The following is a 56471-nucleotide window of genomic DNA, read 5'->3' as shown; positions in this document are numbered from 1 at the left end:
CCGCCGCCGTCGCCTGCGCCAGCTCCTTCGCGTCCACCTTGTCCAACGTGTCCGCCTCCGAGTGGTGCACGTCGAAGTACCGGCTGCTGTCCACCCTCACCCCCACGAACGGCACCCGCGCCGGAATCAGCGGTGAAATGTCCGCCCCTCCCGCGTCCCCCTGCAGGATGCTCCCCGCCCCCAATGCCTCCAGCGGCTTGAGCCACGGCGCCACCAGCTCCGCTCCTCCAGGGCCCGCGCGCAGCGCCACCCCCAGCGGCTTGAAGCCTCCCGCGTCCATCTCCAGCGCCGCCACGTGGTTGGCCAGCTCCCCCGCATGCGCCTCCGCGTACGCACGCCCTCCCTTCAACCCGTTCTCCTCGTTCGCGAACAGCACCACCCGCACCGTCCGCCTCGGCGCCGGCTTCAGCTTTCCGAGCAGCCTCGCCGCCTCCATCACCATCACCACCCCCGCCCCGTCATCGTGCGCCCCCGTCCCCACGTCCCACGAGTCCAGGTGCGCCCCCAACAACACCACCTCCCGCGGCTTCTCCCGGCCCGGCACCTCCGCCACCACGTTGAACGAATCCGCGTCCGGCAGCGTCTGGCACCCCAGCTTCAGCTCCACCTTCACCGGCCCTCCCGCCAGCAGCCGGTGCAGCAACTCCGCGTCCTCCACCGACACCGCCGCCGCCGGAATCCTCGGCCCGTCCTCGTCGTAACGCATCGCCCCCGTGTGCGGTGAGCGCAGCGACGCCGTCGCCAACGAGCGCACCAGCATCCCCACCGCCCCCGCCTTCGCCGCCACCGACGCGCCCCGCGTCCTCAACGCCGCCGCCTTGCCGTAATCCGCCGCCACCGTCATCGAGTGGTTGAACAGCACCACCTTCCCCTTCACCTTCTCCCCCAGCGCCGCCACCTCCTCCAGCGAGCGCACCTCGATGACCTCGGCCGTCAGCCCCTCCGCCGGCGTCCCCACGCTCCCTCCCAGCGCCATCAGCGCCAGCCGGTGCTCCCGGTAACGCTCCGTGCCCGGCACCCGCCCGCTCTCCGTTCCTCGCACCCAGCGCGGCACCTTCACCGGCTCCAGCCACACCTTCACCCCGTCCGCCTCGAAGCTCCGCTTCGCCCACGCCACCGCCGCCTTCTCCCCCTCCGAGCCCGACAGCCGCGGCCCAATCCCATCCGTCAGCTCCGCCAGCCGCGCGTACGCGTGGCCCTCGGTGAGCGCCGCGCCAATGAGCCGCTCCGCCACCTGGGGCGAGGGGCCCGCAGCCAGCGCCGGGGCCGGTGTCTTCGGCGCGGCGGTGAGCAGGGACAGGAGCGCGGCGGACAGAGGAAGGACCGAGGACACGTCGTGACTCCGGGGTGAGAGGGGGCCTGCACTCTCCGTCCACCAGCGCTTCCTCGCAAGCGCCTCCGTGCTCCACCTACCTCGGCTTCTCGCCAGCTCTCGAGGGGGCCACGGGCCTCAGCGGCTCGTCCTTCACCACCGGTGCGGGTTCCGGCTCCTCGAACATCGCCGCGCCCCCCGCCAGGCACAGCAGCACCCCGCCCACCACCATCAGCCAGGCGATGAGGTTGAAGTCCTTCTGCCCCAGCACCTCCTGCTCCGTGCCCTGGAAGACCTCCAGCCGCTCCCCTCCCACGAGCACCGGCCCCCGCTCTCCCAGCGCCACCTGCCCCAACACCACCACGCTCGCCCCCACCTCCAACCGCTCCTCGCGCAGGCGCGTGCGGCCGGTGTCTCCCCGGCCCGTCTCCGTGTACACGTAGCGCGACAACACGTGGGCCGGCACCTCGTAGCCGTTGAAGAGCCCCCCGGGCGTGTACTCGCGCACCAGCAGGCCCGCCAGCGACGCCCCGGCCGGCTCGAGCCCGATGCGGCCGGACTCGTCCTCCACCTCCCAGCCCTCCGCGTACTCCTTCTCCCGGAAGAGCGTGGTCGAGCTGTCGTTGTCCTGCTCGTCGACGCGCAGGTGGTAGTACGCGCAGTCCACTCCGGCGAGCGGCGACCGCACCGGCTGCCTGGCGCTCAGCCGGCCCACCACCTTCACCGAGGTGCCCGGACGCGCCTCCTTCACCCGGCTCCTCGGCGTGGCGCGCACCCTCGCGAGCCGGGTCCTGCTCCACCACAGGTTCCCCACTCCGAGCGCCACGAGGCCCACTCCGAGAAGGAGCACCACCGTCAGGACGACGATGTCTTCCGTATCCATGCCCGGACGTTGCTACCCCAGGCGGGCCCCGCACACCAAACCGGCCCTACTTCTTGACCTCCGGCACGCGGAACGTCAGCACCGGGCAGGGCGCCATCCGCACCACCTTCTCCGCCACGCTGCCCATCATCAGGTGCGACAGGCCCGTGCGCCCGTGCGTGCCCATGATGATGAGATCATACCCTCCCTCGCCCGCCACCCTCGCGATGACGTGCGCCGGCTCGCCCGACTCCAACATCTGCTTCGAGTGCGGCACGCCCTTCAGGAACTCCGTCAACTGCTGGTCCGCGTGGTTGCGCAGGAACGTGGACAGCGTCAGCTCCGGCTCGCTGCGCGTCAGCACCACCATCTCGTCCCCCGCGTACTCCGACTGCCTCCACACGTGCAGCACGTCCAGCTTCGCGTCGAAACGGCTGACGAACTGGTACGCGTACTCGAGCGCCCTCTTCGAGGTCTCCGAGAAGTCCACCGGCACGAGGATTCGCTGAATCTTGTTCATGGCTTCACTCCAGGTCGGGTCTCCCCCTGCCTGGTGCAATGGCCGTTCCCACCCGCCTTCCCTCGGAAAGACCCGCACACGCGGCGCAAATGCTGCGCTCGCTCCACTCCCACGCAATTCCTGCACCTGCCTGCTGGATGGACAGGCTCGCGCGGATGACGCCGCCCGCGCACCCGGCGATACTCACCGCCAGGAGGAGATACGCATGAGCCGCTCCCGCCTGTCCTGGCTGCTGCCCGTCCTCTTCATGGCCGGCTGCGAGCCCTTCGATCCCTGGTTTGATTACGCCCCCGATGACAAGCAGTTGCAGCACATCGGCCGCATGGACTGGTCCACCGAGGGGGGCCCCACGTATGCCCACTCGGGTGTCACCGTCCGCTTCCGCTGCAACTGCACCGGCGTGGACGTGGCCTTCGAGGACCATGGCACCGGCGGCGACGAGCACACCAACTGGGTCAACGTCATCGTCGACGGGAAGACCGAGGCCAAGGTGCAGCTCAAGCCCGGACGCAACCTGCTGCGCGGCGCCCGCAACCTCCCCCGCGGCGAGCACCTCGTCGAAATCGTCAAGCGCACCGAGCCCTATGCCGGCAAGGTGACCTTCCTCGGCGTCAGCCTGCAGGGAAAACTGGTGGAGCCGCCGCCCTGGCCCGAGAAGCGCTTCGAGTTCATCGGCGACTCCATCACCTGCGGCTACGGCAACGAGGTGGACATCTACGCCCCCACCTACACCGAGCCCAACACCGGCTACCACTCGAAGAACGAGGACATCTCCCAGGCCTACGGCTCCATCCTCGGCCGCAAGTTCAACGCCGAGGTGGTCACCACCTGCATCTCCGGCACCGGCGTCTACCGCAACCTCGATGGCTCCACCGAGGGCAAGGCCTTCCCCTACCTCTATACGCGCATCTACCCCGATGAGGAGAAGCCCCTCTGGAAGCCGGAGTACTACCAACCCGACCTCATCGTCATCAACCTGGGCAACAACGACTTCAACGTGACCGGGGAAGACAAACTCCCGACCGCCCCGCCCGAAGAGGACTTCAAGGACGCCTACGCCGCCTTCGTCCTGCAACTGCGCGAGTACTACCCGAACGCGAAGATCATCTGCTCCGTGGGCCCGATGATGAACGACAACTACCCGGCCGGCCGCCAACACTGGACCAAGATGCGGGAGTACGCGCGCGAGATGGTCGAATCCCTGGGGGACGAGAACGTCATCTACTTCGCCTATACCCCCATCGTCGGCGACCCCTACGGCGAGGACTGGCACCCCACCAACGAGTCCCACGCGAAGATGGCCGAGGAGCTGACTCCCAAGCTCAAGGAGCTCGGATTCTGAGTGTACTCGTGTTGCGCGTGCTCCCTCTCCCTCTGGGAGAGGGGACACTAGCGGACGAAACGGAGGAAGAGGGCGGAGTCCGCGGGCACGGTGACCGGCCCTTTTCCCACGTCCGCCGCTCCCTCGGCTCCCGGGAGCAGCACCGCCTCGCCTCCCCGTGTCACCGCCAGCGCTCCCGCGCGCAGCTCGCCCTCGGATACGAGCCCCCTCGACCACTCGTGCCCCCCCGAGCCCCGGTAGAGCTTCACCACGTAGAGGTGGTTGTCCGGCGTTCCTCCCTCCCGCCACGGCAGCTTCGGCCCTCCCACGCCGTCTCCCGGCCGGTACTGCCCCGTCACCACCACCCGGTTCTCCTCGTCCACCGCCACCCCCGTCGCGCTCTCCCCGAAGTGGCGCATCCACAACTCCCCGCCCTTCACTCCGTACGCCACCACGAAGCCGTCCTTCCCCTCCGCTTCCCGCGTCCGCCCCCGGAACGCGATGCCTCCCGTGTACTCGCCCACCACGAGCACCCGTTGCGCCTCCACCGCCACCCCCGTCGCCGTCCCCTCCGCCTCCCCCAGCCCTCGCGACCACACGTGCTTCATCTCCGGCGTGAAGCGCGCCACGAAGGGACTGCGCGCCTTCGTCGTGGACAGCGCGCCTCCTCCCAGGTCCACCTCGCCCACGAAGTGGCCCGCCACCACGAGGTGCCCGGAGGGCTCCAGCGCCAGCGACTTCACCGACAACCGCCCCCGGCGCACCACCGGACTCAAGGCGAGCACCATCCCATCCTCCGCTCGCACCCGGCCCACCAGCGCCGCGCCGAGCGGCTGGCCCTTGTCCAGGAAGTCCACCGCCACCACGAGCTGCCCCCGGACCTCGTCCACCGCCAGCGCCCCGGCCGGTAGCAGTTGCACCCCCGGCAACACCGCCGTGCGCGACCACACGTGCGTGCCGTCCGGCCCGTACTTCGCCAGGAAGGGCCCCGCGGGCAGCGGCTCGCCCCCGAGGCTCAGCGTGGGCTCCCGGTGCTCTCCCGCGATGTAGAGGTTGCCCGCTCCATCCGCCACCATCGCCGAGACCGAGGGCCTCTCACCGTGGTACGTGGGAAAGCCCAGGGACCACAGGTGCGTGCCGTCCGGCGCGTACTTCGCCAACGCCAGTCCCGCCTCCCCCGGCAGCGCGCCTCCCCCGAGATCCACCCCGCTCCGCTCGTACGCCAGCGAGGCGAAGGCGTTCCCCGCACGGTCCACGCTCACCGTCCACCCGAAGACCGGGCCCTCCACCGCTCGCACCTGACGCGTGGCCCCACGCTCCACCCGTGTCTCCCGGGCCTGGCTCGCCAGGGGGGCCATGGGCTCCGGTGACTCCGTCACCGCTCCGCACCCCAGCCCCCATCCCAGACACACCGCGACTCCCATTCGCCAGCCGCGTCTCACGCCGTCCCCCTCCCGCTCGCCCGCGTCCCCACGGTCCCCGCGAGCTTGTTCACCCGCGAGGGGGGCGCCATCGTCTGACGGGGTGTCCGCGCATGTCGTGCGCTGGCGCCCCCTCCAGGCAGCCGAGCAGGGGGTTGAACAGCCCATCAGAGGCTTTGGAGGAAGTTCCTCAACGGTTCGAACACCGGGTGCGACGGATCGATCCCTCCAACACCCGGGTCGAAAGCCTGATGGAAGCGAAGCCTCGGGTCCGGGCACATCGCGAGATACGCGTTGAGCCACCCCTTGGCCGCCAACGCCGCGGTGCCATGTGCTGGTTGTGCACAACCGACCAGCGCATCCACACACGCGGAAAGCGTCTGGTTGCGAACCGCCAGCCGGCAAAGGTGCTCGATACTCCCGGGCGTCTTTCCGTCCGGGGCGAGGAATGCACCCAGTCCGAGGGGATTCCCGGCCAGGAGGCCATGCACTGGAAGTGTCGTGGCGCCGAACGCCGCCAGCGCCGGCAGGTCGGAACGACCGCTTCCGTACCAGCACACCAGGCCCTGCCACACCTCGGGCCCCGCCACGGCCTCACACAACCAGCGCTCATCTCCTCCTTCGACCAGGAGGAGCCCGAACCCGGTCACGGGAAAGGGAGAAAGGTTTCGGCGACTCATCCGCGGATCTCGACTCCCATCCGCTCGGCCGCGGCGACGAGGTTGCGATCGTAGACAGTGGCCACGGTCTCGTGAGCCCGGCGATCCAACCGGATGACCCGGAGCCCGGGATCATCCAGCGCGGAGAAGGCACGGCATGCCGCCTGGACACACTCCTCGGAGTGGGTCGTAGCGAAGATCTGCATGCTGCGAGCCGCTGAAACCGTCGCCAACCATTTCCAGACGGGTTCGAGTGTCGAGTGATGCAGGCCGTTCTCGATTTCATCGATCCCCAGCAACAGGGCTTCCCCACTCGCGAGAGTCACGGCGATGTCGAAACAACGCTGGACCCCCTCACCCATCAATCGGATGGGAAGCAACACAGGCTGTCCCTTCAGGCGGACAAAAAGAGCGGCCTGGCCGCCTGTGGGAGAGAGGATTTCCACTCCCTCGACCTGCTCGTCAATCAACCGCATCAGCTCGCGGACGAGGGAGTCCTGCCCCTCTTGTTTGAGCCGCGAGAAGAGACGAATGGCATTTCTGTAGTCGACCGAACCCGAGGGAATCCATGTTCCAAGCGACTCCGGGTACACCTCGTCGGGGAACTCCACCCCACGAGGGCTCCCCGTCACGAGCTGCTCATGGGTTTCACCCTCACGTTCGATCGAGCATTCGAGCGCCCAGGTTCCCGCTCGCGGATTCCCACCCGCCGGCTCGGTGCCCGACAGGGGTGGAGAACGCCGGGCCTTGCTCATTTGGACCCTGGTTCCCGCCCCGCGAGCTTGCCCGGGCGGCATCAACCTCGCGTCCACCAGAAAGCCCCGCTCCGCATCGTTGCCACGAAAGATGGGACGCCAGAATCCATCGAAGTCTTCCACGGGTACGTCTGGAATCCGCATCTCCTGCAGGGTCCACAGCGCTCGCGCCGCATCCTCCGCATGCCCGGCCATCCAGACCGCTTCCATCAAAGCCGTCTTGCCAGCGTCATTCTTTCCGATGATGAGGTTGACGCGCCCCATCCCGGAGACCGTGAGCTGCTCGATGCCTCGGAAGTTCTCGATGGTGGCGTAGGTGAACATGCGCTCCTTCTAGCAGAACCCACCCGGACGAGCGTTGTCGAAGGTGGAGAGGGGATTGTGGGTCACCCCTCTCACTCCTCCTTGGTTCGCCACGTAACGCCCCGCTCAGTCCTCGTGCGTGCCCACCGTCGCCGTCGGGCCCCACGCTTCCTGGCCCTCCCGCTCGAAGAAGAGCGGCGCCCGCTTGCGCGCGCTCCCCCCCACCTCGTTCAACGTCAGCGAGTCGTACAGGCGGCCCCCCACCATCGTGTACTGGATGCTCGTGCTGTTCCGCAGATCCTCCAGCGGGTTCTTCTCCAGCACCAACAGGTCCGCCAGCTTGCCCTCCTCCAGCGAGCCGATCTCCCCATCCAGCCCCAGGTACCGCGCCCCCGACACCGTCGCCGCCTTCAACGCCTGCAACGGCTTCATCCCTCCCTGCCCGAACATCCACAGCTCCCAGTGCGCCCCCAGCCCCTCCCGCTGCCCGTGCGCCCCCAACTGCACGCTCACGCCCTTGTCGTTCAGCTGCTTCGTCACCTGGGCGATCCGGAAGTGGTTGAACTCGTCGTCCGGCGCCATCACCGGCCGGCGGCTGCGCGCGTCCACCACCCGCCTCGGCGCGAACGCCAACAGCCGCTTGTCATCCCAGACGTTCGTCTTCTGGTACCAGTAGTTCTCACCCCACACGCCTCCGTACGCGACGATCAGCGTCGGCGTGTAGCCCGTCCCGCTCCGGCTCCACAGTTGCTGCACGTCCGCGTATGCATGGTCCACCGGCAACGAGTGCTCCACCCCCGTGTGCCCGTCCACCACCATCGTCATGTTGTGCTGGAAGAGCGAGCCTCCCTCCGGCACCACCATCATCTGGAGCTCGCGTGCCGCCTGGAGCACCTTCTGCCGCTGGTCGCGCCTCGGCTGGTTGTAGCTCTTCACGCTGAACGCCCCCACCGCCTTCATCCTCCGCAGGTGCGAGCGCGCGTCCTCCAGCGTGTCGATCGGCGCCCGGGAGGCCCCCGCCGCCCCGTACAGGATGGTCCCCGTCGAGAACACCCGCGGCCCCACCATCGCCCCCGTCCTCACCAGCTCGCTCGTCGCGAAGATGGAGCCCGTGTCGTTCGACGGGTCGTGCACCGTCGTCACGCCGAAGGCCAGCGACGACAACAGCTTCCAGTTCTGCTCCGGCAGCAAGCCCCCGTCCCCCATCGCCCCGTGCCAGTGCACGTCCACGATGCCCGGCATCAGCGTCTTGCCGCTCACGTCCACCACCCTCGCCCCCGCCGGCACCGCCACCTTCCCCCTCGGGCCCACCGCCACGATGCGGCTCCCCTTCACCACCACCACCCCATCCTCGAGGACCTCGTCCCCCTTCATCGTGATGACGCGGCCTCCCACCAGCGCCACCGTCCCCTCCGGCACCTCCGTCTTCGCCTGGAAGCCGATGTCCATCCCCTTCTCCGGCACCTCCGGCAGCTTCTCCGGCGCACCCTCCTGGAAACGGAAGCTGTCCTTCAGCTCGCGCGTGTACAGCTCCGGCCCCAACGCCCAGTGCAGCCGCTTCCCATCCCCCGACCAGTGCAGCCACTCGCCCGCATCCCGAGACACCTTCGCCACCGGCAGCGCCTTGCCCTCGGGGCTCGCCACCGCGCCCTTCGCCCCGCGCGGCAACGGCATGATGAAGGCGTTGAAGTTCTCCCGGAACGCCACCCACTGCTCGTCCGGTGACACCCGGTACTCCGTCGCCTCGTCGCTCGTCACGTACGTGCGCGGCTCGGTCCCGTCCAGCCGGATGCTCTTCAGCGCCCGCTCGTCGTCCTTCTCCCGCTGCTCCACCGTCAGGAAGAACACCCGCTCCGAGCCCGCCCCGAAGTGTGGCAACGCTCCGTCCTTCACCAGCCGCTTCGGCGCGCCTCCCGCCGCCGGCATCACGAACAGCCCCTGCTCCCGGCTGTACAACGCCGTGCGCAGGTGGCCCCCGCCCGTCGCCCGGTACACGATGAAACGCCCGTCCGGAGACAGCGCCGGCTCCACGTAGTGCCCCGGCTTCGTGCTCACCACCTTGCCCTCGCCGCCCGTCACCGGCACCACCCGCACCGTGCCCAGCTTCTCGTCGTCCCACGTCGTGTAGACGATGCTCTTCCCGTCCCGCGAGAACGACGGGTACAGCTCCGTGTGGTCCGTCTGCTTCGTCAGCCGCTTCGGCGTGCCGTTCGGCAGGCCGCGCACGTACAGGTGACCCAGCGCCTGGTACACCACCTTGTCCCCCTTCGGAGACACCTGCACCCAGCGCAGCATCTTCACGTTGAACTTCTCGGGCGCCACCGCCTGCGGGAAACGCACCGCCTCGTGGATCGTCCGGGTGCCGCGCACGCGGAAGGGAATCGGCGTCACCTTCTTCGTCGCCACGTCGATGCGATGCAGCTTGCCGCCCGCCCAGAACACCAGCGACTTGTTGTCCGGCGTCCACGCCATCACCGGGTACACGCCGTGGATGGCCCACGTCTCCTGCATGTCCCGCTCGAGCCCGTCGAAGAGGGGGCGCTCGGCGCCACTCGCCAGGTCCGCCACGTAGAGCGTCGTCTTCCCGCGCACCCGGCGGACGAAGGCCAGGGACTTGCCGTCCGGCGACGGCGTGGGACGGATGGAGCCGCCCGGGCCCGTGATGAAGCGCTCCGTCTCCCGCGTGTCCAGGTCCAGCCGCTGGATGACGTAGATTTCGCCGTTCGGGTCCTTGTTGTACTCGAACACCTTCCCCGGCGTGATGTCCTGGCTGTAATAGACATACCGCCCGTCCGGAGAGAACGCGGGCTCGCCCACGTCCTTCTGGTCATTGGGCCGCTCGGTGAGCTGCACGCCGTCACCGCCCGAGCGGTGGTACATCCAGATTTCACCCGCGCCCAGCGAGCGCCGCGAGGTGAAGTGCTTGCGCGCGATGAGGTACTGCCCGTCCGGCGACCACGCGGGGCTGTTGAGCAGGCGGAACTTCTCCTGCGTCACCGCCGTGGGCTCCGAGCCATCGCGCTTCATCACCCAGATGTTGTCCCCGCCGCCCCGGTCGCTCGTGAAGGCAATGGACCTGCCGTCCGGGCTGTAGCGCGGCTGCATGTCCCAGGCGACGCCGCTGGTGAGCGCCTTCGCCTCGCCGCCGCCGATGGGCAACGTGTAGAGGTCGCCCAGCAGGTCGAAGACGAGCTCATCGCCCTTGGGGCTCACGTCCAGGCTCATCCACGTGCCCTCGGTGACGTCGAGGTCCACGTGGGTGGCGGGGAAGCCGGGCGCGTTCACGTCCCACTTCTCCTCGGGCTTCTTCTCCTCGGACTTGCCCGCGTCCTTCGCTGGCTGCGTGGCCGGGGCGGGCTTGGGGGCCGGCGCCTGCGCGCGGGCGGACAGGGGCAACGCGCTCGTCAGCACGAGCGCGAGGCAACGGAGGCTCAATCGGTTCACCGCGGTTCCTCGTCGGTCTGGCGTGATGGGGCGCGCAGCCTACCCCGGCGAGGACGCGTGTGGAGTTCGTGGAAGCAGCCGGGCGGGCATGTTTCCACGCCCGGTGCGGGTGGGACGCTCCCGGCCGGGTGCGTGCGGGGAATCCGCGTTCCCTCCTGGCCCCGGCGCACGCATCATCGTCTCCGCGATGATGTTCCCGTAGGCTGGGCTCCTCCGTGCTCTGAAGAGGCTCCTGTGACACCGCGTCTGGCCGTGGCTCTCGTGTTCCTGGCCTTGTGCACCGCGTGCGCCACGCCGCGCGTGGTATGCCTCTCAACCCCCTCTCTAGATTGAACAGAGGCCGCCATGAACAGGGAACGGTGGGTGGTGTCTCCTGAGGTCGCTGGAGAACTGGGGGAGAATACAGTCATGAACACGTCGGCTCATCCCCCAGAGGTGTCTCACTTCCATCATCGCTTCGAGGGGTGGCTGGGCGATGAGCTGCTGGAAGTCTTCCCCTGCTTTCTCGTCTCTTCCCTTCTCGCGAAGGCACTGCAGGAAGCGGGACTGGCGGGGTTCAGCCTGGACGATGTCGAAGTGAGCACGTCGCCAGAGTTCCAGGAGCTATACCCTGGGCGCCCCCTGCCAGAGTTCCGATGGCTCAAGATTACGGGCAAGGATCGCGATGCCGATTTCTGGCTCACTCCGGACTTTCGATTGGAGGTTTCCAGCCGGACGCTGGAGGTCCTGAGAAGGTTCAAGATGGCTCATGCGGTGATTGAAGCCGCCGGCGATTAGCACTCGAGCCCGGCACGCCGCGAGCACCGCACCCGGCGAGGCATGGAGTCCATCAACTGGAGCGGAGGCTAACGCGGCAGGCCGTCGAAGAAGTCGACCTCGCCGGTGTCCAGCGAGTAGTCGGCGCCGACGACCATCAGCCCCTCTTCCTGGATGAGCCGCTCGAGCAGCCGGCTGCCGTGACGCAGGTGGGCGCAGGACTGCCGGACATTGGCGCGCCCGGCCTCGTGCATCAGCCGCGCCCGGTCCACGCCCGGCCCGGCCGCATGCACCACGCTCTCCACCGCCGGCCGGCACCGGTCCACGATGTCGTGGATGTTCTCCGAGGGCGCGTCCACGCTGTGCTGGATGAAGTCCAGCGTCGCCTTGATGGCGCCACAGCGCGAGTGGCCCATCACCACCACCAGGCGCGTCCCGAAGGTGGCCGCCGCGAACTCCACGCTCCCAATCAGCGAGGGCGCCACCACGTTGCCCGCCACGCGGATGACGAACAGGTCTCCCAGGCCTTGATCGAACACGAGCTCCGACGGCACCCGCGAGTCCGAACACGAGAGGATGGCGGCGAACGGACTCTGCCCGGCCGCCAGCGCCGCCCGCTCGCCCGCCGCGTCGGGGATACGGACGTGCTGGACGAAACGGCGGTTGCCCTCCCGCAGGCGCTGGAGCGCCTGGTCGGCGGGCAGGGGAGCGGGAGGAATGCCTGCGATGGTCATGGCCGCGAGCCTCTCCTCCATGGGTGGTGCCGTCCATCGGAATCCGCACCCGTCGGCCGCTCGCCCGTCCCCGTCCTTGTCACCACTCCCCCGGGGACCTACCTCTCCGGGTATGCCTTTGAGCACGAGCAAGAACAGGGCCGAGGCCCAGCAGCCCTTGCTGTCGGCCGGCACCCGGGAGCACTGGGCCCGCCGCTTCTGGCGCGATGCGCTCGCCTGGAAGGGCACGGTGACGCCGCTCGTGATGCCGCGGGTGCTCTTCTTCGGAGTCTATGGGTTGCTCGTCGGGCTCGTGCACGAGGTGCTCGACTGGTCGCCCATGGGCAGCGGCCCCGTGCAGTTCACCGCCGCCTTCCTCGCGCTGCTGCTCGTGCTGCGCACCAACAGTGGCTATGACCGCTGGTGGGAGGCGCGCAAGCTGTGGGGCGGCATCGTCAACCAGTCGCGCAACCTGGCCATCGCGGGGATCTCCTATGGCCCGAACGACCCCGAGTGGCGCGAGCGCTTCGTGCGCTGGACGGCCGCCTTCTGCCACGTGTCCCGGCGCAGCCTGCGCGGCGAGCGCGACGTGCCCGAGCTGCGCCCGCTGCTCCAGGATGACCACGCGGTGGAGTGCATCTCCCGCGCGCAGCACATGCCCACCTTCGTCGCCCGGGTCATCGCCGGCCTGCTGCGCGAAGCCGTCGACCAGGGGGAGATGGACCGCGTCGCCTTCCTCGCCGTGGACCGCGAGCGTGCCCAGCTCATCGACCACCTGGGCGGCTGCGAGCGCATCCTCAAGACGCCCCTGCCCAAGGTGCATACGTCCAAGTTGCGGCGGTTCATCGTCCTCTATCTGCTCGCGCTTCCCATCGCTGCCGTGGGCACGTGGTGGTTCCCGGGGCTGGTGACGGCGCTCGTGGCGTATCCGCTCCTCGCCATCGATCAGATCGCCGTCGAGCTGGAGAATCCCTTCTCCCCCAAGAACCTCAGCCACCTGCCGTTGGATCCCATCTGCGAAACCATCCAGGGCAACCTGCTCGCCCTGCTCGACACCGAGGAGTGGAGTTCGGTGTCACGGCCGTGGAGCATGGAGACGGAGTTCTCCGAGCCCCGGCACACGGATGGGTGACGGCTCCGCATCTCGGAGGACACACGCGCCGAACTGCGTGGATGGGCTTCTGGGGGAGAAGCCCGCCGCGTGGCATAAACCCTCCCCATGGCTCGCGACGTCTCCTTCCTCGACTCCCCCGGCCTCATCCTCGCTCGCCATCCACTCGGCACAATCATCCTGGCGCTGGCAGTCGTCGTGCTTCTCCAAGGATGTGCCACGGGCAATCCTCGCGGGAGCCTGATGACCCGTGTTGGTCCGTCTCCCCGGACCGGCTCGTTCCGCTACAACTCCGAATCCCAGCCACCTGCTCCCCTGTCCACGCGGGATGAGGCGGGAGGGTCCGGCGGCTTCCCCGAGCGGAGGGTGGACGCATTCCAGGTGGTCCAGGCGTCCAGCGGCCTGGAGGAAGATGACCAGCATCCAGTGGGCGCGGCGCTCTACCTGGAGCAGGCGCGCCAACTCCTGGGCAAACTGGCGAAGACGCCCGTCACGCAGCGGAGCCTCGCCCCGCGCCGGCTGCTGTATTGGCTCCTGCGCGAGGTGCTCGAGGGGGGCGAGCGCGTGGAGTACGCCGACTTGAAGTGGCGGACCGAGCGCTTCGAGTTCCTGGTGCTCGTACGCCCGGATGGTTACCTGGTGGCAGCACTCGACGGCACGCCCCTTCAGCGCCTGGGTCCTCCGACGCTGGTGGAGGGCGAGTGGTGGGTGGAGAACCAATCGAAGCTGGCGCAACAATTGGGACTACCGCTCACGTGGCATGTCGCCGATGCCAGGATCGCGCAGTTTCTTCGCAAGGAATTCGAGAGTAGAGGATGGAAGAACATCTCTGTCCGCCATACGAAGCCAGGAGGGTAGGAGGAGGAACACGCATGCAGGAGAACTACTACTCGGGAGCGTACTGGGGCCCGCGACAGGAGACGGCCCTGGAGTGTGCCCGGCGCGCGGAGCTCTTCTTCCACATGCTGGCGCGGTGTGATCCGTCCTTCACTCACTGGTACCGGGCGGGCCGTGGCTTTCCTCGCGAGCTGCCTGGCTGGCCCGTCCACCCGGAGGTGAAGGAGTTGGAGGAGCTCTTCCTGCGAAGCAACCTCCGCACGGACGCCGGCAAGAAGAGAATCGAGGACATGGGCTTCCGCCAGATGGTGTGGAACGCGAAGAAGGAGGCCACTGAAATCAACCTCTATTGCGGCAAATACTCCCCGTGGGGAGGGCCCAATTCGTGCCTGCTCAAACCGACCCGGGAGGCCGCGATACGCGAGCGGCTCCTGCGTACGCCCGTGCTGGCCGAGGTGCTCACCTGCATGGCCACCGCATGGGACCCTGACTTCGCCATGGCCAGTTCCTCGGAGATGGTGGAGCGCATGGAGAAGGACAGGTTCGAGGTGCGGGTGGGCTGGCTGACGTACCTGTCGCGCCGCCTGGGCACCCCGCCGCCGCTTCCCGCCCCCGTGCGCATCGAGCCGGTGGGTTCACTGGGCTGGCTCCTCGTCCTCTCCCCCGAGCCCATGACAGCGAGCAACACCGAGCACGTGGCGTTCACCGCTCGCGTTCGCCAACTGCTGGACAGGGCGGGCCTCATCGAGCGGCCGCAACCCGAGCCCGCGGGCGAGTGAGGCGTATCCACCAAGCAGCACTTCCAATGGGCTCAGTCCTTCGCCGGTCCCACCCCGGGGATGATGCCCAACCGCTCGTAGATGGGCCTCACCCGCTCCCTCAGCGCCGGTAGCTTCACCCCGAACCACCCCGCCACCCCCAGGCACACCACCCCTCCCACTCCGATCGTCACCGGTGCGCCCATCCGCGCCGCCAGCGCCCCCGCCAACAGGCTCCCGAACGGCGCCGTCCCAATCAGCGCCATCGCGTAGAAGCTCATCACCCGCCCCCTCATCCGCTCCTCGACGATCGTCTGCAGCAGCGTGTTGCTCGCCGCCATCATCACCATCATCCCGAAGCCCACCACCACCAGCAGCGCCAGCGACACCCCCATCCACCTCGACACCGCGAACGCCGCCAGCCCCGCCCCGAACAGCGCCCCCGTCCGGACAATCGTCTTCTCCAATCCCATCACCGACCGCCTCGACGCCAGGTACCCCGCTCCTCCCAGCGCCCCCAGCCCCGTCGCCGCCATCAGGAACCCCAGCGTCGACGGGCCTCCCTCCAACACCTGCGTCGCCATCACCGGCATCAGCACCGTGTAGGACATCCCCATCACGCTCATCACCGCCAGCATCCCCAACAGCGCTCGGATCGGCGTGAAGTGGTACGCGTACCGGAAGCCCTCCTTCAGCTCCTTCCACACCTCGCCGTGCGGCTCCACCCGCGGCGTCCGCTTCAGCCGCATCGCCAGCAGCGAGGCAATCACCGCCAGGTAGCTGAAGCCATCGATCAGGAAGCACCCACCCTCCCCCACCCAGGCAATCAATCCTCCCGCCACCGACGGGCCCAACAGCCGCGCCACGTTGAACATGGAGGAGTTGAGGGCAATGGCATTCGCCAGGTCCGCCCGGTCCTCCACCATCTCCACCACGAAGGACTGCCGCGCCGGCACGTCGAAGGCGTTGATCAACCCCTGCACCAGGCACAGCCCCCCCACCTGCCACACCTCGATGGCCCCCGTCAGCGCCAGCACCGCCAGCGCGAAGGACTGCAGCATCGCCAGCACCTGCGTCACCACCAGCAGCCGGTGCCGGTTCCACCGGTCCACCAGCACCCCCGCCAACGGCGCCAGCACCAGCGACGGAATCTGCCCGCAGAACATCACCAGCCCCAGCAGCCACGCCGAGCCGCTCAGCCGGTACACCAACCAGCTCGTCGCCACCCGCGTCAGCCACGTCCCCACCAGCGACACGCTCTGCCCCATGAAGAAGAGCCGGTAGTTGCGGTGCGCCAACGCCCTCAGCAGGAACCTCCACCCACTGTCCCGCTGCCCTTCCGCTCCTCGCACCCCCATTCCCGATTCTCCTCACCTGGTGTATGCCTCCGCACCGCCGCCTCACGGCCCCAAGCGAACGGCACCACCTCTCGTTAAAAGTAGGGTCAGCCGGGGACTCCCCCCGCCTCCCAGACCCTCACCTGCTACCAGGGGCCCGGCCGTCTGGCTGCAAGACACAGTGGGCACTTTGGGCCATGATGCACCCCGGTGTAGGAGTGAAGTTCCTCGAAAAATGGGTTCAACAATATTTCCGTTTTTTCACGGTTGTAATATTCTGACCTCGAGTCGAAACGAGGGCCTGACGTCGTCAGGGGGATGAAGTGGAGAGCCTGAAGCGGACCCAGCCGGAGCAGCAAGCCGCCCTACCGGAAACGGCGGGTGAGCGGCGGCCGGACGACCGCCCGGGAGACGCCGACGACTTCGCGCAGGTGCTGGAAGAGGAGCTGCAGCGCCACGCCCGCCAGTGCGAGGGAGAGGGCGAGACCGAGCCCACGTGCGTCGTGGGCCCACCGCTTCCGCTGCCCACCGCCCCCGAGGGACAGCCCCTGCCCCGAGGCACCTCCGTGGGCCGCTACCTCGTGCTGGAGCGCCTGGGCGCGGGCGGCATGGGCGAGGTGTACGCGGCGTTCGATCCCCAGCTCAACCGCCGGGTGGCCATCAAGCTGCTGCTGCCCGGAGGCGAGGGGCTGGACGGGGGCGAGGCGCGCCTGCGGCTGATGCGCGAGGCCCAGGCCATGGCCCGCCTGTCGCACCCCAACGTGCTGCCCGTCTACGACATCGGCGAGCACGGGGACCAGGTCTTCATCGCCCTGGAGCTGGTGGAGGGCAGCACGCTGCGGCAGTGGCTCAAGGAGCAGCCGCGAGGCTGGCGCGAGGTGGTGGAGGCCCTCACGCTGGCGGGCCGGGGACTGGCGGCCGCGCACGCCGCCGGGCTCGTCCACCGCGACTTCAAGCCGGACAACGTGCTGGTGGGGCGCGACGGGCGCGTGCTCGTCTTCGACTTCGGCCTCGCCTGCGAGCAGGGCAGCGGCGCCCCCGGAGCGCCCACCCCGGTGGACCTGGCGGACATCCTCCGCGCCGAGCTGCCCGCCACCTCCGAGTCCGGCTCCCTCTCCGCCCCCAGCACGCGCGAGCCGCGCGAGACGCCGGTGACGCGCCACGGCCACATCATGGGCACCCCGGGCTACATGGCCCCGGAGCAGTACCGCCAGCAGGCCGTCACCGCCCGCGCGGACCAGTTCTCCTTCTGCGCCACGCTCTACTACGCCCTCTACCGCGAGCACGCCTTCGCCGGCAGCGGGGCCGCCGCGCTCGCCCGCGCCACCCTCGAGGGCCGCCTGCGTCCGCAGCCGCGCGACTCGGGGGTGCCTGGCTGGGTGCGGCGCGTCGTCCTCAAGGGGCTGCACGTCCACCCCCAGGAGCGCTACGTCTCCATGCAGGCGCTGCTGGACGCGCTCCATGACGACCCGAGCGCCCGCACCCGCCGCCAGGCCTTCGTCGCCGTGGCTGGCGCCTTCCTCGTGGCCATGGTGGCCGGCGCCGTGGGCGAGTGGCACCAGCGCCAGGGCCTGTGCCAGGGCGTGGCCACGCGCATGGACGGCGTGTGGGACGCGCCCCGCCAGGACGCCATGCGCCAGGCCTTCCTCGCCACCGGCGCCCCCTACGCGGCCGACACGTGGAACGGGGTGAAGGAGGGGCTGGACACCTACGCCTCCCAGTGGGTGAAGGGCCAGCGCGGCGCGTGCGAGGCGACGAAGCTGCGCGGCGAGGCCTCCGAGGAGGTGCTCGCCGCGCGCACCACCTGCATGGAGCGCCGGCGCTCGGAGCTCAAGGCCCTCACGGACGTGCTCGCCGAGGCGGATGGCCGCGTGGTGGAGCGCGCCGTGGAGGCCGTGCGCGGCCTGTCCGAGCTCGCCCCGTGCGACACGGCGGATCCCCTCGCCGCCAGCGAGCCGCCCAGGGACGCCCAGGTGGCCGCCCGGGTGGAGGAGCTGCGCACCTCGCTCGCGCGCGCCCGGGCCCTGCGCATCTCCGGCCAGTTCCCCGCGGGCCTGGACGTGGCCGCCCCCGTGGCCACCGAGGCGCGCACCCTGGGCTACCACCCGCTGGAGGCCGAGGCCCTGCTGGAGCTGGGCCAGTTGCAGGCGGGCTTCGGCCACTCCGAGGCCGAGCGCACCCTCAAGGAGGCCATGTGGCGGGCCGACGAGGTGCGGCTGGACGAGGTGCGCGCCGAGGCGCTGGTGGCCCTCACCCAACTGGTGGCCTACGACGTGGCGCGCGTCCAGGACGGGCATGACTGGTACCGCCAGGCACGCGCCCTGCTGGTGCGCACGAAGCGCGAGGGCCGCCTGCTGGCCGGACTCGAGAGCGCCCACGGCCTGGTGTACGCCGCCCAGGGCAACGCGGGCGCCGCGGAGACGTCGCACCGCAACGCGCTCGCCGCGCTGAGCACGGTGGCCTCGCCGGACAGCCCCGAGGTGGCCATGGTGCTGCGCCGGCTGGGCAACACGCTGGGCACCCAGGGACGCCACACCGAGGCCCTCGAGGTGTACCAGAGCGCCTACGCCGCCTTCCGCAAGGCCCTGGGCGCCGAGCACCCACGCGTGGGCAGCTCGCTGGTGAGCCTGGGCACCACGCTCAGCGCCCTGGGCCGCCACACCGAGGCGCTGGAGCCCCTGCGCCAGGGCGTCGCCATCGTCGATCGCTCGCTGTCGCCGCGCCACGCCTTCCGCGCCATGGCGCTGGACGCGCTGGGCGGCGCGCTGTGGCGGGACGGGAAGACGGACGAGGCGCTCCAGGTGCTGCACCGGGCGGTGGAGGCCGCGGAGCTGGCGCGCGGGCCGGAGCACCCGGACGTGGCCGGGCCGAGCAGCTCGCTGGGCCTGGTGCTGGTGGACGCCGGGCGCCCCGCCGAGGCGCTGGGCCACTTCGAGCGCGCGGTGCGCCTGCGTGAGCGGGCCCTGGGCGAGCAGCACCCGGAGCTGGCCGGGCCGCTCACCGGCCGCGGCGAGGCGCTGCTGAAGCTGGGCCGCCCCAAGGAGGCGCTCGGGCCGCTGGAGCAGGCACTGGCCCTGCGCGAGAAGAACACCGTGGCGCCGGTGGAGCTGGCCGAGACGCGCTTCGCCCTCGCCCGGGCGCTGGCGGACGCACACAAGGACACCGCTCGGGCCCGGGTGCTCGCCCAGGAGGCCGTGAGCACCCTGGACCAGCCCGGCACCGAGTCCCTGCGCGCCCGTGTCGAGGCGTGGCTCGGCACCCAGACGCCGCGCGGCTGAGACCATGACGGAGCGCAACGGGCGCGAGGCGTGGCCGCCGGAGCTCACGGAGTTGCTGCGCAAGGTGGACAAGCTGCGGCGCAGCGGGCGCTACACGGAGGCGCTCTCGCGCATGCGCCAGCTCACGGAAACGTACCCGCGCCAGGCCCGCGTGCTGCTGGAGATGGGGTTGACGCTCGGCATCTGGGGGAGTGCGGCCGCGGAGGCATTGCCCTGGTACGAGCGCGTGCTGGAGATGGCACCTGGCCACGCGTCAGCGCACCTGCACCGCGCGCTCGCGCTGGCGGCGCTGGGACGCCACGCCGAGGCCGTGGCCGACTTCGATGCATTGGAGGCCGTGGGCTTCCGCAAGGCGCTCGTGCTGCACATGAAGCGCGCCGAGTCGATGGAGGCGCTCGGCCGGCACGCGGAGGCGGAGAGGGATTGGACGCTCGCGCTCGCGGAGGACCCGGACAATCCCTGGCTGCTGCACCAGCGGGCCTCGGCGCGGGCGAGGCTGGGCCGGCTGGAGGAGGCGGTGCAAGACATCACGGATGCGCTCGCCGCACCGGAGGGCGAGCCGGTGGACGCGGAGCTGCTGCGCGACCGGGGCGTGCTGCGCGCGAAACTGGGTGACACGGCCGGGGCCCGCGCGGATTTCGAGGCGGGACTCGCGGCGCTGCGCGAGGGAGATCCATCCGGGCTCGCGGATGACCTGCGACACAGGCTCCAGGAGATGGGCTGACGTGGTGAGCATCCACGCAACCCTTGCAGGCGCATCACGCCTCGCCGCATCCCAGCGGCAAGCAGCGGAACTCGCTGGCAGGAAGGAAGAACAGCGGCTCTGGATCCAAGTGAAGGCGTATAAGGACTTCCTTGCATCCACGGGTCAGGCCTACCTGTTCGAGGACTACCTCGCTGGGTTTGCGCCCACGCTACGGCCCCAGGTGAGTACTGCCATTGAGGCGCGCCCGGATTCGACCTCGCGAAGGGTCATGACGCTTCTGCTGAAGACGTTCGACGAGACGCCCGAGAAGCAGTCTGCGAGCATCCTCTTCCACCAGGTCAACTTCATCGCCGACACCGGACAACTCGAGGCTTGCGAGGACTACATCCACCACCGCCTCGAATACGCTCCGCTCGCTATCGCTTATTTTCCGACGCATGCCGAGGCGGAGGCATGGCTGAATGGACTCGCGGAGCCCCCAAGTCCGGCGGACATCCTCATTGGGGATGAGTACCATCTGGCCTGGTCTTCTCGCGAAGACAACGCTCGCGGCATCTACCGCGACTACGTCATCGAGCCCTACATCGAAGAATTCGTAGCGCAGGGAATACCTCCCAAGGCGCCATCCTTCGAAACTCGCGCGGAAGCAGACGACTGGCTGAAGACCCACCCCGCCGCTCCCTTCGATTTCGTCTCCATCGCTGGGGAGTACTACCTCGCGGTGCATCACAAGAGGCTCGAGCGCCACACGCTCCATCACGTCGCCTCTGCCCTGGCGGAGTGGGAAGAGAAGAAGAAGGCCACTGCCCGGAACTCGGCGGAGGCAGAAGAGGAGAACGGGTAACGGACGTCCTCCGGAGTCACCCACGCCGGGATGACGGCGGAGGTGGTTTCTTGCTTGCTCCCGGGAACGGGCCGCTCCTAGCGTGCACGCCTGCTCGTCGAGGCTCGCGTGCGCTCCGGTTCCTGGCTCCTCATTCTGTCCCTCTTGGCGTCCGCCCCAGCCGCTGCCCGGCAATCGGCCGGTGGGCCCTTGCTCCGCGCGCGCACGCTCGTGGCCCCTGCTCAACCCGGCGAGGTGCCGCCCCTGGCGCTGCACGTGACGGCCGGCGTGCCCACTCTCCTCCAGCTCGAAGCACCACTGCCACCCTCCACCCCACGCCTCCCGGTGGGCGAAGCTCGCATCCGGCTCGTCCCGTTGAGCCCCGGCTCGTGGCTGCTTCTCCCCTCCATCGCCCTGGCCGAGAGCGAAGAAGTGCCGCTCACTCTGGAAGCCGGAACCGACATCGAGCCCCTCCGCTTCACGCTCGTCACCCGGCGCGAGGAGACGGACGTGCGGGTGCGTGTGGTCTCCGCCGAGCCCTCCACCGAGGACGACGCCACACAGGACATGGCGCGCCACCTGCTCGCCGCGCCGCCGTCCCGAGTCGCACTCGCCCGGCCACGCGAGATAGCGCGTGATCCGGGACACACCCGGGCGCGAGTGGACTCCGTGCTGTGGATGGGCCGGCGATTCTTCGCCACCGCCTCCGTAAGGAATGGCCGGGAAGGCGCTGCACCGTGGCAGCTGGTACAGGTGCGGCTACGGGCCACCCTCGCGGACGGCTCTCTCCTGGAGTGGCCCGCCGCCCTCGTCTCTGGAGCGCTGGACAGGAAGGCACAGCGCCACATCTTCACCAGCGTGCTTCCCGAGGGCGCCTCGCACCTGGAGGCGGCATTGGACGGAGAGGATGCGCCAGGCAGCTTCCGCCCGCTTCCAGAGGAAGAGCAACCATGGCTATGAGGAAACCACGCCGCCCGGACCAACTCCGCGCGGGCCACCGCGTGCGCGACTTCCGTGTCGTCCGCCGGTTGGGGGTGGGTGGCTTCGCCTTCGTCTTCCTGATGGAGCGCGGAGGCCAGCGCTACACACTGAAGATGGCGATCCTGCCCGCTTCGCAGAAGGATCCGGACCGGGTGGATGCCTGGATGCGCCGTGAGGTGAGCTCGCTGGAGTACGTGAACCACCCCCACCTGCTGCCCGTACTGGAGTGGGGCCGATGGCCCGAGCCGAAGACGGGCTACGGCTATTTCATCACCCCCTACATCTCTGGAAGCACCTTCCATGTATGGCGCTGGGGCGAGCGCGCCACGCTGGACCGGGCGGTGGGGGTGCTGTGCGAACAATTGAAGTCGATGGAGGCCCTGCACGAAGACGGAATCGTCCACCGGGACGTGAAGGCAGACAACCTGCTGGTGCGGCACGGGGACGACACGCCATTCCTCATCGACTTCGGTACGGCACACCTGCCCTGGGCTCGCGTGCTAACGGAGGGTCTCGCACCGGGAACGCTCTATTGCCAGCCGCCCGAGGCCATCCTCTTCCTGGCGTCCCTGCTGTCCGAAAACCCTCCGCCCGCGGGTTCACGGCTGGAGGCCCGGCCCGCCGCCGATCTGTATGCCTTTGGCGTGCTCCTCTACGAGACACTCACCAACTGCCGTCCCTTCAGCACCCGGCTGCCTCTGGACGAGCTGCTGCCCGCCATCGCCACCATGCCTCCCTTGGCGCCCGGGCAGCTCGCGCCCGAAGTGCCCGCCTCACTGAGCGCACTGGCCCTGCGGCTGCTGGCGAAGGACCCGGAGCAGCGTCTCCCGAGCGCCCGCGCCGTGCGCGAGGAATTGGAGCGGCTGCGCGAGCAGGAAGGACACACCACTGCCTGGCAGGCTCCGGCGAAGCGGCCCTCGGAGTGTGCGTGGGTGAAGGAACGGTTTCCGGACGTGGACATGCTGGAAGAGGCTCCCGAGCCGGAGCCCTCGCCCAGCCAGGAGAGCCTCTCCGCCAAACGCGTGGGAAAGCGGAGGGGTTGGCCGGTGCGGCTCGTCGTGCTGGCCGTCGGGCTGGGAGTGCTCGGGATAGGGTGGGCGCTCATCCGCGCGGCACCCGTTCCTCGTGAGGAGGACGTCTCTCGCGCGGAGGCCACCGCGCCGGCTCCTCCGGCCCATCTCGAGAAAGGAACGCAGCCCGTGCCCTCCTCCCCTTCCAAAACACCTCCCACCGCCTCCGACTCGAGGCCCTCGCGCCTGTGCTCGGTGCTCACCCGCCTGTTGGGAGGAGTGGCCCTCGCGCAACTCGCCGGATGCGCCACCACGACAGTGCGGCCCGACCCCGCGAGCTACCTCGCGCGTTGTCCTCCCGAGGCCGCCGACACCCCGGTCAAGCTGGGCTTCGACTCCGAGGAGAACCCCACGTTCCTGAAGACAGGCACTCCGGCCTCGAATGATCTCATCGAGGAGGGTGGCTCCCTCAACGTCAAGCCCGGCCCCGTCATGGCCACCATGTACGCAGAGGTGAAAGGGGTAGAAGTGAAGACGAAGATCACGGGCGTGGCGATGACGACGCCCTACCGCCTCTACATCCAGTTCGACCGGATGCAGTTGCCGGACGGCACGTGGTGGCCCATCTGCGGCGTGGCGGTGGACGACTTCACGTCCTACGGGGTGCCCACGTGGGCAAAGGAGCCTATTGACGGCTCGGTAGTGGACCCGGCGAAGGTGGACCGCAGCCCCGGCAGCGTGGTGCTCAACGACCCGCGCTTCGAGACGGTGCTGCAATACCCCAAGGGACACCCGATGCCACGCCTCACCCAGGCCCCGCCCGACTGGCGCTGACTTCACGGCCCGGGGCGCGCACGGCGGGGCACAGACCTTGAGACTCGACCAAATGAAATTCTACGAACTGGGGAGAGACCCGTCTCCCCGCTACACGGGCAATTTGAACGCCTCACACAAGTGGGCGCTGCCCGGTGTGGAACGCTGCCCTGTCTGTGATTTGCCGCCAGAGGGAGGGACATCGGCCCAATATCCATGCGTGGACCTGTCGGGGCGGCCACCCGAGGACCAGGAAAAGCTGTTGGATGCTTGGCCCGTCCCACGCGAGGAGTTCATCCGGCGACGCGAGTTGGTGCGGCCCCTGGCGCCTCCCTACGCCGTACTGGAATCAGGAGCGGCGTTCGGCCCGCTTCAGGGCTCAGGCCTGGGCTACTTCGGCCAGCTCGTCATGCAGAATCCATGGTCCCTCTGCATGCGCCGCGAGGCCCTGGAGAAGTTACAGAGCGCAGGCGTGCGAGGCCTTACCGGCTGCCCCACCCAGGTGAGGTTCCGCACCAAACACGCCCCCAACCTGCGGGATATCCAGCTCGAGTTCCACGGGCGCTTCCACTCGGACTGCCTGCCTCCCCCGAATCCTCCATGTCGCACCTGTGGTATCGCCATGGGCCACAGTGTCCCGGATCCGTATCTGCTCGACGCCTCGTCTCTCCCTCAGCACGTGGACATCTTCCGGCTGGCCGACGCCACCACGCTCATCATCGCCAACGAGCGACTGGTGGACGCCGTGCGCCGTCTGGAGCTCGACGGCGTCGTCTTCAAGGCGCTGGATGTTCGCTGAGCGGGACACTGGACCGCGCCGACCGTGATGAAACGGCTCTTCATCCATCACCCAACTCGTCGTGCAGTTGTTGGACGAGATCTGGACGATCAATGCTTTCCCAGGCCTGTCGTGCGGCGATGATGTGGCGACGGCGGGCCTCGGCATTGGGAGCGATTCTGGCGAGTCGCCGATGTGTCTGCCCGACGGAATAGGGCTCGGGAATGAGCATGTAGAGGGAAAGAGACTGCTCGAAAAGATCTCTAGCCTCATGCTGCGAGCGCGCTAGCGCGATGTCTCCCAGCCTCCAAATGCAGTTGGCTTCACGTCCCGCCTCCCCTCTGCTCCGCGCTACCACGCTGGCGCGCTGCAATACGCGCGACGTGCCATGTCCCGAGAAACGCATGAATTCCGACAAGGCAATGGCCGCGTCCATGGCATCCGTGGCCTTCTTGCCATCCAGTTCCTCCTCAATGAGTCCTTCGATGTTCGCGAACTCGGTAATGAGGAGCGTCGACGCCTCGCCGCCTCCCATGCGCCCCAGCCTCCCTCCATGTTCCCGTGCCATCCCAAGGTAATGAGTGAGCACGCGCTCGCGCTCCTCCGCCCCTGGAGGGCGTGAGCGCCGCACGTGCTCCCGAATGGGAGCCAGCATGCGAATCCGCCCCTTCTCGAAGAAGGCAAGTCCCACCTTGGCCAGCACCTGCGCGGCGCCACGGGCCACGCCCGGCAGCAATCGCTCCAGGTCTCCCTGGGCCACACCTCCGGGCAAGGTCGCCAACAGCGACAACAACCGCCGGGCCTCGTCCGTCATGCGTGGCCCCTTGATTGAGACCTCGAGCGACACCGAGAGGCTGGACTCCCTGTCGGAGCCCCCGGGCCTCTCGTAGAGCCCCACGCGCTCCGTCCGCCAGAGTGCCCAGGTATTCTCGAGCGACGCCCCTTCCGCTGCGAACGCGAGCAGCTTGATGGCGAGGGGAAGCCCCTCCTGCTCTCGGAGCAGAGACTCGAGCAGAGGATCCTTCCGGTCGACCTTCGAGGCGATGGAGCAGAAGAGGTCGAGCGCGAAGTTGTCATCGAGCCGCGTCACCTCGATGGGAGGACGACTGCGGGGCACATAGGGACGCTCCCCACCTCGCACCGAGCCGACCAGCGCCAGCCCGGCAACAGCGCCCAGCTCGGCCAGCAACGCTTCCGTCCCCGAGCGGTCCTCGTGCCAGGGGGTCTCGAGATTATCGAGGACCAACAACGCCGGAGCCGCTTGGAGCGAGTGCTTCACCGCGTCCCAGAGCTGGGGCTCCGAACCGATGCCGAGAACGGCGGCCACGGCGCTGACCACCAACTCCCGCGAGGTGGCGCCATCGAGCCGGACGAAGTAGCGCCGGTTCCCGTACCGCGGGACCACCTCGGGGTGGTGGGACGCCTGACGCGTGAGGGTGCTCTTTCCAATGCCCGGAGGACCGAGCACCATCGTCGGTCGGGGCTCTTCCGCCAGGACCTCCTCCACGAGCTGGCGCGTCAGTTCCTCCCGGCCGAAGCAGTCCCCTGGAGAGGGCATCTCCGCCGGTGTGCGCATGTTCACGGGCGCGGCGGGAGTGCTCGGACGAGCCCCGCTCGGAGCCTTGGCGAAGTCCTCCGCTCTGAAGAGCGGCCTCCGGGTCTGGTCCAGCTCCGCGAGCTCACGCATCCTCGCGCCCGCCTTCTTCCAGATGGATTTGAAGGAGCGCTCAAGCGCGGGCTCGGGGCCATGCCTCACGATGATGTCGTCGAACTCCTCGACATGCGACTTCCCGTTCTCGCCGAGGAAGGAAGCCTCGTAGGCCCCCTTCTTCTCGACGCGCTTCACCGAGAGCGTTCCCGACTCGTAGCGCACGCCGCCCAACCTCATCAGCCGTGAGGTCAGGAAACGGTTGAGGATGCTGGCTCCCGCGCTGAGCGGAAACGCATCCCTGCCGTTGAGTACTGCCGTGGTGTCTCCCCGCAGGTCCTCTCGCAGGCGCTCGTCGAGTTCCTTGGGAACAGGAAGCTCCTTGTACTTCCTGAAGAAGTCCCGCTCCTGGAGCCGCTCCTTGCAGAACTCCTCCTCCAGCGTCAGCAACTCGGTCCTCACCGCTTCCAGCGACCTCTCCCCCAGGTATCTCTGGATGATGCGCTCGTGACGGAAATCCCGGAGACGGACGCGCAGCAGATCGATCAACCCCCCATCCCCCGTGCCCGAGACAAGGTAGCGCTTGGACGTGCCCGATGCGTGAATGAGGCGGTCCAGGTTGTCGTCCTCCCAGTACGACCGGACTGGAGCCCCCTCCAGCGTTCTCTCCGTGCCGAAGCCCACCGCCAGGATGACGGCCTCGAAATCCCCTTCATCGAAGGAGTCCGTGTTCCACGTGAGCTGGCGCGGAGTGCTGGACCCGGGGTGGATCTGGAGCCGCCGAACGCGCGTGTGGACCTCGATGCCATGGCGCTGCACCAGCGGTTGCCACTGCGCGAGGAGCCGCTCCGCCACGTTGCCCGCCAGGTCCGCCGTCCAGTCGAGCACGGGAAGATTCGCCCGCGGCTCCTCCGAGCCCTCCTCGGGCCAGTCGTAGAGGTGGGGGTGGAGCCAGCGCTGGCGGTTGTTGCGGAACATGGCCAGCAGGTCGCTCGCCTGTTCGAACACGGTGACCTTCGCTCCCCGGATGGCGGCCCCCGCGGCGGCCGCAAGCCCGGCCGCGCCTCCGCCGATGACCGCCAGCTTCGAGCCCTCCTTCAACCGCTCCTCGGCGAAGAGCGAGTGGATGAGGTTGAGCGCGCGAACCTGCTGCGTGTAGAGCGTGATGCGCCGCTCGAAACACCCGAGGACGTAGACCCCGGGTTCCTCGCGAACAGCCATCTGCCGAAGAATGTCGCTTTCCGTGACCCTGGCCATGCACTCTCCCCGGAGGCGAGAAGTTACCAGCGCCCGCTCGACATGCCACCCTGCCGTTGTACCTCGTAGACTCGGGGCCTCATGACCCGAACCCTCCGGCCCCGACCCGTGCTCCCGCTGTTCCTCACCGCGCTGCTGCTGGCCTCGTGCGCCACCTCACCCGCATTGGGTACGCAGGAGGAAACCAGGACGGATGAGACCATCGCCTGCGACGACGCGGATGCCGACCAATGCGTCGTGCCCGCCTGCGACGAGGGAGAATGCGCCTTCTTCGACTGCGCGGACGTGGACCCGGAGGCGCTTACGCAAGGACCCCTGGCGCATGGTGCGGAGTTGGCGCGATTCCCTCGCCCGGCTTTTCGTGCCCCAAGCCATCACCGCAACTGGAGACGCGCGGGGCTTCGGGAGGACGCCCGGCCCCGGATGACCTTCCACTTCCGCTACCGCCAGGGCTACCTCCCTGCCTTTCCCAGGCTCGAAGGCACGCTGATCAAGCACCACCTGTTCCCTCAGGCACAGGAGTTCAGGAAATGGCTCACCCGCAGTGGTATCAACATCCACGAGTGGACGATGCTCATCCCCGAGCAAGTGCACCTTCGCATCCACCGTGGCGCCAATGGCGGTTCGTGGAACGCCGCGTGGCGGCAGGTCATGAATACCAATCCCAGTGTCGTCCCCAAGGAGGTATTGATCAGCAAGGCCTTCGAGTTGTCCTTGCGCTTCGACATCGCCGGTCCCATCAGGCCGTACCACGCTCCGGTGCCTGCACCCGGCCCCCAGCTTCTCGCTCCCTGACCTTCGGACTTGTGACTCGCCACATGAAATTCTACGAATTGGAGAGAGACCCATCTCCACGCTACACGGGCAACCTGAACGCGGCCCACAAGTGGGGTCTGCCCGGTGTGGAGCCATGCGCTGTCTGTGGCTTACAACCAGAGGGGGGAACAATGGCCCAGTACCCGTGCGTGGACCTGTCAGGTCTGTCCCCCGAGGATCAGGAAAAGCTATTGGACTCCTGGCCCGTTCCACGTGAGGAGTTCATCCGGCGGCGCGAGTTGGTGAAACCCCTGGCGCCTCCCTACGCAGTACTGGAGTCGGGAGCGGTCTTCGGTCCGCTCCAAGGAAGTGGCCTGGGCTACTTCGGCCAGCTCGTCATGCAGAACCCCTGGTCCCTCTGCATGCGCCGCGAGGCCCTGGAGAAATTGCAGAGCGCGGGCGTGCGGGGTCTTACCGGCTGCACCACCCAGGTGCGATTCCGCACCAAACATGCCCCCGACCTGCGGGACATCCAGCTCGAGCTCCACGGGCATTTCCACCCGGACTGTCTGCCGCCCCCGAATCCTCCGTGCCCCACTTGTGGTGTCGCCATGGGCCACAGTGTCCCGGATCCGTATCTGCTCGACGCCGCATCATTGCCGGAGCACGTGGACATCTTCCGGTTGGCCGACGCCACCACACGCATCATCGCCAACGAGCGCCTGGTGGACGCGGTGCGCCGCCTGGAACTGGACGGCGTCGTCTTCAAGGATCTGGAGGTCCGCTGAGCGGGCCACCGGGCCACACCGGCCGTGAGGGGCCGGACGCTCCGCGTGCTCCCGTGTGCCTTCTCATTTGAAGCGGCCCTCGGGGCTGTGCGACGTTCCCTCCCGCCATGGATGACACCACGCTCGCCTCCCTCAAGGCCGCGCTCGCCGCGAGCCCCGACAACGCGCCCCTGCGCGGCCTCGTCCTCAAGGCCCACCTCGAGCGCAACGAAGTCCCCCAGGCCCGCGCCATCCTCGGCGACCACGCCCCCGATCTCTTCTCCGAGCCCGACCGCCTCCACGCCGCCCGCACCCTCTTCCAGTCCGGTGAGCACGAGCGCGCCCTCCTCTTCTGCGCCAACCACCCCGCCCCCGAGGCCGCCCTCCTCTCCGCCCGCGCCCTCGCCGCGCTCGGCCGCAAGGACGAGGCCCGCTCCTCCTACCAGCGCGCCGTCTCCCTCAACTCCACCCTCGAGGACCGCGACCTCCTCGCCCAGCTCACCGCCTCCGTGCGCGACGTGCAGCCCTCCGCTCCCGGCGGCCCCCGCCTGCGCGTCATCTCCAATGACGACACCTCCGCCAACGAGGTGGACCGTGTCCTCGCCCCTCCCCAGACGCCCCTCACCTTCGCCGACGTGGGCGGCCTCGAGGACATCAAGAAGCAGATCCGCAAGCGCATCATCCTCCCCTTCCAGAAGCCTGGTCTCTTCGAGCGCTTCAAGAAGAAGGCCGGCGGCGGCATCCTCCTCTACGGCCCTCCCGGCTGCGGCAAGACGCTCCTGGCCCGCGCCACCGCCGGCGAGTGCGGCGCCACCTTCTACAACATCGCCATCTCCGACATCCTCGACATGTACATCGGCGAGTCGGAGCGGAAGCTGCACGCCCTCTTCGAGAAGGCCCGTCAGACGACTCCCGCCGTCCTCTTCTTCGATGAGCTGGAAGCGCTCGCCGCCAAGCGCCAGTTCAGCCGCGAGGGCACCAGCGCCAAGCTCGTCAGCCAGTTCCTCGCGGAGATGGATGGCTTCGCGCAGAACAACGCGGGTGTGCTGATTCTCGGCGCCACCAACACCCCCTGGGCCATCGACCCCGCCTTCCGCCGTCCCGGCCGCTTCGACCGTGTCCTCTTCGTCCCTCCGCCGGATGCCGCGGCGCGCGAGGAGATTCTCAAGCTCCTGCTCAAGGATCGGCCCCAGGAGTCCCGCCTCGACCTGGGCTTCGTGGTGAAGCACACCAGCACCTTCTCCGGCGCGGACCTGGCCAACGTGGTGGAGACGGCCAGCGACGCCGCCATCGAGCGCTCGCTCGCGGAGGGCAACGAGGCGCCCATCACCTCGGCGGACCTCAAGGAGGCCCTCAAGGAGGTGAAGCCCACCGCGCTCGAGTGGCTCACCACCGCGCGCAACTACGCGCGCTACGCCAATGACGCCGGCCAGTACGACGAGGTGCTGGCCTTCCTCCAGGCCCACGGAAAGTCCTGAGCATGAGCGCCACCTACCGCATCCAGGACGAGCCCCGCCCCGGCGCCATGGGGCACCTCGTCGTCAACCCCGTGTTTCCCCTGCTGTCCCTCATGATGGGAGGCGCGTGGCTCGGGATTCCGTGGTTCATCTTCAATGCCTTCGCCATGGGCAGCACCACGCGCCGCAAAGAGACGGTGCTCGCGGTGCTGCTGATACCCGGGACGCTGCTGCTGTACTTCCTGCTCGGCATGCTGATGAAGCTCGAGGTGCTGACGACGGCCTCCCTGCCCTATGCCGGGGTGGGCATCACCGTGTGGAAGCTCGCCGTGGGGTATGTGCTCTTCAACCTCCAGCAGCGCAACTTCGCGCTGCACGAGTACTACGGCGGCGTGGTCCGCAACGGGGCCCTCGTGCTGGTGGCCAGCATCTTCATCGGCCCGCGCATCTTCATGGCGCTCACCGGCGGCAATCGGGTCCTGCTGGCACTGCTCGGGTGAAACCATGACTGACAGCCCCTCCTTCCAGTGGCGCGGCTACGCGCAGATGCAGCTCGCCCGCGGGGACCACCGGGGCGCGCTGGAGACGCTGCGCCGCGCCCTCGCCGAGGACCCCGAGGATCCCGAGGCCCATGCCCTGCTGTCCCTGGTGCTGCTCGCCCTCAAGCGCCCCCACGCCGCCGAGCACGAGGCCGGCCTCGCCCTCTCGCTCGAGGCGTTGCTGCCCCTGGCCCACTACGCCGCGGCCTCGGCGGCCCTGGCGCGCCGGCGCTTCAAGGACGCCGGGCAACACATCAAGAACCTGCTGGAATTGGAGCCGGACGACACGCAGAACCTCCTGCTCCAGGCCCGGTTCCTCGGCCTGACGGGCAAGAAGGACGGCAAGCGCGAGGTGCTGCAACGGGCCCACGCCCTGAGTCCGGACGACCCGGCCACGCTGGTGGCGCTGGGCGAGGACGCGCTGGAGCGCGGGGACGTGAAGCACGCCATGCAGTGGGCCCGCGATGCCCTCTCCGCCTGGCCCGAGTTCCAGGACGGCCTGGTGCTCATGGGACAGGTGTACCTGCGCCAGGGCCGCATCGAGGACGCGCGCGAGCACGCGCTGTGGGCCCTGCGCCAGGACGCCACCGACGAGGGCTCGCTGCGGCTGCTGGCCGGCATCAAGGCGCGCCAGAGCCGGCTGCTCGGCCTGTGGTGGCGCTATTCGATGTTCATGGGCTCGCTGGGAGACAGCAAGAGCACGCTCGTGCTGCTGGGCGCCTTCGTGGCCTACCGCTTCGCCACCCTGGCCGCGAAGGATCTGGGCCAGCCCGGCCTCGCCGGCATCATCCAGCTCGTCTGGCTGGGGCTCGCCGTGTACACCTGGGTGGGCCCCGCCCTCTTCCAGCGCATGGTGCGCCAGGAGTTGGCCTCGGTGCGGTTGGATCCCCGCTTCTGAGCCAGCGCCGAAGCTGCTATCCACCTTCCACATGGCGAGCGATGACACGTTGCCCGATGACCGGCGGCAGATGATGGAGAGCATCAACCGCTTCCTCCAAGACTCCGTCCCGCACAACCACGAGCTGGGCCTGAGGGTGGAGGACCTCGGCGTGGCGGAGGCCACCATGCGGCTGCCCTACGCGGAGAAGCTGGTGGGCAACCCCGAGACGGGCGTGCTGCACGGCGGCGCGGTGACGACGCTCATCGACGCCGCGTGTGGCATCTCCGTCTTCATGAAGATGGCCCGCATGGCGCGCATCGCCACGTTGGACCTGAGAATCGACTACCTGCACCCGGCCGCGCCCGGGAAGGATCTGCTGGCTCGCGCCGAGTGCTACAAGCTCACGCGCGCGGTGGCCTTCGTGCGAGCGCTCGCGCACCACGGGGACCCGGCCAACCCGGTGGCCTCGGCGCAGGGCACCTTCATCATCGTGGAGGACTGAGCCATGGACACGCCCCCGAGCCCCTCGCTCCGCATCGCCAACATCCTGCGCCAGGTGCGCCTCACGGGTGAATACCCCCTGCTCGCCGAGGCCATCCCCTACGCGCGCTTCCTCGGCATCGGCGTGGAGAACACCACCGGCGAGGTGCTGTGCCGCATGCGCTACGCGCCCATGCTCATCGGCAACAGCTCCATCCCCGCGCTGCACGGTGGCACGCTCGGCGGCCTGCTCGAGTCCGCCGCCATCTTCGAGCTGTTGCTGCGCACCCAGACGGACCGCGTGCCGAAAATCATCAGCATCACCGTGGACTTCCTGCGCTCGGGCCGGCCGCAGGACACGCTGGCCAAGGCCACGATTACACGGCTCGGCCGGCGCGTGGCCAACCTGCAGGTGCAGGCCTGGCAGGAGGACCGTTCCCGGCCCATCGCCAGCGCCAACGCCCTGTTCCTCGTGTCGTGAGGCACACAGAGGTCCCGCTCATGGACGACATCACCAGCGGCATGCCATCTGCACGACAGCACCCGTCGCCAGGAAGAGGCTTCTGACAGAAGCAGAATCTATGATGCGTCGCTCCCTCCCGAAGCCATAGGGTGGCGTCGAGTTGTTCCTCAAGAACGAAGGAGTGAGGTGTCGGGGCATGGCTCTCGATTGAAACAAGCTGCTGTGTACGAAGCGCATCCGGGAACTCCGTGGGGGTCGGCCGTCGACTCGTGCAGCCCAGGATGTCCGCACCGAGTTCGACCGCGACTACGATCGGGCCGTCTTCTCCACACCGGTGCGGCGGCTCCAGGACAAGACCCAGGTCTTTCCATTGGAGCCCAACGACGCCGTGCGCACGCGGCTCACCCACTCCCTTGAGGTCTCCACACTCACCCGAGGTGTCGTCCGAGCTGTCGTTCAACGGCTCTTCGACAGAAAGCACATCTCTCAGGACCAGGCCTTCGGCATCGAAGCCATTGCCGCTACCTGTGGGTTGATCCACGACATCGGAAACCCTCCGTTCGGACATGCGGGAGAGCGAGCGATCAGCAGCTGGTTCAAGAAGAAGCTCGAGCAGGATCCAGCTTTCTTCAAAGGGCTCGACGAGCACCCCCAGGCGGCTCAGCTTCGCGGTGACTTCCTGGAGTTCGAGGGCAATGCCCAAACGTTGCGGATCGTCTCCAAGCTCCAACTGCTCGCGGACCGACACGGGCTCAATCTGACCGTTGGCACCCTTTCGGCGGCCATGAAGTACACGGCTGCATCCCATGAAATGAGCAAGGTGCCTCACGAGAAGGAAAAGCCCGGCTACTTCGCTTCCGAGCAGGATGTCGTCGACATCATTCGCGAGCAGACAGGAACAGGCACCGCACGCAATCCCATCGCCTATCTGGTCGAGGCCTGTGATGACACCATCTATGCCACGGTAGACATCGAGGACGGCATCAAGAAAGGTGTCATCAGCTGGCAGGCGCTCGAGCAGGCCTTGAAGGCGGAAGCCAACTCCTCGGAGACAAGAGCCCTCATCGAGAAACACCTGAAAGACGCATCCGACTATATCCAGGGAGAACCCGGTCTGGATCTCAGCGGGAAGGCGCTCGACGAAGCGCGTGCTCAGCTGTTCAGAACGGGCGTCATCGCCACGACCAAAGAAGCCGTGATTCAGTCCTTCGACGCGAACTACGATGCCATCATGAGTGGCAGCTATCCTGGAGAGCTCATCTCGGACAGCGCGGCGAAGGGGCTCATTGATGCATGCAAGGAGGTCGGGCGCCGCCACATCTACCGTGCGGACCAGACCCTCCGGCTGGAAGTCCTGGGCCGTCGGGTCATACACGACCTGATGGACATCTTCTGGGAGGGGGCTTCGAGCTTTGGCCATCCTCCACCCGAGCCTCAAAAGTTCGCCAGGAAGTTCGAGGGAAAAATCTACAACCTTCTCTCGCACAACTACCGTGCCGTCTTCGAAAATGCGCTCGAGTCCTCGAAGCTCCCTACCCGGTATCACCAGTTCCAGTTGGTAACGGACTACGTGTGCGGCATGACAGACACGTTCGCCTGCAAGCTCCACGCAGAACTCACCAATGGATAGCGCGGAAAACCGACAGCTTGAGGCCCTCCTCCGCCGGAGACTGAGTTCATTCATCCATCGGGCATCCCCGTGGCGCCCTGCCCTTCGTGCCTTGCTGGAAACATCCCAAGAGCAAAACTGGACGGTCTTCGTCTTCGGCGGAACTCTGAGGGATCTGCTCGCGCTCTCCCCCACCACCGTCCCACGAGATCTGGATCTCGTGGTCGCGGGTACGACGACAGAGGCGCTGCAGTCCGCCTTCGGCCAGAAAGTGGTACGGGTCAACCGATTCGGTGGTCTCCACCTGCTCATCCAGAAACTGCCAGTCGATATCTGGACACTGGACTCGACCTGGGCCTTCCGCGAACGGCTGGTCCATGGATGTGACTTCGCGGCCCTCCCTCGGACGACGTTCCTGAACGTCGAAGCCATCACCGCTGAATTCCAGGCACAACCAGGCCGGCCCCGCACGGTGTACTCGCAGGGATTCTTCCGTGGCATTCAAGAACGGCAGGTGGAGATCAACCTGGAAGACAATCCCTTCCCCGCCCTCTGCGTCATCAGGGCTCTCCTCACGGCCAAGCGGCTTCATTTTTCACTGGGCCCCCGGTTGGTGCGGTTCATCCTCCACCATGCGGGCCGGATTCCGTTCGAGGAGCTTGAGGCCGTCCAGAGGTCGCACTACGGCCGGGTTCGGCTCGACCGCCATGAATTGCACCTGCTCTCCAATTTGATACGAGAGCAGGCGGGCAGCATGAAGGTCCATCCCATCGCGTTGCCACGCGAGCGGCAACTTGACCTGCGTTCACAGTGGAGCGAGGCCGCAACACCTGACGAGGTCTACGGGTAGAACCATCAGTGAAGCAGGTGTCGGGCCCGACATCCTACAGCTCCTGGCCCTCGTGACGCACGGGCCGGGCCTCGCGCTCCTCCTCCTCCACGAGCGCCCGCAGCGCCTTCTCCGCGAGCCGCACGCCCCACTGCTCGCCCACCTCCTTCGCCTCCTCCAGCACCCGTGGCTGCGCCGCGAGGAAGCGCCTGCCCGCCGGGGACTCGTGGAACGTGATGGCCGCGTCCAGGTCCTCCTCGGAGAAGTGCTTCATGTACACCGGCACCAGCATGTCCACGATGGACTCCTGCTGCGCCACCTCGCGGAACTTCTCCATGAAGCCCGGCGGGATGCTCGAGGACTTCTCGAAGTGGCTCGTCATCATGTCCATCATCTGCCGGCCCGTGTCCTCCGCCCCCGTGAGCGCCATCAGCCGGCGCACCTTCTGCTGCTTGCGCTTCGTGGCCCGCGCCTCGGGGCCGAACATCTGGTCCGCGAGCGCGCGGGCCTCCGCGGTATTGGTGTCCACGGGAGCCGCCTCGGCACGAGGAGCCGGCTCCGGAGTCACGGCCGCCGGGCCCGTGCTCGAGTGCGCGCAGCCCACCGCGAGGACTGTGAGGAGACACCACCGCCAGGACGCCAGGGAATGGATGGAGCGCAACGAGCAGCCCTCCGCGACGAGTGGACTCCCACGATAGTCCCCGCGCCCACGCGCCCGTAAGGGGGGCTCCGCTCAGTAGGGACCCACCGACACGTGGTACACCCGGCGGGTACCGTCCCGCGTCCACGCCAGCATCGTGGTGGTGCCCGTCTCGAGGGGCACGAGCTGGACCTTGTCGCCGTCCAGCACCTTCACCTCCACCACGTTCGTGGCGCCCACCGCCACGCGCACCAACCCGGGAATCTCGAGCACCACGGGCGTGCCCGGCATCAGCGCCACGGGCACGGCCTCCGGCTTCGATTCCGCCACGGGTGCCCGCGTCCGCCACACCACGATGTCCGCTCCCGCGAGCACCAGCCCCAGCCCGGCCACCACCGTCACCACCGGAAGCCAGCGGGGCCCCGAGGGTGGAGCCAGCGCCACCAGCAGTGCGTCCATGGAGGGAAAGCGCGCCTCCGGGGACAGGGACAGGCCCCGCTCCAGCGCGGCCCGCACGGACCTCGGCAGGCGAGGGCCTCGCGGTACCGGCACCCGGCGCCAGCGCGCCTCGCCCCGGGCCCGCGCGTCGAAGGGGCGAACCCCATACAGCGCCTCATGGAGCGCCACGCAGAAGCTGAACTGGTCTCCGCGTGCGTCCACCTCGCGGCCAGCGAGCTGCTCGGGGGACATGTACGCGGGCGTCCCCGGCGCCGCTCCCGCGCGGGTGAGCGCCTCCCCGGTGTCTCCGGCTCCGGCGTCTCCCGGGAGGGCCTCCTCCGAGGCCTCGTGGCGCACCAGCCCGAAGTCCGTGACACGCGGCCGACCGTCCGCGCCCACCAGCACGTTGGCCGGCTTGAAGTCCCGGTGCACCAGTCCCGCGCGGTGCGCCGCCGCCAGCCCCTCGCCCGCCTGGAGGAAGAGGCCGAGCACCTCGCGCCACGGCCGCTCGCGCTCACGCAGCCAGCCCGCCAGCGTGGGGCCCTCCACCCGCTCCATCGCCAGGAAGACGCTCCCGCCCTCCGTGCCCAGCTCGAACAGGGGCAGCACGTTGGGGTGCGACAGCCGCGCCATCGCCTGGGCCTCGCGCACCAGCCGCGCCCGCCCCTCGTCCCCGCCTCCTCCCGGGCGCAGCAGCTTCAGCGCCACCGTGCGCCCCAGCGCGGGGTCCCTCGCCGCGTACACCACGCCCATGCCGCCCTCGCCGAGCAGCCCTTCGATGGCGTAGCGGCCCACCTGCGCTCCCGGCTCCAGCGCGGGCGCTCCGGGGTGCATGGGCAGCGTGGGCACGCCCGTGTCCAGACACGTGGGAGCATGGCTGTCACCGGGCCGAGAGGCCTCGGCCGCCACCGCCGCCACCAGGGCGCGGCACGCGGCGCACCCGTCCAGGTGTTGCTCCAGGCGCGGCGTGTCCTCGTGGGACAGCGCGCCCGAGGCGAAACCCGCGAGCACGTTCTCGTCCGGGCACCCATCCGGCGCGCGGAAACTCGATTCCAGGGACATCGCGTCTGGATTCTCGCAGGCGCGCGCCGCCACGGGAAGCCACCGGCCGTGGATCAGCCCTGGATGACGAGCTTGTACGCCTTGCGCGTCCCGTTCTTCGTCCACGTCAGCAGGGTGGTCTCCCCCGCCTCGAGCCCGGTGATGAGCACGCCCGTCGTGTCCTTCTTCTTCGTCTTGTCGGACTCGGAGATGCCAGCGGTCTCCGGGTCGCCCACGGCGAGGCGCACGAGGTCCTTCACCTCCAGGGTGTACGCCTCGCCCTTCTTGATGTGGATCGTCTCCGAGGTGGGGGTGCCCTGGACCGTCTCGGGAGTCACCTGCTCCGCGCCCGCCGCCGTGCCGAGCACCGCCACCGCCGTCACCGCCAGCACGCCCATCATCTTCTTCACGTTCTTCATGGTGTCCTCCGGGATTTTCCCGCGTTCTGCCCGGATGACACCGGTGGCCGCGCGGCGTTGCACGGCGGCGCGAAAAAACTCACGGGCCCTCGTTGCCCCCGGTGCTGGCCAGCAGCGAGGAGAGGCTCTGATCGAGCTGCGCGGGCACGTCGCGCAGGAGGCTGTGCAGCTCGCCGGAGGACAGGCGCAGACGCTCGGCGAGCCGGGAGCGGGTGCCCTCGAGCACCTCCTCGCGGGCCCGGGCGAGCCACCGGGACACGGTGGACTTGTGCGTGCGGTACACGGTGCCGATGCGCTCCAGGCTCAGCCCCTCGACGAGGTGGAGGCGCAGCACGGTGCGCTCACGCGAGGGCAGGGCCGTGAGGGCCTCGGCGAGCGCGGCCTGGAAGTCGGCCCGGTGTCGCTCGCGCAAATGCTCCAGCTCGGGGTGGGTGCCACCGGGCAGCGTGGCATCGGCGAGGGCCTCCTCCTCGGCGCGGGCCTGACGTTGGGCGGTGCGGCGCAGGTTGAGGGCGGTACGGACGGCGGCGGCGCGCAGCCACGCGGCGAGCGGCCCCTGCCCCAGGTAGCTGGCGAGGCGCGGCGGCTGGCCCGCCTCGGAGGTGAGGAGCTTCTCACGCAGCACCTGGCACACCTCGGAGACGGCATCCGCGCCCGGGTGCACGCGGGCGACGGCGGCGGCCACCTTGGGGAGGAAATGCGCGTCCAGGGCCGCATGGGCGGCGGCGTCCCCGTGCACACAGGCACAGGCGAGGAAGAGGTCCGCCGCGGGGAAGGCCCGCAGGGTGCGCTCGGGCTCGGAGGAGGGGGCGAGACGCTCGGCGAGGGAGCGGAGGAAGACGGTGTCCTCGAGCCGCACCCGGGGCCACGCCGCGCGAGCGGAGGCGAGCAGCTCCGCGAGCACCGTCTCCAGCGCGGGCACTTCCGCGTACCCCCGGGCCTCGGGGCGCAGGTGGGGAACGAGCAGGCGGGCGAGCGGCGAGGCGTGGGACATGAGCGCTGAAGGAACCGGCCGGGATTTACAGGGTGGAACGGGGCTCTCCTCCTTTCTTACAGGGACTGGGAAGTCGGATCGAACCCGGAGGCGTTGGAATTCCCTCCGTGTGGAGCACCGTGCCCTCCCGGCACGGCCCATGCTTGTACCCGGGAAGCAGATCGGTGTCGGGCTTGGGACTCGGGGCGGTGGTGGGGGTGGGTGATGGGTGTGCGGGAGCTGAAGGAGCAGGCGCTGGAGCTGTACTCGCGGCGGAAGTTCGCCGATTGCGCGCGCACCTACGGGAAGTTGCTGGAGCTGGACCCGAGGGATCCGCACCTGTACGTGCGCCACGCCGAGGCGTGGAGGCGGGCGGGAGACACGCAGAAGGCGATCAGCTCGTACCGGACGGCGGCGGAACTGTTGTTGCAGTTGGGGTGCGAGGCGAGGGCACGGGCGGCGTTGAAGGTGGCGCTGGAGCTGAACCCGAGGGACAACGAGGTGGCCCGGGCGCTGGAGCGGCTGTGCACCGCGAACGCGCCACGCCAGGCGGTGCACGTGCCGCCCCCGGTACCGCCGCCCTCGCGCATCCCCGAGCACAAGCGGGACATGGTGGAGCTGCACACGCGGCAGGCGAACGTCCCGGGCCGTCTGGCCCTGCCACCCGCACCGGCCGCGCCCGCCGAGCCCCTGCCCTCTCCGGCCGAGGTGCGCAGGCTGTCGGGCAATACCCTCGCCATGAGGGCGGCGCCGGGGACGCGCTGGGTGGTCATCTCCTCGCGCACGCCGCTGACGGCCTACGAGGTGGATGACCTCGAGCGGGTGATGTCGCGAGAGTTCACGCTCGAAGTGACGGTGACGGCCGAGGAGTGAGCCCCTCCGCAGAGGCCCGCTCGAGCAGGGCCACGGCCGCGGCCAGCGAATTCCTCGCACGCACCTGCTCGCCGACGTGGGCGGCGCGCGTGCGCAGGGCGGAATCCTCACGGAGCCGGACGAGGGCACGTGCCAGCCGCTCCACCCCGAGACGGTTGCGGGACAGCGACAGGCCGATGCCCGCGGTGCGCACGTAGTGCGCGTTCATGAACTGGTCCAACATGTGGGGAACGACGAGCTGGGGGACACCGGCACGGGTGGACGCGGCGGTGGTGCCCGCGCCGCCGTGGTGGACGACTCCGGCCAGCCGGGGAAAGAGCGCTCCGTGCGAGAGCGGCCCCACCACCTGGAGGTGTGAACCCAGACTCTCCGCGCCCAGGCCAGCCCAGCCCGAGGACAACAGGACACGGCAGCCGGCGCGCCGGGTGGCCTCGGCCAACACCCGAGAGGTCCGCTCCGGGGCGGCGTCCGGCATGCTGCCGAAGCCGATGTAGACAGGGGGCTCGCCCCCGGCGAGGAAGCGCTCGACCTCGGCGGGCAGGGGCCGGGGATCCGCGAGGTGGAAGGCGCCCACCTGGTGCACGGAGATGTCTGGCGGCGCGGGGGCCACCTCTGGATCCGCGGCCAGCAGGACGAGGCCGGGCTCGGTGGGGAAGACCTGGTGGAGGATGTCCGTGAGGGCGGGGAGTCCCCGCTCGCGGCGCAGCTCGTTGAGGACCGGCAGCAGGAGCCGATCATAGACAGCCCCCATCCCCCACCAGCCGAGCCGGTTGAACCAGCGGGGCGAGCGGGTGAGGGGAATCATGAAGGGCGGGTGCCAGGCCGAGGGCAGGAGTTGGGGCGTGTAGGCGACGTAGCGGAACGGAAGGCGGGCGGACTCGACGGCGCTGCGGGCCGTGAGCGCCGCGCCTCCGGCGACGACGAGCTGCCACCCTGGGAGCAGGGGGAGGAGGGAGCGCCACTCGGCGCGAATCGCCTCCGGCAGGACGCGATTCATCAAGCGGATGGCGCTCAGCGGGTTGTCGTGGTCCAGCTGGGCGCGGTGTTCCGCGAGCAACTGCTGGAAGTCCACGCCCACGGGCGCGAAGGGGACCCCGAGGGCCTCGGCCTCGGAGGCGAAGGTGGGCGTGGCACCCAGCAGCACCTCGTGCCCGGCGCTCCGCAGCGCCATGGCGAGCGCCAGCATGGGTTGGAAGTCACCTCGGGTGCCGCAAGCGACGACGAGGACACGCATGGAGCGGGACTCTAACCCGCCCCACCCGGGAGACTGAATGAAGGGCCCTGGTTACAGGGTGGCCGAGTCCGCCGTCTCCTGCTCGGTGGCGGGCTCCGGCTCGTGGGAGAGGAGCTCCTCCCAGGTGGGCTCGGAAGGCTCGGAGGCCTGGACCATGGACTCGCAGTGGTCGCTCTTGCGCTTGGGGTGGCAGTGGCGCACGCCATAGACATGGTGGCACCCACACGCGTCCACGCGCTTCTTGCTGCACACCGCCGGGTTGAACACCGGCGCCGTCTTCACCTCCACCGGCCCCGCGTTCACCGTCACCGCCACCAACAACGCACCGAGAATCCCCATCTCCCTACCCCCTTGAAGCTCTGGGAATAGGAATGGGAATTCTTCAGTGAAGGGGCAACTGCGGGCACACTGTGGATGACACCCGCGAGCCGCCAGCCGTTGACCGGTCGCAAGCCCGGCCGCCCGCTCTGTTCGTCAGCTTCCAGAGGACGCTTCCGTCGCTGCCAGCGGTTGAACCCATCCAGGGGGAAAAGGCCATGAGCTGGACACAAAGGTTGGAGAAGGTCGCCGAGGGCCACTTCGTCCTGCCCAGGACGAAGACGATGCGGGTGGACGCGCACCTGTTCCTCTCGGACAAGCTGCTGTGGGGCGAGGGCCCCGAGCTGCCGGGGTTGGAGGAGGGGGTGTTCGATCAGGTGGTGAACGCGGCGTCCTTCCCGGGTGTGACGCGGGTGGCGGTGACGCCGGACTGTCACCTGGGCTACGGGGTGCCCATCGGCACGGTGGTGGAGACGGACGGCATCCTGCTGCCCACGGCCGCGGGCTACGACATCGGCTGCGGCATGGTGCAGCTCAAGACGACGCTGACGGCCGAGGACGTGGCCGACAAGGCGAAGCGGCGCCAGTGGATCGACGAGGTGACGAAGCGCATCGCCGTGGGCGTGGGGGCGTCGCGGGTGCAGAAGCAGCGGAGCGTCAGCGCGCGCACGTTCGCCGAGGTGGTGCGCCACGGGGCCAAGGCGCTGGGCCGCACCGCGTCCACCACGGAGCGCGACTTCATCCCGGTGGAGGATGACCGGGTGGACATCCCCGAGCGGGCCTACGACAAGCGGGACCAATTGGGGAGCCTTGGTGGAGGCAACCACTTCACGGAGATGCAGGTGGACGAGGACGGCCGCGTGTGGGTGATGTTGCACACGGGGAGCCGGGGCTTCGGGTGGAACATCGCGAAGCACTACTTCGTGGAGGGCGCGGCGGCGCTGGGGCTGAGCAAGCGCAGCGAGGACTTCATCTGGCTGGACGCGGAGAGCCGGCTGGGGCGGGAGTACTGGAACCTGCACAACATGGCGGCCAACTTCGCGGTGGCCAACCGGCTCATCATCGGCGAGGCGGTGTGCGCGGCGCTCGAGGAGGTGTTCGGCGGGACGGCGGACATCTATTACGAGATCTCGCACAACCTCATCCAGAAGGAGGCGGGGAAGTTCGTGGCGCGCAAGGGCGCGACGCGGGCGTTCCCGGGCGGGCACCCGGCGCTGCGCAAGACGCAGTGGGAGAAGACGGGGCACCCCATCCTCATTCCGGGCTCGATGGAGACGGGCAGCGCCATCCTCTTCGCGGAGGAGGGAGCGGAGCGGTCCATCTACTCGGTGAACCACGGCTCGGGGCGGAGGATGTCGCGAGGCGAGGCGCGGCGGGTGCTGAACCAATCCGAGACGGACCGGCGCATGGCGGAGGCGGGCATCCTGCTGAACACGCGCACGACGCCGCTGGACGAGTCCGGGCCCTGCTACAAGAACCTGGACGACGTGTTGGACACGGTGGAGATGGCGGGGCTGGCGAAGGTGGACAAGCGCCTCAAGCCCATCGCCTGCATCAAGGGAGCGGACTGAAGCAACACCGCCCGGCACCGTGTCACGGACGCCCCATCCGAGCCCCCAACCCCTCTCCCACCGGGAGAGGGACAGGGTGAGGGTGCCACGGCTCCCGGGTTGAATCCGTCTCCGCGTTACAAGCTGGCGCCCTGGGCGGAGGCATCGGCCCAGGACAGGGCGCGCAGGGAGTCGTGGTGGGGCGCCTCGTCCTCCAGGTGGACGCCGAGCCGCGCGAGGACGGGGGCCACGTACTGGCGGAACAGGCTCTCATCCGGCCGCTGCCAGCCGGGCTTGCCCTCTCCGCCGCAGACGAGACAGTGCGGCTCTCCGAAACAGGTGCACGCACCACATGCGGCGGCGAGCGCGGCATTGCGCTCGGCGATGCTCGCATGGGAGGAGTCCAGACGCTGGTGGGCCTGACGGACCCTGCGGCGGCGCTCACCACGCATCCGGCCCGCTCGCACCGCCTGGGCCTCGTTGGTCAGCCTCATCATCCCCGCCGTCATCTGTCGAGCGTCCATTTTTCCTCCCTGGGTGGAGTGAACTGCCCACGTCTTGCGTATCCATGAGACGCCCCCCGTCGTCTCGCCATTCAAACGCATGATAAAGGATTCACGAGAAAAGCCATATCCCTGGCGCTCGAAATGTGAGTAAGGGATTGCCCCCATCCCGCGCATGCCGCAAAGCAGACACGGCCACGAGAACCGGAAGTAGGGTTCCCCTGTTTTTCTTGTCTCTTTTTCAATCGCTCATCGAAAATTGCAGTCCGAAGGTCCCACGAGACACGCGGTTGCGCGAAACCGGACCCACCGTTCACTGAAAGACCGGCAGAAGGCCCGACAAACCACAGAAACCCGCATTTCTTGCTACAGTGGACAGAGCTGTCCCTCCGTTGCGAGAGATCGGACATCCTCATGCGGGTATGGAACGAGCGGGCCCCTGCGGTGCGAGCAGCCATCCCCTGGAAATCCCTCCAGTCTTTCGGGAGCGAGCGGCTCGACGCGCTGTGCCAGGCGGTGGGTTTCGGCGCGGGAGATACCGGGACGGCGCGGCGCACCTTCGAGCTCATGAGTGACTCCTGGGGGCACGGGCCCCTGGGAGAAAAACCGGCCTGGCGCTCGGACATCACCGATGACCACACGCCCTTCGAGCTGTCCCTGGCCATGGAGGAGGGCCAGCCCGAGGTGCGCTTCCTGCTGGAGGCCCAGGGCCAGCCCACCACCCTGCGCTCCAACTGGGAGGCGGGCCTGGCGCTCAACGAGCGGCTGCGGCGCGAGCTCGGCGTGTCCCTGGAGCGCTTCGAGCGGGTGAGGGCCCTGTTCGAGCCGGTGGATGCCCGGGCCCGCTTCGGGCTGTGGCATGCCGTCTGTGTCGTGCCGGGCGGAGCCCCCACGTTCAAGGTGTACCTCAACCCGCTCGCCCGGGGCCCCGAGGGCGCACGGGCCCTGGTGCGGGAGGCCCTCGAGCGGCTCGGCTGCGCCGAGGCGTGGCACGTCCTGTCCACCCGGGCCATGCGCCAGGGAAGCGGGGACACCCCCGTCTACTTCTCGTTGGACCTCTCCTCGCATCGCGCCGCCCGTATCAAGGTCTACCTCGCCCACCCGGAGGCCCTGGCGGAGGAGCTCGAGGACGTCATGGCACTCGGCCGCGAGTACGTCCCGGGCGAGGCGCGCGACTTCTGCCAGCACTTGCAGGGCACCCAGGGCCCCTTCACCGCGGCCCGGTCCACGCTCACCTGTCTGTCCTTCACCTCCGAGGAGCCCGGGAGGCCCTCCAGCATCACGCTGCACTTCCCCATCCGCTGCCACGCGGCCCACGACGCCGACGCGCTGCGGCGCATCCGCCCCCTGCTGGACACGGCGTCGCGCGGCCTGCTGGAGCGAGCGGTGACGGCGCTCGCCCGCCGGCCGCTGGAAGACGGCGTGGGGCTCATCCAGTGGGTCTCCCTGCGGCGGCAGGGCGGCGGGCGGCGAGCCACCTTCTACCTGGCCACCGAGGCCTACAGCGGAGCGCACCCATGAAACGGGTCCTGCGGTACATCGAGCAGCAGCAGGCGGAGCTGGCGAAGTCCCCCTTCCTCTCCTTCCTCGGGGACACGCGCGTCGAGCCCCGGCTGCGCTTCGGCTTCGCCCCGTGCATGGCGCCGTTCGTCATGGGGTTCGCGGACCTCAACAAGTACGTCCTGCGCGACGAGTCCTCGGAGGATCCGCTCCAGAAGCTCATCAACACCCATACCCGGGAGGATGACCACCACTGGGGCATGTTCCTGAGGGACCTGCGCACGCTGGAGCTCGATGCCCCCCTGGAGCTCACCGGCGCCATCGAGCACCTGTGGGGAGAGCACAACAAGAAGGCACGCCAGCTCATCTACGGGCTGGTGGCCCTCGTCTCGGCGGAGCGCCCGGTGATGCGGCTGGTCATCGTGGAGTGCATCGAGGCCGCCGGGAGCGTGGGCTCCAGCCGCTTCACCCAGGCGGCCCGCGAGCTCGAGGCGCGGACGGGCAAGCGGCTGTTCTACTTCGGAGAGGCACACGAGCGGCTTGAGACGGGACACCTGACGGGGAGCGGGAACGTCGAGGAGACACTCGCCGGGCTGGAGCTGACACCGGAGCAGGTGGAGCGGGCGCGCGGCCTGGTCGATCGCACCTTCGCCCTGTTCCACGCGATGGGCGACGAGCTGCTGGCCTACGCCCGGCGCGGCCTGGAGGGGGCCCACGCTCCGGGTACGAGAGGGGCCGCACGTTCCGGATGAGAGGAGGGCTCGTCGGCCCCCCGGGAGGAGCGCTAGGATGGACGGCCGAGATGAACGCGCCGTCCCCCTCCCCCACCCATCCGCCCTCGCGTGAGACCGAGCTCGCGCGCGCCGAGTCCGAGCTGGCCAGCCAGGAGGCGCGGCTCGGAGAGCAACTGACGCGGGCCGCGGCGGAAGCCGAGAACCTCTCGCGCCGGCTGCTGGAGCTGAGACAGCAGGTGGAGCGGCTGACGGCCGAGCGCCCCGGGGACGAGCACGTGCGCGCGGCGGGCTCGCGGCTGGAATCTGCGTCGGTGCACACCGGCATCACCGAGGAGTCGCGGGAGCAGGCCCTGGCGTCACGCAACGAGGCCCTGGAGGCCCGGCGCCGGTCGGTGGAGGACTCCCAGCGGACGCTGAAATCGCTGCAGCAGCTCAACACCCGGGCGCAGCAGGAGCTGGCCGAGGCGGAAGCGGGGCTGAAGCGCTCGGCGGAGGCGGAGGCACGGGCACAGCGGGAGCGCGAGGCGGCGGCGCGGGCGCAGCGGGAGCGCGAGGCCCCTCCGATGCGGCCGGCGGCGCGCCCGGCGAAGGCGCGGGGGAACACGACGCAGTTGGACCCCCACCCCCAGGGGGCGCGGTCGCGGCCGAGGATGGTGGCGGCGATCGACCAGCGCAGCGACTCGAACTTCTTCACGGGCTTCAACACGAACATCAGCGAGGGCGGCATCTTCCTGGCGACGGTGCAGTCCGTGCCGCGCGGGACGACGGTGGACCTGGACGTGCTGCTGCCGGGGACGCGGTCCATGACGGTGACGGGCGTGGTGCACTGGACGCGCGAGGTGAACGACAAGACGCCCGAGCTGATGCCGGGGCTGGGCGTGAAGTTCTCCTATCTGCCGCCCGAGGTGACGTCGGTCATCTCGGACTTCGTGGCCACGCGCGAGCCGCTGTTCTTCCCGGACTGAGCCCGCCACCCCTCCCCGTGCTATGCGGCACGCCTCATGTTCAAGGACGAGAGCACGGGTGAAGTGAACTTCCGGGTGGTCTTCTACGGCCCCGCCTGGGCCGGCAAGCTGACGACCCTGCGGTGGATCCACGACCACACTCCCGACGGGGAGAAGAGCGAGCTGACGTCGATCGACATGTCGACCGAAGTCACCGTGTTCTTCGAGCTCCAGCGGCCCGGCTTCGGCGAGCTGGACGGGAAGAAGGTCCGCCTCCTCCTGTCCGCGCTTCGCGGAAGGAACGCTCACGGAAGAGCAGCGTGACGAAGAATCCGATGCGCGCGCTCGCATCGTGGAGCATTACCGCTCGGCGCTGGGTGAAGACATCCAGGAATACTGGCCCGCGACGCCGCCCGAGAACCGTCCCGGGTTCCTGGTGCTCGAACACCGCCCGACGCGAGAGCGCCCCTACTACACTACGTCACGGCGGGACTGAGCCTCTGGTCCCAGCTCCCCGGTGGTCCGCAGCCCCAGCTCGAGCTGATTGCCTATTCACCCTCCGAGAATCAGCGCATCGCCGATGTGCTCATCGCGCTGGCGACGACGATTCTCGCGGGCGAGGAGGACGACGCTCCATACAAGGTCCACGACACCTTGACGCTGGAGAACCTCGGGCTCATCCACGAGCGCTTCGTGCTGGCGCCACCCATGGAAGCACTCACCCTCGAGGCCGCGTTGCTTCACGTCGTGCCCGTCACCGAGGATGAGCTCCAGCATGCCATCGAGAACGGAACGCCCTCGCTTCTCGAGAAGATGAAGCTGACGAAGCGGGGAAAGCCGTTCGGTTGGGGCCGGGGCCCGAAGGAAAGCGTCCTCCGAAGAGGAGGCTTCTTCGGGCTGTTCAACTAGACAGACTCACCACAGCGCCACGCCCACCTCGAGCAGGGTGAGCCCATACAGCAGGCCGAGCCCGGGATTGTCCGTGCCCACGCCCACGCCCAGCTCCAACACAGACACCTGCGCCTTCCCCAACGTGAAGCGCGCGGGCGCCACCGTCAGCCCCAGCCCCAACGAGGGCCCCGCCACGGGCACGGGGTGCTCGGGCGTCAGGAAGTCCAGCCTGTCTCCGAACAGGCCCGACAGGTTCAGCAGCACGGCCGGAGCCCACCACCCCTGGCGCTGCACGCCCGCCCCCACCCGCACCGCGAACGCCGAGCCCAGGCCCGTCAGCGCATTCACGTCCGCCTGCAACAACCACCGCCCATCCACCGTGTCCCGCACACCGAAGCCACCACCCACGCCACCGTGGGTGCGCGCCGACGACAGGTAGATGCTCGCCCCCGAGCGTCCATACAGCGAGAACTGATGACGCGGGGACTCGGACACCTCGGGGGCGGCGGGAGAGGTGGCCAGGGCGGACAGCATGACAAGCGCGGAGATGCTCATGGAAGGGGACCCTCGGCCCAGAAGGAGAGACCGGCGGCGGACAGCCGGGTGACATCGGAAAGGAAGTCGTAGTCGAGCGTGGACGGCACGTCGCTCGCCTTGTGGTAGTTCGGATTGCGGAAGTTGGCGGTGTCGGTGAGGAAGAGCGCGCTCTGCCCCGCCATCCAGAAGGGCGCGTGGTCGCTGCGCATCAGGTTGCCCGAGGCCGGCCCGGAGCCGTCCTTCGGCGCCACCACGCCCTTCATGAAGCCCTCGTAGCCCAGCCGCGAGGAGAGCGCATACAGCTCCTCCAGCCGGGGACGGGACTGCTCGTTGGCCACTCCGGCCAGGAAGTCTCCCGTGGCGGGCAGGGGCAGCCCGGGCAGGCCCTGCTGCGCTCCGGGGGTCGCATCCCGGTAGCCGATGCAGTCGAAGATGATCGACGCGACGATCTCCTCTCCCGGGCGGTTCTGCACATACCGCGTACTGCCCACCAGCCCCAGCTCCTCCAGATCGAACCCCACGAAGCGCACCGTGCGCGCGAAGCGCTTGCCCGCGGCCAGCCGCGCCATCTCCAGCATGGCCGACACCCCCGAGCTGTTGTCATCCGCGCCCGAGTAGTACGCGTCGTAGTGCGCACCCACCACCACCACCTCGTCCGGGTGCTCGACCCCCGGAATCTCGGCGATGACGTTGATGGTGGGGAAGCGCTCATCCTCCGTCTCGTGCGTGCTGACGGTGTAGCCGAGGGCCTCGAAACGCTCCCGCACGAGCTGGCGGGCCTTCTCGCGGGTGACGTGGCACACCGGCCGGCGATTGGTGTCGATCACCGAGGTGTCGAAGAGGGCGCAGTCGAGCGGCGTGTCGCTGTCATGGGCCTCGACGAGCGCCGCCACGTCCGACACCAGGTTGGACTTCAGCACGCCCGCGGAGAAGTCTCCGGCGCGCGAGACATCGGTGTCCTCGATGGAGGGCCGCGAGGCACAGGAGCTCACGGCGAGCAGCAGCAACGCGGACAGGGTCCTCACAGCGTCACCCCCAGGTGCACGAGACCGACTTGCAGCCGCAGCGTGGCGCCGGGCTGGTTGAGCGTGGTGCCCCACTGCACCTCCAGGGCGCTCACGGTGAAGCGGCTGAAGTCGAAGCGCAGGGGCGCGGCATGCACGGCCACGTACGCGGGCCCGAGCTGCATGGCCTGCTTGCGCGAGAGGTCATCGGGGAAGCCACCCTCGGGAGGGAGGATGATGGGCAGGCCGCTCACCCCCAGCTCGGGGCCCACGGCGGGCCGCCACCGGCCCAACCGCGTGGTGAGCAGGGCGCGGGCATACACCTCGACCGGGAGGTTGCCCTGGCCCGAGGGAGCCCAGCGCAACCCGCCGCCGAAGCGCCAGTTGTCGAGCTCGTACGCATAGGCGGCTTCGAGGCCGAACCGGGGAGTGGTGACGTTGTAGACACCGCCGTTGGTGAGGGTGACGGCGGTGACGCCGAGGGACACATCGTGTCCGGCCGCCGCGACACCCGGGATGAGCGCGGCGGAGAGGAGCAACCAGGGACGCATGCGCGGGACCCTACCGCGCGCGCCCCGGAGAGGCTACGTCCCGATGAGCGCCACGCCGAGGATGAACCGCTCCAGCAGCCCGATGACGTAGTGCGTGGGCCCGGAGATGAGCCGGGCGCCGAAGAAGACGACGGCGATCAGCAACAGCGGCCCGAGCGCGAGCACCCGCTGCCAGGAGCCGAGGAGCTTCTGGGGAAGGAGCCCCTCGACGACCCGGCTGCCATCGAGCGGAGGCACGGGCAGCAGGTTGAAGAGGGCCAGGCCCACGTTGGCCACCATCATGATCTTCAGGAAGTACTCGAGCCCGGGGTTGGCGGGGAGGTAGCCCGGAGCCAGACGCCACGTGAGGCCGAAGACGAGCGCGCTCGAGGCGGCCAGGACGAGGTTGGAGTGAACACGCCCGTGCGGAGAGCAGGCGGCCATGCACTCCCGCCCTCTCCCTCTGGGAGAGGGCGGGAGTGAGGGTCATTCCTCCGTGACGGCCGTACGAGCAAGCGCGCCCCTGGGGCCGGTGGTCCGCCTCCAGGACACACCCCACCTTTGCGGCGAACCACGCCGAAGGGGGAGCCAGGGAATGCGCGTCCACCATCTGAATTGCATCACCATGTGCCCACCGGGCGGACGCCTGATGGATGGGCGCCGGAGGCCCAAGGGCACCCCGGCGGCACTGGTGTGCCACACCCTGCTGGTGGAGACGGAGCAGGGGCTGGTGCTGGTGGACACGGGCTTCGGGCTGGAGGACGTGCGCAACCCGCGGCCCCGGCTGAGCCCCTTCTTCCTCACGCTCAACCGCCCGAGCTTCAACGAGGAGATGACGGCGATCCGTCAAATCGAGCGCCTGGGCTTCGACGCCGGGGACGTGCGGCACATCGTGCTGACGCACCTGGACTTCGACCATGCGGGAGGGCTGGACGACTTCCCGGCGGCGCGGGTGCACGTGATGGCGGCCGAGGCGGAGGCGGCGGTGGCGCAGGCGACGTGGCTGGATCGCCGGCGCTTCCGGCCGAGGCAGTGGAGCACGCAGCCGCACTGGGTGACGTACCCCATGCCCTTCGGGGGCGAGCGCTGGTTCGGCTTCGAGTGCGTGCGTGAGCTGGCGGGCCTGCCGCCGGAGCTCCTCATGGTGCCGCTGGTGGGGCACACGCTGGGGCACACGGGCGTGGCGGTGCGGCAGTCCGACGGGTGGCTGCTGCACGCGGGGGACGCGTACTTCTTCCACGAGGAGATGGACCCGCACCACCCCCGGTGCACGCCGGGCCTGCTGGCCTACCAGGAGCTGATGCAGAAGGACGGACGGCTGCGGAAGCTCAACCAGGAGCGGCTGCGCGAGCTGGTGCGCCTGCACGGCCGGGACGTGCGCGTCTTCTGCGCTCACGACGCGGTGGAGTTCGAGCGTCTGGAAGAGGAGTCGCGCGCCCCGGCACGCGGGGTGGAGGAGCCGAAGGTGCAGCTCCCCGAGCCGCCGCTGCCGAACATCCCCACGGTGTGAGCCGCGGGGCTACAGCTTGATGTTCTCGTGCTTCACCAGCGCGGTGAGCGCCTCCTCCATCACCGCGCGCGCCGCCGCCGTGTACCGGTAGAGCAGCGCGTGCACCTGCCGGTCCGCCTCGTTCCGGTTCTCGCAGTGCTTCGAGTACTCCTCGAAGGCCTGCAGGCTGCTGACGATCTGCGACAGGTGGTTGGGGCACTCGCACTGCACGGCGCTGGAGACCTCCAGCAGCACGCCCAGCTGCTCCGGTGAATAGAGCGGAGCCTTCGGCGTGGCCGGCACCGTCACCGTGGACACCGCGCCTGGCGCGCCTGGTTGCAGCGCCGGAGTCGAGGCCGAAGCCGTGGGAGCCGCCGGAGCCGCCGCGGGCACCATCGCCTTCACCGGCTGGGGCTGCAGCATGTCGTCCAGCACCGCCAGGTGCACGTGCGCGCGCAGCAACGACAGCGAGATGGGGCCCTGCAACAGCCGCACCTTGCCCGCCGGGTACTGTTGCAGCACCCCGCGCCGCGCGAAGCGGTACGTGACGATGGCGTGCCTCGCCCCACTGTCCTCCAGCAGCGCTGGCACCACCCCCGTCTGCACCCCGTTCAGCTCCAGGAAGTCCAACGCCAGCACGTCCGGCCGCGCCCTCGGAACCTCCTCCCGGAAGGCCTCCACCGAGTTCCCGGACCACACCACTTCCACGTCCCGCAGCGCCTGCGGATTCTCCCGCAGCTGCGCCGGATAGGACTCTCCCAGCAGGGCCAATTTCACCATGGACTCACCTCGTGAACGTCCCCACGGTGAACCAACCCCTTACCCCGCTCAATCCGATTAATGCACCATCCCCGGAGGCTGTGCGCTGGCGTCCACTTCCCGGCTCGCCGCCCCCAACGGAAGTTCGACGGTGAACGTTGCGCCCTCGCCCTCCCGGCTCTCCACGAGGACGCTGCCCCCGTGCGCCTCCACCAACTGCCGGACGATGTAGAGGCCCAGCCCGAAGCCCTCCTTCTTCTCCCCCTGGGCCGGCGCCTTCTTGAAGCGCTCGAAGATGGTGCGCTGCTGCGCCTCGGGAATCCCCGGCCCATGGTCCCTCACGCTCAGCCGCCCGTGGCCGTCCGTGCGCTCCACGCGCAGCTCGATGGGCTGGCCCTTGCCGTGCTTGAAGGCGTTGGACAGCAGGTTCGTCAGCACCCGCTCCAGCCGCAGCCGGTCCCACCGCCCCACCACCCCCGGCGCCACGTCCAGCACCACCCGGCTGCCCGCCTCCGCCGCCTGCTCGGCGTGCCGCTCCACCGCCTCCCGCGCCAGCTCCGCCAGGTCCACCTCCCCCACCTCCAGCTCCATCCTCCCCGAGGACAGCCGTGACAGGTCCAACAGGTTGTGCAGCAGCCGCCCCAGCCGCTGCGTGTGCCGCACCGCCGCGGTGAGCACCTCGCGCAACTTCTCGTGCTCCGACGGCGGCTGCCGCCGCAGCTTGCCCAGCATCAACTGCAACGCCTGCAACGGATTGCCCAGGTCATGCGCCGCCACGCCAATCAACTCCAACGCCGCCTGCGCCTCGCGCAACAGCCGCGCGTTCTCCAGCGACAGCGCCGTCCGGCCCGCCAGCTCCTCGACGAAGACCTGGTCCGTCTCCGTGAAGCGCCGCTCCGGCCGGTGCGACACCAGCATCAACACCCCCACCGAGTGCCCCATCGCGCGCAGCGGCACCAACAGCAGCGAGGCCCCCTCCAGCTCCCGCATGCGCTCCAGGTACACCGGATCCTCCGCCGACGCTTCCTCCAGGAACTCCCGCGACATCTCCAGGATGCGCTCCGTCCTCCCCGAGAGCAGCACCTGCCACGCCCCATGCGGCCGGCCCCGTCTCGGCCCCCCGCTCAGACGGATGAGCTCCCAGAGGAGGCGCTCCTTCTGCGGCGACACGTGGGTGACGGCACGCGGCACCAGCTCGCCCTCGGGAGAGAGCAGGAAGAGCAGGCACCCATCCGCCACCTCCGGCACCAGCAGCCGCGCCAGCTCCGCCACCGCCTGGTCCGGATCCTTCTCGGTGAGGAAGAGCCGCTCGGCCTCGACGAAGAGGTGCTGGGCGCGCTCCAGCCGCTTGCGCTCGGAGCTGTCGCGCGTGAGCACCGCGAAGCCCTCGAGCCGTCCGTCCGCGCTCCGCAGCGCGGTGAGGAGCGACTCGGCCCAGAAGCGCGAGCCGTCCTTGCGCAACCCCGGGGCCTCCCACTCCAGCCGCCCCTCGCGCGCCGCCCGCTCCATGTCCCCGCGCGGCTGGCCCGCGGCGCGCGCCTCCGGCGTGTAGAAGACGTCCCCCGTGCGGCCGATGACTTCCTCGGCCCGCCAGCCATGGATGCGCTCGGCGCCGGGATTCCAGCTCACCACCCGGCCCTTTGGATCCAACATGTAGAGGGCATAGTCCTTCACCCCCTCCACCAGCAGCCGGAAGCGCGCCTCGCTGGCCCGGGCCTCGTGGTGCAGCGGCCACAGCGCGCGGGTGAGCACCCAGGCCAGGCCCATGGCCACCAGCAGCCCCAGCGTGGCCACCAGGATGATGAGCCAGAAGGCGCGACGCTCCGCCTGGTCCGCCCGGATGGCCTGCTCGTTGAAGGTGGCCTCGGTGTACCAGGCCAGCCAGTCCAACGCCTCGTACGCCTGGTGGCGGGCCTCTTCCCGCCCGCCGCTCAGCACCGCCAGCTCCTGCTCCGAGAGGCCCCGGCTCCGCGCCTCCCCCAGCACCCGGGTGGCCTCCTCGTGCGCCCGCTCGGCCTGCTCCAGCCCGTCCAGCAGACCCCGCTCCTGCTGGTGCTCCTCCTGCGAGCGCAACAGCCGCAACAGCGCCTGGAACTGGAGCCGGGCCTGCCGCGCCTCCTCCTGGTGGGACGGCTCCCCCGTGGCCTCATGGGCATGTTGGCTGGCGAGCTTGTCGCTGAAGGCCCGGCGCAACTGCTCCACCGCCAGGCGATGCCGGAGGCCCCGCTCGGAGACGTGCTCGCCGCCAGTCAATACCGAGCCGAGGGCGAGCGCGGTGATGGCGGCGATGGCCAGGGCGACCGCCAGCGAGGCGGAGAACCCCACGGCGATGCGCCTCGTGAAAGTCCAGGGACGCCTCAAGCTCCTCCCCCACCCCCGCTGGCCAGCCACTACAAAGTGGCGCACACACGCATGTGTGGGAATCAGGGCTTCCGGGCAACGTGGCGTCGGAAACCGGGCACCTCCCCTGTCCCCGGGGACAGCCTCATGCGTTCAACACCGGGCGGCTCGCGCCCCGGGGCCCCTTCCGTCCCCAGGGGCGCCACCCCAGGTTGTGCCCCCAGGGCCACTCGGAGGCCGGGTGGAGGGCGGGGCATGGGTGGGCGAGGGAGCGGGCCGGGGTGGGTGACCCTGGCCCTGGTGGGGCTGGCGTGCGGGTGGCTGGCGTGCGGTGGGACGGAGACGACGGATGCGGACCCCGGCACCCTCACGCGCAACGGGTGTCAGGCCCTGACGTGCGAGCAGCAGGGCCTGGAGTGTGGCACGGCCATCGACGGCTGCGGCGGCGTGCTGCGCTGTGGCACCTGCCCCGAGGACGAGGTGTGTGGCGGCGGTGGCGTGCCCAACGTCTGCGGCCCGGCGCCCTGCACCCCGGCCACCTGCGCGTCCGCGCGGAAGAACTGCGGCCGCATGCCGGACGGGTGCGGAGGCATGCTCGCATGCGGCACCTGCGCGGGCGGTGAGACGTGCGGCGGTGGCGGCGTGCCCAACGTCTGCGGCCAGGCCTCCTGCGTTCCGGCCACCTGCGCGAGCCTGGGGAAGAACTGCGGCGGCGTGCAGGACGGGTGCGGGGGAACGCTCGACTGTGGCACCTGTCCCCAGGGGGAGACGTGCGGCGGTGGCGGCGCCCCCAACCAGTGTGGCCGGGCCACCTGCCGGCCCTTCACCTGCGCGGAGCTCGGGAAGAACTGCGGCACGTTGTCGGACGGGTGTGGCGGCGTGCTGGAGTGCGGCACCTGCCCGGACGGCACGGCGTGCGGGGGCGACGGCGTGCCCAACGTCTGCGGCATTCCGGCGTGTACGCCCCTGAGCTGCTCGGGACTGGGGAAGAACTGCGGCTTCATTCCCGACGGGTGCGGGGGCGTGCTGGAGTGTGGCACCTGCCCGGAGGACGAGACGTGCGGAGGAGGCGGTGGCCCCAACGTGTGTGGCCCGGCCTCGTGCATTCCCACCACGTGCGCGGCGCAGGGGAAGAATTGCGGCACCCTCTCCAACGGCTGCGGAGGGCTGCTCGACTGCGGCGAGTGCTTCTCGGGACAGACGTGTGGCGGAGGCGGGGTGGCCAACGTGTGCGGCAGCGCGCGCTGTGTGCCGGCCACGTGCGCCGAGCTGGGCAAGGAGTGTGGCGGAGTACCGGACGGGTGCGGCGGGATGCTGGACTGCGGCACCTGCGCGGCGGGCAAGGTGTGCGGTGGCGGCGGCGTGCCCAACGTCTGCGCCGAGCCTGGCTGCCGGCCCTTCACGTGCGCCTTCCTGGGGAAGGACTGTGGCACGGTGCCGGACGGGTGCGGCGGGATGCTGGACTGCGGCACCTGCGCGGCCGGGGAGACGTGTGGCGTCGGAGGCGTGTCCAACGTGTGCTATCGCCCCCCGCCGGTGTGCGTGGACCGGGACCTGGGCAACGCGCTGCCGGTGAAGCTGAAGGGCAGCACGCGGTGGGCCACCGCTGACCACCAGGCCTCGTGTGGAGGCGGGGGCATACCGGACCGGGGCCTGCTGTGGACGGCGCCGAGGAGCGGCACCTTCACCTTCGACACGGCGCGCTCGGCGATGGACACGCTGCTGTGTCTGAAGCGGGAGGACTGCTGGGGCGAGGAGCTCGCGTGCGCCACGGGAGGCATCAGCTACGGCGGAGGGGCGCGGGTATCGGCGGCGCTGGAGGCGGGCCAGCGGGTGCTGGTGGTGGTGGACGGCGCCACCGCGGGGAGCTTCGGCAAGGGAGACTTCGAGCTGCACATCCAGGAGCTGGCGGCCACCGAGGCGGGGCACTGCTTCGACGGGGCGGACAACGACGGGGACCGGTGGGTGGACTGCGCGGACACGGACTGCCAGGGCGAGCCCTTCTGTGACGGGCGCGGGTGCGCGGACACGGACCTGGGGAGCGCGCTGCCGGTGACGTACGCCGGGGACACGGCGCAGGCGGGAGACGGCTTCCAGGGGACATGCGGCGCGCTGCTGCAGCATGACCGGGCGCACCTGTGGACGGCGCCGAAGGCGGGCACGTTCGTCTTCGACACGGTGGGCGGAGGCCAGGGCAACGCGCTGTACGTGCTGACGGGGTGCCGGGGAGTGGAGCTGGGCTGCTCGGCGAGCCGGACGGCGGGGAAGACGGGCGCGCCGGTGGTGAAGCTGGTGCTGGAGAAGGGGCAGCGGGTGCTGGTGGTGGTGGATGGGATGAGCGACACGGAGACCGCCTCGCCCATCCGCTACACGCTGCACATCAACGAGTACGTGCCCCGAGAGACAGGCCGCTGCGCCAATGGCGCGGATGACGACGCGGACGGCCGCGCGGACGACGCGGACCCCGACTGCTGACATCCCCTCTCCCCCTGGGAGAGGGTCGGGGTGAGGGTCTTCCTCTCCCGGACACCCTGGGAACGANCCCCCCNCNCGCGCGCGCGCGCGCGCGCG

At 69.4% G+C, this 56471-nt stretch carries 52 protein-coding genes (1 of these 52 running past the window's edge); 29 read left to right on the top strand and 23 right to left on the bottom strand.

What is annotated here, in order from left to right:
- From Q664_RS19105 to Q664_RS19095, 3 genes are all read right to left on the bottom strand, one after another.
- Window positions 1-1333, bottom strand: partial view of a M20/M25/M40 family metallo-hydrolase gene (locus Q664_RS19105; protein WP_043397318.1) — the 5' portion only. The gene continues 131 nt to the left of window position 1, outside the view; only the first 1333 of its 1464 coding nucleotides appear in the window; its start codon is at window positions 1331-1333; the stop codon falls past the left edge of the window.
- Between the two features lie 76 nt (window positions 1334-1409).
- Window positions 1410-2195 carry a hypothetical protein gene (locus tag Q664_RS19100; protein WP_043397316.1) on the bottom strand — a complete coding sequence of 262 codons (786 nt, stop codon included), beginning with the start codon at window positions 2193-2195 and terminating at the stop codon, window positions 1410-1412.
- 46 nt (window positions 2196-2241) lie between these two features.
- Window positions 2242-2694 (bottom strand): universal stress protein, encoded by a 453-nt coding sequence (locus tag Q664_RS19095; protein ID WP_043397313.1) that lies wholly within the window; start codon window positions 2692-2694, stop codon window positions 2242-2244.
- A 205-nt stretch (window positions 2695-2899) separates the two neighbouring features.
- On the opposite strand from Q664_RS19095, the gene Q664_RS19085 reads away from it, so the two are divergent.
- On the top strand, window positions 2900-4036 hold the full coding sequence (locus Q664_RS19085; RefSeq protein WP_052518356.1) for an SGNH/GDSL hydrolase family protein: 1137 nt from the start codon (window positions 2900-2902) through the stop codon (window positions 4034-4036).
- 47 nt (window positions 4037-4083) lie between these two features.
- Here the strand turns inward: Q664_RS19085 and Q664_RS19080 are convergent, their stop codons facing one another.
- The 4 genes from Q664_RS19080 to Q664_RS19065 all read right to left on the bottom strand — a co-directional run bounded on the left by Q664_RS19080 (window position 4084) and on the right by Q664_RS19065 (window position 10597).
- Window positions 4084-5373, bottom strand: coding sequence for a hypothetical protein (locus Q664_RS19080; protein ID WP_152622199.1), 1290 nt, complete (start codon window positions 5371-5373; stop codon window positions 4084-4086).
- A gap of 230 nt (window positions 5374-5603) precedes the next feature.
- A complete protein-coding gene (locus Q664_RS19075; protein WP_235216771.1) occupies window positions 5604-6026 on the bottom strand; it encodes a hypothetical protein in 423 nt (140 codons plus the stop codon).
- Between the two features lie 86 nt (window positions 6027-6112).
- Window positions 6113-7174 carry an AAA family ATPase gene (locus Q664_RS19070; protein ID WP_043397298.1) on the bottom strand — a complete coding sequence of 354 codons (1062 nt, stop codon included), beginning with the start codon at window positions 7172-7174 and terminating at the stop codon, window positions 6113-6115.
- Window positions 7175-7279: 105 nt separating this feature from the next.
- Window positions 7280-10597 (bottom strand): amidohydrolase family protein, encoded by a 3318-nt coding sequence (locus Q664_RS19065; RefSeq protein WP_043397296.1) that lies wholly within the window; start codon window positions 10595-10597, stop codon window positions 7280-7282.
- A gap of 408 nt (window positions 10598-11005) precedes the next feature.
- Here Q664_RS19065 and Q664_RS19060 point away from each other — a divergent pair, with 408 nt between their 5' ends.
- Window positions 11006-11374 carry a hypothetical protein gene (locus Q664_RS19060; RefSeq protein WP_052518354.1) on the top strand — a complete coding sequence of 123 codons (369 nt, stop codon included), beginning with the start codon at window positions 11006-11008 and terminating at the stop codon, window positions 11372-11374.
- Window positions 11375-11442: 68 nt separating this feature from the next.
- Here Q664_RS19060 and Q664_RS19055 read toward each other — a convergent pair whose 3' ends face one another.
- Window positions 11443-12087, bottom strand: a complete 645-nt coding sequence (locus Q664_RS19055; RefSeq protein ID WP_043397424.1) for a carbonic anhydrase — start codon at window positions 12085-12087, stop codon at window positions 11443-11445.
- Window positions 12088-12199: 112 nt separating this feature from the next.
- Here Q664_RS19055 and Q664_RS19050 point away from each other — a divergent pair, with 112 nt between their 5' ends.
- The 3 genes from Q664_RS19050 (at window position 12200) to Q664_RS19040 (ending at window position 14793) form a co-directional block, all read left to right on the top strand.
- Complete coding sequence (locus tag Q664_RS19050) at window positions 12200-13198, top strand: bestrophin family protein (RefSeq protein WP_084610106.1); 999 nt, start codon at window positions 12200-12202, stop codon at window positions 13196-13198.
- Window positions 13199-13420: 222 nt separating this feature from the next.
- Window positions 13421-14035, top strand: a complete 615-nt coding sequence (locus Q664_RS61025) for a hypothetical protein (protein ID WP_235216770.1) — start codon at window positions 13421-13423, stop codon at window positions 14033-14035.
- A gap of 14 nt (window positions 14036-14049) precedes the next feature.
- Window positions 14050-14793, top strand: a complete 744-nt coding sequence (locus Q664_RS19040) for an Imm52 family immunity protein (RefSeq protein WP_043397290.1) — start codon at window positions 14050-14052, stop codon at window positions 14791-14793.
- 32 nt (window positions 14794-14825) lie between these two features.
- Here Q664_RS19040 and Q664_RS19035 read toward each other — a convergent pair whose 3' ends face one another.
- Window positions 14826-16130, bottom strand: a complete 1305-nt coding sequence (locus tag Q664_RS19035; protein WP_052518353.1) for an MFS transporter — start codon at window positions 16128-16130, stop codon at window positions 14826-14828.
- 302 nt (window positions 16131-16432) lie between these two features.
- Between Q664_RS19035 and Q664_RS19030 the strand changes: the two genes are divergently transcribed.
- From Q664_RS19030 to sitI6 (Q664_RS19005), 6 genes are all read left to right on the top strand, one after another.
- Window positions 16433-19387, top strand: a complete 2955-nt coding sequence (locus Q664_RS19030) for a serine/threonine-protein kinase (RefSeq protein WP_052518352.1) — start codon at window positions 16433-16435, stop codon at window positions 19385-19387.
- A gap of 4 nt (window positions 19388-19391) precedes the next feature.
- Window positions 19392-20111 (top strand): tetratricopeptide repeat protein, encoded by a 720-nt coding sequence (locus tag Q664_RS19025; RefSeq protein ID WP_043397288.1) that lies wholly within the window; start codon window positions 19392-19394, stop codon window positions 20109-20111.
- Between the two features lies 1 nt (window position 20112).
- A complete protein-coding gene (locus Q664_RS61020; protein WP_235216769.1) occupies window positions 20113-20937 on the top strand; it encodes a hypothetical protein in 825 nt (274 codons plus the stop codon).
- Between the two features lie 108 nt (window positions 20938-21045).
- Complete coding sequence (locus tag Q664_RS19015; protein WP_075207466.1) at window positions 21046-21876, top strand: DUF2381 family protein; 831 nt, start codon at window positions 21046-21048, stop codon at window positions 21874-21876.
- Window positions 21867-23741 (top strand): protein kinase domain-containing protein, encoded by a 1875-nt coding sequence (locus tag Q664_RS19010; protein WP_084610102.1) that lies wholly within the window; start codon window positions 21867-21869, stop codon window positions 23739-23741. The genes Q664_RS19015 and Q664_RS19010 overlap by 10 nt, the downstream gene beginning before the upstream one ends.
- A 52-nt stretch (window positions 23742-23793) precedes the next feature.
- Window positions 23794-24519: a SitI6 family double-CXXCG motif immunity protein gene (gene sitI6 / locus Q664_RS19005; RefSeq protein WP_043397282.1), complete on the top strand. Its 726-nt coding sequence runs from the start codon at window positions 23794-23796 to the stop codon at window positions 24517-24519.
- A gap of 40 nt (window positions 24520-24559) precedes the next feature.
- On the opposite strand, the gene Q664_RS52330 is transcribed toward sitI6 (Q664_RS19005), so the two are convergent.
- The gene (locus Q664_RS52330; protein ID WP_052518351.1) at window positions 24560-27367 is read right to left on the bottom strand and encodes an FAD-dependent oxidoreductase; all 2808 of its coding nucleotides are present in this window, start codon (window positions 27365-27367) and stop codon (window positions 24560-24562) included.
- A 117-nt stretch (window positions 27368-27484) separates the two neighbouring features.
- Between Q664_RS52330 and sitA6 the strand changes: the two genes are divergently transcribed.
- The 9 genes from sitA6 (at window position 27485) to Q664_RS18955 (ending at window position 35204) form a co-directional block, all read left to right on the top strand.
- Window positions 27485-28198, top strand: coding sequence for a SitA6 family polymorphic toxin lipoprotein (gene sitA6 / locus Q664_RS18995; protein WP_043397281.1), 714 nt, complete (start codon window positions 27485-27487; stop codon window positions 28196-28198).
- A gap of 23 nt (window positions 28199-28221) precedes the next feature.
- Window positions 28222-28947, top strand: coding sequence for a SitI6 family double-CXXCG motif immunity protein (sitI6, locus tag Q664_RS18990; protein ID WP_043397280.1), 726 nt, complete (start codon window positions 28222-28224; stop codon window positions 28945-28947).
- Window positions 28948-29054: 107 nt separating this feature from the next.
- The gene (locus tag Q664_RS18985) at window positions 29055-30404 is read left to right on the top strand and encodes an ATP-binding protein (protein WP_043397278.1); all 1350 of its coding nucleotides are present in this window, start codon (window positions 29055-29057) and stop codon (window positions 30402-30404) included.
- 2 nt (window positions 30405-30406) lie between these two features.
- Window positions 30407-30883 carry a hypothetical protein gene (locus Q664_RS59175; RefSeq protein WP_052518349.1) on the top strand — a complete coding sequence of 159 codons (477 nt, stop codon included), beginning with the start codon at window positions 30407-30409 and terminating at the stop codon, window positions 30881-30883.
- A 4-nt stretch (window positions 30884-30887) separates the two neighbouring features.
- Window positions 30888-31820 (top strand): tetratricopeptide repeat protein, encoded by a 933-nt coding sequence (locus Q664_RS18975; RefSeq protein ID WP_052518348.1) that lies wholly within the window; start codon window positions 30888-30890, stop codon window positions 31818-31820.
- Window positions 31821-31851: 31 nt separating this feature from the next.
- Complete coding sequence (locus Q664_RS18970) at window positions 31852-32304, top strand: PaaI family thioesterase (protein WP_043397276.1); 453 nt, start codon at window positions 31852-31854, stop codon at window positions 32302-32304.
- Window positions 32305-32307: 3 nt separating this feature from the next.
- Window positions 32308-32763: a PaaI family thioesterase gene (locus Q664_RS18965; protein WP_043397274.1), complete on the top strand. Its 456-nt coding sequence runs from the start codon at window positions 32308-32310 to the stop codon at window positions 32761-32763.
- 199 nt (window positions 32764-32962) lie between these two features.
- Window positions 32963-34375 carry a dGTP triphosphohydrolase gene (gene dgt / locus Q664_RS18960; protein WP_084610098.1) on the top strand — a complete coding sequence of 471 codons (1413 nt, stop codon included), beginning with the start codon at window positions 32963-32965 and terminating at the stop codon, window positions 34373-34375.
- Between the two features lie 91 nt (window positions 34376-34466).
- Window positions 34467-35204 (top strand): hypothetical protein, encoded by a 738-nt coding sequence (locus tag Q664_RS18955; RefSeq protein ID WP_152622197.1) that lies wholly within the window; start codon window positions 34467-34469, stop codon window positions 35202-35204.
- A 34-nt stretch (window positions 35205-35238) separates the two neighbouring features.
- Here Q664_RS18955 and Q664_RS18950 read toward each other — a convergent pair whose 3' ends face one another.
- The 4 genes from Q664_RS18950 to Q664_RS18935 form a co-directional block, all read right to left on the bottom strand.
- The gene (locus Q664_RS18950; RefSeq protein WP_043397270.1) at window positions 35239-35844 is read right to left on the bottom strand and encodes a DUF2059 domain-containing protein; all 606 of its coding nucleotides are present in this window, start codon (window positions 35842-35844) and stop codon (window positions 35239-35241) included.
- Window positions 35845-35916: 72 nt separating this feature from the next.
- Window positions 35917-37323, bottom strand: a complete 1407-nt coding sequence (locus tag Q664_RS18945; protein WP_052518346.1) for a protein kinase domain-containing protein — start codon at window positions 37321-37323, stop codon at window positions 35917-35919.
- A 53-nt stretch (window positions 37324-37376) separates the two neighbouring features.
- A complete protein-coding gene (locus Q664_RS18940) occupies window positions 37377-37721 on the bottom strand; it encodes a pilus assembly protein N-terminal domain-containing protein (RefSeq protein WP_043397268.1) in 345 nt (114 codons plus the stop codon).
- 79 nt (window positions 37722-37800) lie between these two features.
- Complete coding sequence (locus Q664_RS18935; RefSeq protein ID WP_043397266.1) at window positions 37801-38715, bottom strand: sigma-70 family RNA polymerase sigma factor; 915 nt, start codon at window positions 38713-38715, stop codon at window positions 37801-37803.
- 204 nt (window positions 38716-38919) lie between these two features.
- Here Q664_RS18935 and Q664_RS18930 point away from each other — a divergent pair, with 204 nt between their 5' ends.
- A complete protein-coding gene (locus Q664_RS18930; RefSeq protein WP_043397264.1) occupies window positions 38920-39567 on the top strand; it encodes a tetratricopeptide repeat protein in 648 nt (215 codons plus the stop codon).
- Here Q664_RS18930 and Q664_RS18925 read toward each other — a convergent pair.
- The gene (locus tag Q664_RS18925) at window positions 39533-40801 is read right to left on the bottom strand and encodes a glycosyltransferase (RefSeq protein ID WP_063934719.1); all 1269 of its coding nucleotides are present in this window, start codon (window positions 40799-40801) and stop codon (window positions 39533-39535) included. The two genes, Q664_RS18930 and Q664_RS18925, sit on opposite strands and share 35 nt — an antisense overlap.
- A 51-nt stretch (window positions 40802-40852) precedes the next feature.
- The gene (locus tag Q664_RS18920) at window positions 40853-41140 is read right to left on the bottom strand and encodes a hypothetical protein (RefSeq protein WP_043397261.1); all 288 of its coding nucleotides are present in this window, start codon (window positions 41138-41140) and stop codon (window positions 40853-40855) included.
- A gap of 197 nt (window positions 41141-41337) precedes the next feature.
- Between Q664_RS18920 and Q664_RS18915 the strand changes: the two genes are divergently transcribed.
- A complete protein-coding gene (locus Q664_RS18915; RefSeq protein WP_043397249.1) occupies window positions 41338-42690 on the top strand; it encodes an RtcB family protein in 1353 nt (450 codons plus the stop codon).
- Window positions 42691-42806: 116 nt separating this feature from the next.
- Here Q664_RS18915 and Q664_RS18910 read toward each other — a convergent pair whose 3' ends face one another.
- Window positions 42807-43193, bottom strand: a complete 387-nt coding sequence (locus Q664_RS18910; RefSeq protein ID WP_152622196.1) for a hypothetical protein — start codon at window positions 43191-43193, stop codon at window positions 42807-42809.
- A 393-nt stretch (window positions 43194-43586) separates the two neighbouring features.
- Here Q664_RS18910 and Q664_RS18905 point away from each other — a divergent pair, with 393 nt between their 5' ends.
- The 5 genes from Q664_RS18905 (at window position 43587) to Q664_RS56420 (ending at window position 47259) form a co-directional block, all read left to right on the top strand.
- Window positions 43587-44693, top strand: a complete 1107-nt coding sequence (locus tag Q664_RS18905) for a tryptophan dimethylallyltransferase family protein (protein ID WP_084610096.1) — start codon at window positions 43587-43589, stop codon at window positions 44691-44693.
- Complete coding sequence (locus Q664_RS18900) at window positions 44690-45424, top strand: hypothetical protein (RefSeq protein WP_043397240.1); 735 nt, start codon at window positions 44690-44692, stop codon at window positions 45422-45424. The genes Q664_RS18905 and Q664_RS18900 overlap by 4 nt, the downstream gene beginning before the upstream one ends.
- A 50-nt stretch (window positions 45425-45474) precedes the next feature.
- Window positions 45475-46371, top strand: a complete 897-nt coding sequence (locus tag Q664_RS18895) for a TIGR02266 family protein (protein WP_043397238.1) — start codon at window positions 45475-45477, stop codon at window positions 46369-46371.
- 36 nt (window positions 46372-46407) lie between these two features.
- Window positions 46408-46674 carry a hypothetical protein gene (locus Q664_RS18890; RefSeq protein WP_043397236.1) on the top strand — a complete coding sequence of 89 codons (267 nt, stop codon included), beginning with the start codon at window positions 46408-46410 and terminating at the stop codon, window positions 46672-46674.
- Window positions 46675-46743: 69 nt separating this feature from the next.
- On the top strand, window positions 46744-47259 hold the full coding sequence (locus Q664_RS56420; RefSeq protein ID WP_084610094.1) for a suppressor of fused domain protein: 516 nt from the start codon (window positions 46744-46746) through the stop codon (window positions 47257-47259).
- A gap of 6 nt (window positions 47260-47265) precedes the next feature.
- On the opposite strand, the gene Q664_RS18880 is transcribed toward Q664_RS56420, so the two are convergent.
- Genes Q664_RS18880 through Q664_RS18865 form a run of 4 tightly spaced genes read right to left on the bottom strand, consistent with a single transcriptional unit; the run spans window position 47266 to window position 49756 of the window.
- Window positions 47266-47796: a hypothetical protein gene (locus Q664_RS18880; RefSeq protein ID WP_043397230.1), complete on the bottom strand. Its 531-nt coding sequence runs from the start codon at window positions 47794-47796 to the stop codon at window positions 47266-47268.
- Complete coding sequence (locus tag Q664_RS52325; protein WP_160174444.1) at window positions 47793-48803, bottom strand: M28 family peptidase; 1011 nt, start codon at window positions 48801-48803, stop codon at window positions 47793-47795. The genes Q664_RS18880 and Q664_RS52325 overlap by 4 nt, the downstream gene beginning before the upstream one ends.
- On the bottom strand, window positions 48800-49333 hold the full coding sequence (locus tag Q664_RS18870; RefSeq protein ID WP_043397225.1) for a hypothetical protein: 534 nt from the start codon (window positions 49331-49333) through the stop codon (window positions 48800-48802). Before Q664_RS18870 ends, Q664_RS52325 begins: the two co-directional genes overlap by 4 nt.
- A 33-nt stretch (window positions 49334-49366) precedes the next feature.
- Entirely contained in the window at window positions 49367-49756 is a 390-nt protein-coding gene (locus Q664_RS18865) for a site-2 protease family protein (RefSeq protein ID WP_052518343.1), read from the bottom strand.
- Window positions 49757-49907: 151 nt separating this feature from the next.
- Between Q664_RS18865 and Q664_RS18860 the strand changes: the two genes are divergently transcribed.
- Window positions 49908-50822 (top strand): MBL fold metallo-hydrolase, encoded by a 915-nt coding sequence (locus tag Q664_RS18860; protein WP_043397223.1) that lies wholly within the window; start codon window positions 49908-49910, stop codon window positions 50820-50822.
- 9 nt (window positions 50823-50831) lie between these two features.
- On the opposite strand, the gene Q664_RS18855 is transcribed toward Q664_RS18860, so the two are convergent.
- Together Q664_RS18855 and Q664_RS62195 are read right to left on the bottom strand one after the other, a co-directional pair.
- Window positions 50832-51581, bottom strand: a complete 750-nt coding sequence (locus Q664_RS18855; RefSeq protein WP_043397220.1) for a hypothetical protein — start codon at window positions 51579-51581, stop codon at window positions 50832-50834.
- A gap of 57 nt (window positions 51582-51638) precedes the next feature.
- Complete coding sequence (locus tag Q664_RS62195; RefSeq protein WP_043397218.1) at window positions 51639-53921, bottom strand: sensor histidine kinase; 2283 nt, start codon at window positions 53919-53921, stop codon at window positions 51639-51641.
- 234 nt (window positions 53922-54155) lie between these two features.
- Here Q664_RS62195 and Q664_RS18845 point away from each other — a divergent pair, with 234 nt between their 5' ends.
- A complete protein-coding gene (locus tag Q664_RS18845; protein ID WP_052518342.1) occupies window positions 54156-56375 on the top strand; it encodes a hypothetical protein in 2220 nt (739 codons plus the stop codon).
- Window positions 56376-56471 lie beyond the last annotated feature (96 nt).

It is taken from the genome of Archangium violaceum Cb vi76, from assembly GCF_000733295.1.
In the GTDB taxonomy this organism is placed as follows: domain Bacteria; phylum Myxococcota; class Myxococcia; order Myxococcales; family Myxococcaceae; genus Archangium; species Archangium violaceum.
The sequence above is the reverse complement of the archived record's forward strand: the minus strand, read 5'-3'. Positions and strand labels throughout refer to the sequence as shown.

What these genes read in the sequence shown, in the direction of transcription:
- Q664_RS19100 (WP_043397316.1), bottom strand. Translation starts at nt 2,195, where the DNA reads ATGGATACGGAAGACATCGTCGTCCTGACGGTGGTGCTCCTTCTCGGA.
- Q664_RS19095 (WP_043397313.1), bottom strand. Translation starts at nt 2,694, where the DNA reads ATGAACAAGATTCAGCGAATCCTCGTGCCGGTGGACTTCTCGGAGACC.
- Q664_RS19085 (WP_052518356.1), top strand. Translation starts at nt 2,900, where the DNA reads ATGAGCCGCTCCCGCCTGTCCTGGCTGCTGCCCGTCCTCTTCATGGCC.
- Q664_RS19080 (WP_152622199.1), bottom strand. Translation starts at nt 5,373, where the DNA reads ATGGCCCCCCTGGCGAGCCAGGCCCGGGAGACACGGGTGGAGCGTGGG.
- Q664_RS19070 (WP_043397298.1), bottom strand. Translation starts at nt 7,174, where the DNA reads ATGTTCACCTACGCCACCATCGAGAACTTCCGAGGCATCGAGCAGCTC.
- Q664_RS19060 (WP_052518354.1), top strand. Translation starts at nt 11,006, where the DNA reads ATGAACACGTCGGCTCATCCCCCAGAGGTGTCTCACTTCCATCATCGC.
- Q664_RS19055 (WP_043397424.1), bottom strand. Translation starts at nt 12,087, where the DNA reads ATGACCATCGCAGGCATTCCTCCCGCTCCCCTGCCCGCCGACCAGGCG.
- Q664_RS19050 (WP_084610106.1), top strand. Translation starts at nt 12,200, where the DNA reads ATGCCTTTGAGCACGAGCAAGAACAGGGCCGAGGCCCAGCAGCCCTTG.
- Q664_RS61025 (WP_235216770.1), top strand. Translation starts at nt 13,421, where the DNA reads ATGACCCGTGTTGGTCCGTCTCCCCGGACCGGCTCGTTCCGCTACAAC.
- Q664_RS19040 (WP_043397290.1), top strand. Translation starts at nt 14,050, where the DNA reads ATGCAGGAGAACTACTACTCGGGAGCGTACTGGGGCCCGCGACAGGAG.
- Q664_RS19035 (WP_052518353.1), bottom strand. Translation starts at nt 16,130, where the DNA reads ATGGGGGTGCGAGGAGCGGAAGGGCAGCGGGACAGTGGGTGGAGGTTC.
- Q664_RS19025 (WP_043397288.1), top strand. Translation starts at nt 19,392, where the DNA reads ATGACGGAGCGCAACGGGCGCGAGGCGTGGCCGCCGGAGCTCACGGAG.
- Q664_RS19010 (WP_084610102.1), top strand. Translation starts at nt 21,867, where the DNA reads ATGGCTATGAGGAAACCACGCCGCCCGGACCAACTCCGCGCGGGCCAC.
- sitI6 (WP_043397282.1), top strand. Translation starts at nt 23,794, where the DNA reads ATGAAATTCTACGAACTGGGGAGAGACCCGTCTCCCCGCTACACGGGC.
- Q664_RS52330 (WP_052518351.1), bottom strand. Translation starts at nt 27,367, where the DNA reads ATGGCTGTTCGCGAGGAACCCGGGGTCTACGTCCTCGGGTGTTTCGAG.
- sitA6 (WP_043397281.1), top strand. Translation starts at nt 27,485, where the DNA reads ATGACCCGAACCCTCCGGCCCCGACCCGTGCTCCCGCTGTTCCTCACC.
- sitI6 (WP_043397280.1), top strand. Translation starts at nt 28,222, where the DNA reads ATGAAATTCTACGAATTGGAGAGAGACCCATCTCCACGCTACACGGGC.
- Q664_RS18985 (WP_043397278.1), top strand. Translation starts at nt 29,055, where the DNA reads ATGGATGACACCACGCTCGCCTCCCTCAAGGCCGCGCTCGCCGCGAGC.
- Q664_RS59175 (WP_052518349.1), top strand. Translation starts at nt 30,407, where the DNA reads ATGAGCGCCACCTACCGCATCCAGGACGAGCCCCGCCCCGGCGCCATG.
- Q664_RS18975 (WP_052518348.1), top strand. Translation starts at nt 30,888, where the DNA reads ATGACTGACAGCCCCTCCTTCCAGTGGCGCGGCTACGCGCAGATGCAG.
- Q664_RS18970 (WP_043397276.1), top strand. Translation starts at nt 31,852, where the DNA reads ATGGCGAGCGATGACACGTTGCCCGATGACCGGCGGCAGATGATGGAG.
- Q664_RS18965 (WP_043397274.1), top strand. Translation starts at nt 32,308, where the DNA reads ATGGACACGCCCCCGAGCCCCTCGCTCCGCATCGCCAACATCCTGCGC.
- Q664_RS18945 (WP_052518346.1), bottom strand. Translation starts at nt 37,323, where the DNA reads ATGTCCCTGGAATCGAGTTTCCGCGCGCCGGATGGGTGCCCGGACGAG.
- Q664_RS18940 (WP_043397268.1), bottom strand. Translation starts at nt 37,721, where the DNA reads ATGAAGAACGTGAAGAAGATGATGGGCGTGCTGGCGGTGACGGCGGTG.
- Q664_RS18935 (WP_043397266.1), bottom strand. Translation starts at nt 38,715, where the DNA reads ATGTCCCACGCCTCGCCGCTCGCCCGCCTGCTCGTTCCCCACCTGCGC.
- Q664_RS18930 (WP_043397264.1), top strand. Translation starts at nt 38,920, where the DNA reads ATGGGTGTGCGGGAGCTGAAGGAGCAGGCGCTGGAGCTGTACTCGCGG.
- Q664_RS18925 (WP_063934719.1), bottom strand. Translation starts at nt 40,801, where the DNA reads ATGCGTGTCCTCGTCGTCGCTTGCGGCACCCGAGGTGACTTCCAACCC.
- Q664_RS18920 (WP_043397261.1), bottom strand. Translation starts at nt 41,140, where the DNA reads ATGGGGATTCTCGGTGCGTTGTTGGTGGCGGTGACGGTGAACGCGGGG.
- Q664_RS18915 (WP_043397249.1), top strand. Translation starts at nt 41,338, where the DNA reads ATGAGCTGGACACAAAGGTTGGAGAAGGTCGCCGAGGGCCACTTCGTC.
- Q664_RS18910 (WP_152622196.1), bottom strand. Translation starts at nt 43,193, where the DNA reads ATGGACGCTCGACAGATGACGGCGGGGATGATGAGGCTGACCAACGAG.
- Q664_RS18905 (WP_084610096.1), top strand. Translation starts at nt 43,587, where the DNA reads ATGCGGGTATGGAACGAGCGGGCCCCTGCGGTGCGAGCAGCCATCCCC.
- Q664_RS18900 (WP_043397240.1), top strand. Translation starts at nt 44,690, where the DNA reads ATGAAACGGGTCCTGCGGTACATCGAGCAGCAGCAGGCGGAGCTGGCG.
- Q664_RS18895 (WP_043397238.1), top strand. Translation starts at nt 45,475, where the DNA reads ATGAACGCGCCGTCCCCCTCCCCCACCCATCCGCCCTCGCGTGAGACC.
- Q664_RS18890 (WP_043397236.1), top strand. Translation starts at nt 46,408, where the DNA reads ATGTTCAAGGACGAGAGCACGGGTGAAGTGAACTTCCGGGTGGTCTTC.
- Q664_RS18880 (WP_043397230.1), bottom strand. Translation starts at nt 47,796, where the DNA reads ATGAGCATCTCCGCGCTTGTCATGCTGTCCGCCCTGGCCACCTCTCCC.
- Q664_RS18870 (WP_043397225.1), bottom strand. Translation starts at nt 49,333, where the DNA reads ATGCGTCCCTGGTTGCTCCTCTCCGCCGCGCTCATCCCGGGTGTCGCG.
- Q664_RS18865 (WP_052518343.1), bottom strand. Translation starts at nt 49,756, where the DNA reads ATGGCCGCCTGCTCTCCGCACGGGCGTGTTCACTCCAACCTCGTCCTG.
- Q664_RS18860 (WP_043397223.1), top strand. Translation starts at nt 49,908, where the DNA reads ATGCGCGTCCACCATCTGAATTGCATCACCATGTGCCCACCGGGCGGA.
- Q664_RS18855 (WP_043397220.1), bottom strand. Translation starts at nt 51,581, where the DNA reads ATGGTGAAATTGGCCCTGCTGGGAGAGTCCTATCCGGCGCAGCTGCGG.
- Q664_RS18845 (WP_052518342.1), top strand. Translation starts at nt 54,156, where the DNA reads ATGGGTGGGCGAGGGAGCGGGCCGGGGTGGGTGACCCTGGCCCTGGTG.